We start from the raw sequence: 54,298 nt of genomic DNA on the forward strand, positions 1-54,298 counted from the left end.
TTGCCGCCATTCGCGTCGAAGCGATGCGCCCGAGCCTGGAAGCCGTCGGGCGGTTTGACCCGGAACGCGCCAGGGCCCGTTTCCTGGACAGCTTCGATGCCGCCGATACCAAGATCATTCATGCGGGCAATGCGGTTGTCGGTTTCTTTGTCGTCCGCAGACGGGCCGATCACTTCTATCTCGATCACCTCTATGTCACCCCGGGGTTTCAGGGCCGGGGCATCGGCCGGTATGTCATCGACGATCTGAAGGCCGAGGCGCGCGCAGCCACCCTGCCGATCCGGCTGATGGCGCTGAACGGCAGCCCCGCGAACGGGTTCTACCGCTCCTGCTGTTTCGAAGCCGTTTCGGCGGATGCGCTGGATACCCTCTATGAATGGGTGCCCTGACGCGGATGGTTGCTGAGCCGACCGTAGGGTGGAAAAAGCGGCGCGATCCATCGCAGATGTTCTCCTACGTAAACCGCTCCTGTTCATCCGGCCATATCCAGATTTTCTCATCGGCTAGGATCGCGGCCACCACGGCTTCGCCACGCTCTCGCGTGCTGGGGCTTTCACCGAGCCCCATATGCTGTGTTTCAATCTCAACGAGGTATTCGACAACCTGCGCGCCGGGTATTCCTCTTCGCAGCTGAGAAGCTGCTGAAATCAGGTAATTGTCATATTCGTCGGCGAAACGCCGGTTGGCTTCGTCATCCCATTTGCCAGAGCGGATGCTACCCGAACTCAACAAGCCGATCGGATCCCATAGCTCCCAGCCAATATCGCGCAGCTTCGACAGCCTGACCCTCGGTTGCGGTGAAATCTTCGTCATTTTTCTACAGCGGTGAATACAGCATCCCGCCACTCTACGCACTGTTCCCCTATCCGGGAAGGGCCCATGGCATAACTAGGGGACAAGCCCCGCTCACCGCCAGCTGAAGAAATCCGGCCCCGCCTGTTCCAGCATGTCCTTGGCCATCTGGCGGCCAAGTTCGGCGCCGTCCTCGATGGAGCAGCTGCGGTCCTCGGCGATCACCTCGGACCCGTCGGGGCGCAGCACCTCGCCGCGCAGGCGCAGCGTATTGCCATCGAGTTCCGCCAGCCCGGCAATCGGGGTTTCGCAGGACCCGTCGAGCGCCGCCAGGAAGGCCCGTTCCGCCGCCAGCCGCTGGCCGGTCTGCCCATCATGGATCGCCGACAGCATCTCGGCCGCGCGGCTGTCATCCGCGCGCCGCTCGATGCCGATCGCGCCCTGCGCAACCGCCGGCAGCATGTAATCCGGATCGATGGCCGAGCGCGCCACATCGGCCATGCCCAACCGGTTCAGCCCCGCCATGGCGAGGAAGGTCGCGTCAGCCACCCCGTCTTCGAGCTTCTGCATCCGGGTCTGCACGTTGCCGCGGAATTCGCCCACTTTCAGATGCGGAAACCGGTTCAGCAGTTGCGCCCGGCGGCGCAGCGAGGACGAGCCGAGCAAGGCGCCCTCGGGCAGGTCCTGCAAGGTTTCGTATTTCAGCGACACGAAGGCGTCGCGCACGTCTTCGCGCGGCAGGTAGCAATCCAACAGCAGCCCCTCGGGCTGTTCCACCGGCATGTCCTTCATCGAATGCACCGCGATATCGATGGCGCCCGAGATCATCGCCTCTTCGATTTCCTTGGTGAACAACCCCTTGCCACCGATTTCCTTCAGCGGCTTGTCCGCCGCGATCAGCGCGCGGTTGTCGCCGGTGGTCTTGATCACCACGATTTCGAACGCCTCTTCGGGCAGGTCGAAAGCGGCGGACAGGCGCGCGCGCGTTTCATAGGCCTGCGCCAGCGCAAGCGGGGAACCACGGGTGCCGATTTTCAGCGGCGAAGCGGGGGTGGGAAGGGTCAAAGTCATGCGCCTAGGCTTAGACGCGGTTCGGACCGGAAACAAGCGCGATAAGCGCCCCGCCCTGCGGCCTTTGGTTCCTCTTTCGCCTCAAAGCTTGACATCCGGCGCCCAGAAGGGGACGAACCCTGTCAAGCGAAAGGAAACCCTATGTCCGAGCAGAAACTGATGCTGCGCGCCCTTGCGGGCGAAACCCTGCCCACCCCGCCGATCTGGATGATGCGCCAGGCGGGCCGTTACCTGCCCGAATACCGCGCCACCCGCGCGCAGGCCGGGGATTTCCTGTCACTGTGCTACAACAGCGACCTAGCCGCCGAAGTGACGCTGCAGCCGATCCGCCGCTATGGCTTCGACGCGGCGATCCTGTTCGCCGACATCCTGCTGCTGCCGCAGGCTTTGGGCGCCGATCTGTGGTTCGTCACCGGCGAGGGCCCGCGCCTGTCCACCACCACGACCGAGGCGGAACTGGCCGCGCTGAAGGACAAGGATGCGATCCACGAGGTGCTGAATCCGGTCTATGAAACCGTCCGTATCCTGTCAGGCGAGCTGCCGAAGGAAACCACGCTGATCGGCTTCGCCGGCGCGCCCTGGACCGTGGCGACCTACATGATCGCCGGACGCGGCACCAAGGATCAGGGCCCGGCGCATGCGCTGAAGGCGGAAAACCGCGCCGTGTTCGAAGGCATCATCGACCTGCTGACCGCAGGCACCATCGAATACCTGTCGAAACAGATCGAAGCCGGGGCCGAGGTGGTGAAGCTGTTCGACAGCTGGGCCGGTTCGTTGAAGGGCGAGGATTTCGACCGTTACGCGCTGGAACCCACGAAGAAGATCATCGCGGAACTGAAGGCCCGCCACCCGGGCATCCCCGTCATCGCCTTCCCGCGTGAAGCGGGCGACAAATATATCGGCTTCGCCAAGGCGACCGGCGCCGATTGCGTCGCCGTCGACGACAGCGTGACCGCCGAATGGGCCGCCGAACATGTGCAGGTCGATGGCTGCGTGCAGGGCAACCTGGCGTCGCGCCACATGGTCACCGGCGGGCAGGAGCTGATCGACGAGACCCGCCGCATCGTGAAGGCGTTTTCCAAGGGTCCGCATATCTTCAACCTGGGCCACGGCATCACCCCGGACGCCGATCCCGACAATGTGCAGCTGATGATCGACACGGTGCGCAACGGCTAAGCCGCCATCGCGTGACGGACGTCCCGGACTGCGGGACGTCCGGCAATGACAACCAATGCCTCAGCCCAGGGCGGACCAGCACAGCGCGGTCAGCCATATTCCCGCCCCGAAGCTCAGATGCGCCAACAGGCTTCTCAGCCGCGCTAGACCGGGCCATGGCATGCGCCGTGCCGCCAGCCCGGCGCCCATGCCCGGCTGCAGGATCAGAAACGGCGCCAGCACGGTCAGCGCGCCGAAGTCCAGCGCCGCACCGGGATCGGGCGCAGCAAGCCATCCCGCCCCGGCCCAGGACAGGAAGGCGAGCGCGAACACCACCCCCGTCAGGTAATGGATGCCCCAGCCGATCACCTTTTCGCCCCGGACCGCCGGGCTGGACGTGATCGGGCGATGAACAAAACGGCCCCGCGTCAGATAGGCGGCCCAGCGCCCTACAAGGGCGTAATCGAGCGGCTGAACGCCCAAAGCCTGTTTCAGGATCAGGGCGACACTATCCATGATCAGGGTGGCACCGATGCCGACAACGAAACCGTCCAGAAGCAGCTCAGCCATTTTCCCGCGCCTCCTGTCCGGGGGCCGCACGGAATGCGGTTTCCATTGCAAAGCCCGCCGCTGGAACGGCACAAGCCGGTCGCTGCGGGACAAGCGGGGGGATGGTGGTATTCGGAAGGGTCATGGCCTCATACTCCGTTGACTTTCGCATGAGGGGACGCAGATACAACTTCAAGCCAACTTGAAGTCAACAGCATGATCGACATTTCCGAACTGTCCCGCCGCAGCGGATTTCCCGCCTCGAAACTGCGCTACTACGAAGAGATCGGGCTGATCCGGTCGTCGGGGCGCAAGGGGCTGAAACGGCTGTACGAAGAGGAGGTGACGGTGCGCCTGGCGCTGATTTCTCTGGGGCAAAGCGCGGGGTTCCCGCTGGCGGAGATCCGCGCGCTGATCGGCGCCGAGGGGCGGCCCGCCCTGGACCGCGCCGCGCTTGCGCAGAAGGCGGATGCGCTGGACGATCAGATCAAGCAACTGACCGTGCTGCGGGACGGCATTCGCCACATCATGACCTGCTCTGCGGAAAGCCACCTGGATTGCCCACGCTTCCGGCGCATCATGCGCGTGGCCCTGAAGCGGCGGACCTGAGAAACGCCCGGCCCGGTCAGGGCGCCTTGGCGCGGGTGGCGGTTTCGAGCGCCGTCAGCAGGTCGGCTTCCAGGAAGGGTTTCGCCAGCGTCGCCGCCGCGCCCATGAACCCGGCGACATCCAGATAGCTCGACGTGGCCTTGCGGCCGCCGCCGGACATGGCGACGATCGGCAGGTCGGGGAATTCCTGCAGGATTTCCCGGATGGTTTCGATGCCTTCCTTTTCCGGCATGACCAGATCGGTGATGACGATATCGAAGGGCGTCGCGCGTTGTTTCGCGATCCCCTCGCCCCCGTTTCTGGCAACGGTCACGGCATGGCCATGCCGTTCGAGCATGTGCGAGATCGTGAAGCGCACATCATCTTCGTCGTCGATTACCAGAATTCGGGCCATATATCGTTACTCCATTCCGACCGGATTCGTATTTCAGGCGTCTGACAGCGGCAAGTAGATCGTGAACAGGGTCCCCCGCCCCGGCTTGCTGTCGACGGTGATGGCACCCTCGTGTTCGCGGATGATACCATGCGCCATGGAAAGCCCCAAACCGGTGCCTTCGCCGACGTCCTTCGTGGTGAAGAACGGATCGAAGATATGCGCCAGGGTATGTTCGTCCATCCCGGACCCGTTATCCTTGATCACGAGCGCCGCGTAGCGCCCCTCCTGCAGTTCCGGATCGATCAGCTGACACCGTCGGGGTCCAAGCTTTTCCTGCCCCAGTCTGATCTCGATCCTGCCGCCCGCCGCCGCACCGATCGCCGCGGCGGCGTTGTTGAAGATGTTCAGGAACAGCGATTCGACCTGCACCCTGTCGGCATCGACCGGCAGATCGCCTTCGGCCATGTCGACGGAGAGCGCGATATTGGGCGGCAGGCTCGACCGGGCAAGCGCCAGGGCGTCCTTGACAAGGCACTTGAGTTCGAACTTCTCGAAGGACGGCTTTTCCTGCCTGCTGAAGGCCAGGATGCGCGCCACGATGTCGCGCGCCCTTTCGCTGGCACCGTGGATGCGTTCCAGCACCTCGCGCTGCGCGCTGTCGGGCGGCAGGTCGTCGGCGCTCATCTGGCTGAGCCCGACAATCGGAACCAACAGGTTGTTGAGATTGTGCGCCACGCCGCCGGCCAGATTGCCGAGCGATTCCATCTTCTGGGCGTGACGCATATGGGCTTCGGCGCGTTTCCTTTCGGTCATATCCAGCACGACCGTGACGAAACCGTCGATCTCCCCGTTTTCTCTTGTATAAGGCACCATCGTGACATCGAGCATCTTCGGCCCCTCCCGGCTTTGGACCGTGCGTTCGTACTCGACCGTTTCGCCCCTCAGAACGGCCTGGAACAAGTCGGACAGTTCGTTCATCGCCTGTTCACCGATGACGTCCCGGACGTGGTGCCCTTTCATCTCATCCGGCGTCTTCCCGAACCAGGACGCATAGGTCGGGTTGACCCGCCGATAAGTGAGATCGTTGGAGAAATAGGTCAGCCCCACCGGCAGTGTATCGGCCACCAGCCGGGCCTCACGCTCACTGCGCCGCAACGACCGTTCGGCTTCAAGCCGTTCCGTCACATCCATGACGATCGAAATGAACCCCTCGACCTCACCGTTATCCGTTATGTACGGGACTTGGGTGGTGCTGAATTCCCGGGGACCGTCCACGGTGGACACCGTACGCTGGAATTCGTTGGTGTGACCGGCCAGAACCTTGTCGAGCTGCTCCATGATGAACGGCAAGCCCTTTGGATCGATGACATCCCTGACATGCGATCCCTCGATGTCTTCGGGTGTCTTGCCGAACCAGGCGGCATAGGTCGGATTGACGTTCCGGTAGATGAGATCCTTTGAATTATAGGTCAGCCCCACCGGCAAAGAATCGGATATCAGCCGCGCTTCGCGCTCGCTGCGGCGCAACGCTTCTTCGGTTGCCAGCCGTTCCGTCACATCCTCGCCGGAACTCAGGACACCGACGACCCGCCCGTCCTGCACGATGGGGGCATCATGCCAGCTGATCATAAGGCGGTCGCCCGACTTGGTCTGGACCGGGTTCAAATGGGTCACTTTGGCACTTGTGCCCTGGTCCTTAATCTTCAGAACGTCCAGGCGCACCTCTTCACGCACCGCTTCGCGCACATCTGCCGGAACGCAGATATCGAACCAGTCCCGGCCCATCAATTCCTCGCGCCGGTATCCGAGCATCTTGCAGCCGCTGTCATTGATCAGGGTGACATTGCCATTCTCGTCATGCGCCAAGATCAGTTCGGCCGCGATGTTCAGATAATCCTCGGTCCGCTCCTTTTCCTTTTCCAGTTCCCGCGTGCGCCGTTCCACCCGGGATTCGAGCGTCTCATTGAGCCGCCGCACCTCGTTTTCCACCAGCCGTCGCTCGGTGATGTCCTGTGCCGTGCCCGAAACGGCGATGGGTCGTCCGGCATCGTCGCATTCCAGTTCGCCTTCTTCATGGATGTAACGTATGTCGCCCGAAGGAAGCAGAATTCGGAAATCGAAGCTGTAGGGTTTGCCCCTGATGGCCGCCTGCATGGCCTCGGTCACGAAAGCGCGGTCATCAGGATGGGTGATCTCCAAAAAGGCATCGTGGTTCGATCTGAGTTGATCGCGGGTGCGTCCAAAGACGCGATATATACCCTCAGACCGATGCACGATGTTCGTCGCCAGGTCCCACCTGAAATCGCCCATTCTCGCGATCCGCTGGGCATTGAGAAGGCGTTCTTCGTTTTCACGCAGCTCCTGCTCAATCCCTTTGAAGTCGCTGATATCCTGCAGGATGCCCTCCATCTGGGTCGGCACGTCTTCCCGCCATTCCGGGGCGGTTTCCGTTTCGCGGACATGTCGGGTGACGCCATCCTTGCCGACGATGCGGTACTCCACAAAGATCGGCTCCCGGGTCTGCAGCCGCTGAGACATGGCCTTGATATACTTTTCCCGGTCGTCGGGATGGATCAGGGCGATGTCTTCTTCTTCCGTTGTCGCTTCGGACAAGTATTCATCGACGGTCATGCCGTGCAGAGCCGCGAATTCATCCGTGACGTAAACGTTTCTGCCCTGTTCGAAATCCCAGACGTAATACCCGATCTTGGCAATGCTCATCGCATTCTGCAGCCGCCGCTCGCTTTCTCGAAATTCGGTTTCGGCGGCTTGCTTGCGCTGAACCAGCCCGCGCCAGCGCGAGATCATCTCGCCGATTTCATCCAGCGTCTCGGGCACCAGCAGGCCGACGTTGAAAGAGGTCTCCTCTTGCTCGCCCGCGGCGCCCAGATAGGCATGGACGGGATTCAGGCTTTGCCTGAAACTGTGCCAGGCCATGTAGGTGCCGATACCAGCGATCAAGATCAGCACCAGCCACAAGGCAAAGGTTTCCATTTGGAAGAAACCGGTCCGGTCATAGTAGTAAGCAATCAGCAATGTATCGATCATCACCGGCGTGAACAGGCCAAGGACCGTCAGCCGAAGCCACATCGGGGCGACCACGCTCCTGACACCGCGCGGCGCAAGGTAACGCCCCAGGTGATCCGTCAGGACGAAAATCAAAGGCATCGCGACGATCATCAGCGGCGGGATCGCGGCGAACAGGCTGAACGCATGATCCGCCGCCTCGAACTGGGCATAGCCCATCGCCTGCAGCGACAGGTTTGCCGTTAACATGCCCCCGGTGAAATAGAGTGAAAGCAAGGCGAACAGCAGCCACGGCGTGGCTTTCAACAACCACACCGCCCGCTTCGAAATAACCGAATTGGCGTTTGAAATGATAAACTTTGCGTAGCGCGAGATCAGCCAGAATGCGAGGCCGCTGCTCAACAGGATATGCAGGCCGTTCCAGCTGTAGAAGACATGCAGGATTTCAGGGAAGGGGAAGACCCCGACGAAAACTATCACCACGGTGCCGATGCTGGGCGGCAGGATCAGCGCCAATGCCGTGATCACGAACAGGCCGCGCCGAAACTGCGCGTCCGTCATGTAGTTTCGATCGTTTCTTGCTTCGTTCAAATTTGACCGCTGGATAGATCTTTATGTCAGGAAACCATGGCGGTTCTTCTGGCCTGTTGCAAGCACCACCCGCCCGGCGGGGTCCGAAACAGCCCCGCAGCCCTTAATAAACGAGAGAAAACCACCTGGCGCCCCGCCCCCGGGGGCCTGCCGCAACGCCCGGTAGAACCGCTCGTGCGGTGCGGTTCGCGACGCTTTGCCCGGCTTCAAAATGTTGATTGAAAACAAAAAACCCGCCTTGCGGCGGGTTTTTAGTGGCGGACCGAGGAGGATTCGAACCCCCGACCCCTTGATTCGTAGTCAAGTACTCTATCCAGCTGAGCTATCGGTCCGTGGAGGCGGGATTTAGACCTTGCCGCCGGGCTTTGCAAGGGCATTTTTGAAGAAATTTGCGATCCGCCGGATTTCTTTCGGATTTCACGTTTTTCAATCCGGCCGGCCGGCGCGTTCACCGGCATGGCCGTTCCGGGAAGTGTCGCCGAAGCTGCCCTTGGGCAGGCAGATTTCGAAAACCGTGCCGCTGTCGCCGGTTTCCATCAGCCGCAATTGCCCGCCGTGACCGCGCACCAGTTCCTGCGCGATGACCAGTCCCAGCCCGGTGCCGCCCTTGCTGACGCCGCCCTGAAACGGCCGGAACAGGAATTCCTGCGCCTTGGGCGGCAGGCCCGGGCCGGTATCGGATACCTTGATGGTCCAGTGTTCGTCGTCTTCGCGCGCCGAAACGCTGATTTCACCAGAATCGCCCGACCGGATGATCGCCTGCCGCGCGTTGCGCACCAGGTTGAAGATCACCCGGTAAAGCTGTTCGGCATCGGCGCGCAGATACAGGTCGGCAGGGATGTCCTCGGCAAAGGACAGGTCGTGATCGCCCACCGACAGCCTTTCGCTGTCGATCACGTCGCTGACGATATCGGCCAGGCAGACCCGTTCCAGCCGCGGCGCCGGTTCCTCGGCCTTGCCGAAGGCCAAGGTGGATTCGCACAGGTGCACCGCCCGGGTGATCGAATTGACCAGCTTCGGCGCCATCCGCTTCACACCGGGGTCCTCGGACATCTCGATCCGGTCGGTGAACAGCTGCGCGCTGGTCAGCATGTTGCGCAGGTCGTGGCTGACCTTGGCCACCGCGCCGCCCAGCTGCGCCAGCCGCTGCTTCTGCTTCAACGCGCCGGTCAGCTGGGTTTCCATCAGCGCCAGCGCCTCCTCGGCCTGGTGCAGCTCGCGCAGGCTCGACTGCGGCTGGATGATCCGGCGGGTATCCTCGGGATCGGCGGCATAGGCTTTCATCTGCTGCACCAGCCCCTTGATCGGCTTGACCAGGAACACCCGCACGGCAAGGAACAGCAGGATCGCCGTCACCACCGAAATCAGCGCCGACAGAAGCAGGATGCGCAGCCCGTAATCGATCATCGCGGTGCGCAGGCCCTCGGTATCCATGGTGATCTCGATCAGCACCCCGGCTTCGCGCACCGGATCGCCGATGACGCGGATGATCTGCGGTTCGGGTTCCAGCAGCCGCTTCACCGCGTCGCGGATCAGGGTGAAGGCGGGGGCGTCGCGCAGATCGAAGGTATCGCCGATCGATTGCGGCATCGGTGCCGACAGGATCAACTGCCGCGCCTCGTCGCGGCGCAGCACCACGTTGAACACCTCGGCATTACGCAGCAGTTCTTCTTCCAGATCGGGGGAAATCATGTCGTCGGCCAGCAAAGCCAGCGACGCGATCTGCGCCCGTTCCAGCCGCGACAGCAGGTAATCCTCGCGGAAGCGCGCGATGGACGGCACGAAGATCAGCACTTCGGCCAGCATCACGAAGATGATGGTCAGCACCAGGAATCGGCCTGAAAGCGTATTCAGCATAAGCGCTCCGTCGCTCGGGTCAGGGCAGCAGCTTCTGCACCAGCCGCACCACCCGTTTGACTGTCAGGTTATCAAACAGTTTCGGAGAGAAATAGGCACCCGCAACGCGCTTGTTAAGTTCTGCTATGGTCGGATAGGGCGCGATCATGGCGGAAATCCCCGCCATTTTCATATTGTTGGCGATGGCAAGCGACCAGGTGGCGATCAATTCGCCCGCCTGATGGCCTGCGATGGAGGCGCCGACGGGCCGCCCCTTGACCACCATCACCTTGATCAGGCCCTTGGTTTGCCGCGTGGCAATGGCACGGTCGTTATGGGCGTATTCGAACCGCGCGACGGTCAGCTTTTGCCCATATTTTTCCCGTGCCTGCGCCTCGGTCAGCCCAACCTGGGCGATTTCGGGATCGGTATAGGTGGCCCAGGGGATATGCGCAGTGCCGATCTTCGCGGGCAGGCCGAGCAGCGCCTGCTTGATGATCAGCCCGGCGTGATAGCCCGCCACATGGGTGAATTGCAGTCCACCAGCGACATCGCCGATGGCGTAAACCTTGCGGTTGGTCGTGCGCAGCCGGTCGTCGACCGTGATTCCCGCGCGTGTCGCTTCGATCCCCGCCTTGTCCAGATCCAGACTGTCGATATTCGGCTTGCGCCCGACCGCAATCAGCAGGTGCGATCCGGTGAACGCCCCCTTCGGCGTTTCCACAGTGATCTGCCCCGCCCCGCCGGTGATCCGTTCGGCAGGGGCCCCCTCGATAATCTCGATTCCCTCGGCCCGAAGGGCCTCCAAAGCGATGGCGGCGATTTCCGGGTCGTCCTTGGCCAAAGCCTTGGCCCCCTCGATCACCGTCACTTCGCAGCCCAGCCGCCGATGCGCCTGCGCCATTTCCATCCCGATGGGGCCGCCGCCGATGATCAGCAGGTGATCGGGCTTTTCGCGCAGATCGAACAGGGTTTCGTTGGTCAGATAGGGCACCTGGTCGAGCCCCGGGATCGGCGGCACCAGCGGCGAAGACCCGGTGGCGATGACGATGCGCCGCGCGGTGATTTCCGTATCACCGGCCTGAACCGTGCGTGGCCCGGTAAAACGGCCGAATTCGCGGATCACCCGCACGCCCAAGCCCTCGAATCGTTCCTGGCTGTCGACCGGCGCGATCTGGTCGATCACCGCCATGACGTGATCCTTGGCCGCCGCATAATCCACCTCGGGCGCGACCGGGGTGATCCCCATCGCCGCCCCTGCCCCCATCGCGTGGGCGGCGTGACCGGCGGCCAGCAGCGCCTTGGACGGCACGCAACCGTAATTCAGGCAATCGCCCCCCATCCTGTGGCCTTCCAGCAGGGTCACGTCGGCCCCCATCTGCACCGCGCCCGCCGCCACCGACAGCCCGCCGGACCCGGCCCCGATGACCAGAAGATCGGTCTTGATCCGTGCCATCAGATACCCTTCCGGCCGCGCAGGGCCTTCAGCGCCACCGGCAGCAGCGCCAGTGCGCAAAGCCCCAGCAGGGGCAGCAGGATGGCAGGCTCAAAAATCACGCTCAGATCGGGGTTTTCGCCCCTCTCGAACACCTCGCCCAGCCCGGCGCCGACCGAGGTGAAGACCAGACCGGCGGGAATGATGCCGAAGAAGGTGGAGATGACGAATCGCGACAACGGCACGCCGACCATCGCCGGGATCAGGTTGGCGACGAAGAACGGCACCGCCGGGACCAGCCGGATGAGAAACAGCATCGACCATTGGTTTTCGTCGATCCCATCCTTGATCCGCTTGATGGTGCCTTTGCCTTCTTCCATCCGGTCGGCCAGCCGGTCGCCCATCCCCCAGCGCGCGGCAAGGAAAATCGCCACCGCGCCGATGGTGGCGGCGGTGACGTTGAACAGGACGCCGGGGAACGCGCCGAACAGGAACCCGCCGGTCAGCGTCGACACCGCCGATCCGGGCAGCGAAAAGGCCACGATCACGATATAGGCGGCCATAAAGACCAGCACGCTGAGCAGATAGTTCTGATCGCGGAAGGCCAGCAATTCCTGCCGGTTTTCCCGCAAGGCATCGAAGCTGAGGTAATCGCGCAGGAACACCACCCCCAGCACCGCCACCAGGGCGATCAGAATCATCGAGGCATAGTGAGCGGGATGGCGGCGGGAAGGTTTGTCGGGGCCTGTGGTCATCGTCGGGGCGCTTTTTGTTATGTCACCGCAAAGATGCGCGTTTCAAAGCCGATTGGACAGGGGTTTCACATCGGCTTGATCCGGTATAGGCGAAAACGTGAGTTTTTCGCGCCTATCCGGGCTTTTGTAACATTTGCCCGCCGCCCCGGCGGTTTTGCCCCGATTTTTTGTTGCAAAAGCGCGATCAGGCATTTGACTTGTCGGAAACTCCCCCCTATAGGACGGGCTTCGGATACCACGGGCCGGCGAATCCGCTTGTCAGGCCCCCTTGAATTGGAGACGGAGCGATGAAACGCACCTACCAGCCCTCGAACCTGGTTCGCAAGCGCCGCCACGGTTTCCGTGCGCGCATGGCCACCAAAGCAGGCCGCAAAATCCTGAACGCGCGTCGCGCGCGTGGCCGTAAGTCGCTGAGCGCGTAAGCCTCAGCCACTTTTCGGACAGATGACACCGCCGGAGGCCCCTGTGAATGGCGATACCGCCGCCACGGGGATCAGCCCCCCGGCGGTTTCTGTTTGCCTGTCCGTCATTCGAAAACGCCCTGATTTCCTGCGCGCCGCCCGCGCCCGCCGGCAAGGCACTGCCGGCATGATGGTGCAGGCGCGCAAACGCGCGGCGGAAGAACCGGCGACGGGCATCCGCGTCGGCTTCACCTGTTCCAAGAAGGTCGGCAATGCCGTGGCCCGCAACCGGGCCAAGCGGCGGCTGCGCGAAGTGGCGCGGCAGGTGCTGCCCGAACATGGCCGCGACGGTTGGGATTACGTGCTGATCGGCAAGGCCGAGGTCACGGCGTCGCGCCCCTTTGACCAGCTCAAAAGCGATCTTATCTATGCGCTGAAGAAGCTGCATCAGGATCGCACATGACCCCGCTGGCCCATATCGCCGCCCTGCCCGTCCGGGCCTACCGGCTGATCTTTTCACCCTGGGTCGGCCATAACTGCCGCTTCCAACCCACCTGCAGCGCCTATGCGCTGGAAGCGTTGGAAAAGCACGGCGCGATCAAGGGCAGCTTGCTGACGATCCGGCGCATCGGGCGCTGTCATCCGCTGGGCAGTGACGGGTATGACCCGGTGCCGGGCACCGATCCCGAATATGACGCGAAACACGGCAAGGACCGGGCCTGAACAGGCCCCGGAAGGGCCGCGATCAGGACACCAGCTTGTTCTTCAAGATCCACTTGCCGTTTCCCCAGTTTTCGAACCGCGCATCCCCGACCGTTCCGATTGGTACGTTGTCCAGCCCGATTTCGGGGATGACCAGTATCCCGTAGGCGAACGCCCCCTGCAGGGTGCCGGAATCGGAAAACAGCCCGATTTCGTTCTTGCGCCAGGCCACCGTCCCCTTGGTCGCGCCCAGGAAATCAGGCGGGTAGCAGCGCCAATCCTCGATGCCGGGCTCGGCCCCGACCTTGATATGCAGCTTGGCCGTGCGCCCCTGCGCCTCCAAGTCGAACGAAAAGCTTGAAACCGATGCCATTCCCGCACCCCCGTGCATTGCCGTCCAACCGTTGGGCGGCCCCATGCAGATACGTTAACCGGGATTTTGCGCGGCAAGGTTGAGCCAGATCAACCCGCAAACACCTCTGAAAGAATTCCCCGGCAAGCGGTTCAAATCCGGGAACCTGCCGACCTGCCCGGCCCTTGCGCAAAAAAGAAGGCCGGCATTTCTGCCGGCCTTCGATTGTGCTTCTGTTCTGGTCTTCAGGCTCAGGCCAGCAGCAGGGCGTCCTGGAACGCCTCCAGGTGGTTGGCCGACCCCGCCAGCAGGTTTTCGTAGACCGAAGCAAGCGCCGTACCTTCGACCGCCTCGGCAGCCTCGGCGATATCGACCATGTCCTTCTTCTCGATCGCCATGCCGACTTCGAGAGCCGCCCGGACCGATTCGCTGCCCTGGGCGATCAGGGTGTCGTACATGTCCTGCAGTTCCGCGTCGGCGAAGGTGCCCTCGCTTTCGTAGAGGAATTCGTCGACATCCAGGCCGATGCTTTCGGCCAGGTTGATCAGCGCGTTGAAGTGCTGATCCTCGGATGCCGCGATATTCGCGAAAATTTCCATCCCGTAGAGATCGTAGAAGACGTCATAGACATCCCCGGCCAGCTTTTCCTCTTCGATCATGAAGAACAATTCGCTGATCGCTTCGTCGCTATAGGTGGCCGAAACGCTCTGCTTTTCGCTCGCGCCGGTCCAGAACCCGGTTTCGCCGGCTTCTTTGTCTTCAAAGAGCGATTCAACCGTCGTTTCGCTGCCATAGGTCACCGAAACGGTTTGCGTGCTCGTTTCTTCGGTTTGCTCGATCTGGTAGCTCGGCCCGCGAGCCTCGCCTCCGAACTCTTTACCGTATTGGTACTGGTACATTGCTTTCACCATTTTTCTTCCTCTTTCTGGTGCGCGTTTCACTCATCCACATACATTCCAAAATTGGTATGTAATTTCCCAAAGCAGGGCAAGTGCACCGGGTGGAATCCAGCCGTTTCCCGCCAACGGGCAGGCGAAACCCCGCCTAACCCACTGCAACCATGGTCATTTTTTTGTCGGGTTTCCGACGCCGTCCCACCCCCGTAAGCAGGTATGCCCATAAAAGCGCAGGCGCGGCAGCAGCAGCGGCCCGCCTGACCGCCTGCGGCAGAACGCGGGCGCCGATGACCGCTCCCGGCATCCAGCCCACGCTTCAAGTGCATGACAAACGAGGGCTTGAGCTAAAGTAGACTTGAGCTTTTAGGGTGAAGGCGACTCAGTTGAAAGGACCCCGAAATGGCTCACGTCTCTACTGCCCCCGCCCGCCGCAACGACCTGATCTGCAACCTCCGCGCCCTGATTGACCGGCATGGGCGCTGGTCGGTGATCCTGGCCCTTTTCTTCGTACCGAAGAAACGCCGCTATCCCGTGTCTGACCTCAGCGATCACATGCGCCGCGACCTGGGGCTGACGCCCGATCAGAGATATTGGTGATCCCATGCTCATGTTTGCTTGCCCGGCGGCGCGCGATGCCCTATTTGGCGCGCTATGCTTGACGATGCTGACGAAATCCACCCGCTGTTCCACGGCGCGCCGCAAACGACGGAGTTCAAGAAGCTCCGCAAACGGATCGTGCGCTATGCGCGCGAGGCGATCGAACAATACGGCATGGTGGAAAAGGGCGCCAAATGGCTGGTCTGCCTGTCGGGCGGCAAAGACAGCTATACTCTGCTGGCGGTGCTGCACGAGTTGAAATGGCGCGGGCTGTTGCCGGTCGAATTGCTGGCCTGCAATCTCGACCAGGGCCAGCCGGGCTTCCCGGCCACGGTGCTGCCGGAATTCCTGGAAAAGATGCAGGTGCCGCACCGGATCGAATATCAGGACACCTATAGCGTCGTGATGGACAAGGTCCCGCAGGGCCGGACCTACTGCGCGCTGTGTTCCCGGCTGCGGCGCGGCAACCTCTATCGCATAGCGCGCGAAGAAGGCTGCAGCGCGGTGGTGCTGGGCCATCACCGCGACGACATCCTGGAAACCTTCTTCATGAACCTGTTCCATGGCGGCCGGCTTGCCACCATGCCGCCGAAGCTGGTGAACGAGGAAGGCGACCTGTTCGTCTATCGCCCGCTGGCCCATGTGGCCGAGGCCGATTGCGAAAAATTCGCCCGCGCGATGAATTACCCGATCATCCCCTGCGACCTGTGCGGATCGCAGGACGGGCTGCAGCGCCAGCAGGTCAAGCAGATCCTCGACCAGTGGGAAAAGAACAGCCCCGGCCGCCGCCAGGTGATGTTCCGGGCGCTGATGAATATCCGGCCGTCGCATATGCTGGACCCGAAACTGTTCGATTTCGCCGGGCTCACCCTGGGAAACGATAAAATTGACCAGATTTCGGACGAGGTTCCGAAGCTGCGTTAATTCGCTCTTGAGGATTACGCCCTAGCCTTTCCGCAGTTTTTGCGAGAAAGGGCGTTTTCCCATGCACGGCATTCCGCCAGCATTCGAAGGGTTGCGGCACAAATTGCGCGCCGCGCTGACCGGGCCGCATATCCTTGCCTTCCTGCCCGCCGTGGTGCTGGGCGCATTCTGGTTCGGCGGCGAAGGCTGGCTGCTGGCGGTGTCGCTGGGCCTGCCCATCCTCTATGCGCTGGCCGGCGGTTTTGGCCAACCGACCGCCCATTTTCAAAACGACGCCCCGCCGCGACTGGCCGACCTGCTGCATCAAACCCTGGCCGAGGCGCGGCGCAAGGATCAGCGATCGGCCTGTTTCCTGCTGGCGCTCGACGATTTCGACGAATTGATCGACCATCACGGGCTTGGCGTGGCGCAGCAGATTTGCGAACGCCAGGTCGACAGGATCGGATCGGTGCTGCGGCAGGGCGATTACGTGCTGCAGCGGCCCGGCGGCGAATTCGCCGTGGTGCTGGCGCCGATGCGCCATTTCGACCTGGAAGCCGCGATTCAGCTGGCCCGCCGGCTGCAGCGCGCGGTGGAAGACCCGGTCGCGGTGGATGCCAGCAACGTCTATGTGTCCTGCGCCATCGGCTTCGTGCTCGACCGGCAGCTCAACCGGCCCGATTCCGACGCGCTTCTCGACGCGGCCGAAGCGGCGCTGGACGAAGCGCTGGCCAACGGACCCTCGGCGATCCGCGCCTATTCCGCCGGTATGAAAGCGGCCCATATCAGCCGCAGCGAACTGGCCCGCGACGCCGAAAAAGGGTTGGAAACCGGCCAGTTCCAGCCCTGGTTCCAGCCGCAGGTGTCCACCGATACCGGCGAAGTCACCGGGTTCGAGGCGCTGGCGCGCTGGACTCATCCGCGCCGCGGCATGGTGCCGCCGTCGGAATTCCTGCCGCTGCTGAAACATTACGGGCTGCTGGAACGGTTGGGCGAGGTGATGCTGACCCGGTCGCTGCTGGCGCTGACCCGCTGGGACGAGGCCGGGGTCGACGTGCCCAAGATCGGGGTCAATTTCGCCTCGGACGAATTGCGCAATCCCAAGCTGGCCGACCGCGTCGCCTGGGAACTGGAACGGCTGCACCTGCCGCCCAGCCGGCTGGTGGTCGAGGTCCTGGAAACCGTGGTCTCGGCCGCGCCCGACGACATGATCGCCCGCAATATCAACGCGCTGTCGCGGATGGGCTGCAATATCGACCTGGACGATTTCGGCACCGGCCATGCCTCGATCGCGTCGCTGCGCCGCTTCGCGGTCAAGCGCATCAAGATCGACCGGTCCTTCGTGATGAAGGTGGATACCGACCGCGAACAGCAGCGCATGGTGGTGGCGATCCTGGCGCTGGCGGAACATCTGAACCTCGACACCCTGGCCGAAGGGGTGGAAACCGCCGGCGAACACGCCATCCTGGCGCAGCTCGGCTGCCGCCATGTCCAGGGCTTCGGCATTGCCCGCCCAATGCCCTTCGACCAGACCCTGGATTGGATTCGCGCCAATGACGCCAAACGCCAAAATACCCCCCGGATCGAAGGGCGCACCGGCTGAAGCACAGCGAAACGCCGCAGATTAAGCCATATTGGGTGAATCCGCTTGACCTTTGGGGCCGCACTCTGTTGAACCGGCACCGAAGAATTCCAAGGACAGGCACGCACCCCCGATGGACGATCAGAACAAAAACCTCATTCTGGCAACGGCGCTCAGCTTTGCCGTCATTTTGGTATGGTTCCTTCTTTTCCCGCCGCCCGAGAAGGAGGTCGTCGATCCCAACGCGCCCGCCGTGACGCAACAGGAAGCCGCCCCCGGCACCGCGCCGACGGCCGCGCCCGCGACCGGCACCACCGGCACCGCCGCCGCCACCGTCACCGAAGCGGCCACCGCGGACGCGCCGCGGCTGACCATCGACACCCCGCGCCTGGCCGGGTCGATTTCGCTGCAAGGCGGCCGGGTCGACGAATTGTCGCTGAAGGATTACCGCGAAACGCTGGACGCCGATTCCGGCAACGTCACCATCCTGGCCCCGCTGGGCAGCGAACACCCCTATTACGCCCTGTTCGGCTGGGCCCCCGGCACCGGCCTGAGCGTCGATCAGGTTCCCGGCGCCAACACGGTCTGGTCGCTGGAAAGCGGCAGCACGCTGACCCCCGACAGCCCGGTCACCCTGGCCTGGGACAACGGCGCCGGCCTGACCTTCCGCCGCGAAATGTCGGTGGACGCGAACTACATGTTCTCGGTCCGCCAGACGGTGCAGAATAGCAGCGGCGCAACCGTGACCCTGGCGCCTTACGGCGTGATCGCGCGCCACGGCGAACCGGTCTCCGACAAGAGTTCCCCGATCGTTCACAAGGGCTCGATCTCGATGTCCGACGGCGAACTGTCGGAAACCAAGTACAAGAAGATCACCAAGCTCGACTATAACCAGCGCGAAGGCGCGCTGGCCGAGGTCACCCAGGTGACCGAAGCGGGCTGGGTCGGCTTCACCGATCACTACTGGATGTCCACCCTGATCCCCGCCGCCGGCACGCCGTTCAAATCGGTCGTCAAATACGACGAAGCCCGCGACGTCTATCAGTCCGAAGCGGTGCTGAAGACCCAGGAACTGGCCCCCGGCCAGACGATCGAGGCCGATATGCGCCTGTTCACCGGCGCCAAGGAATGGGAAACCATCCGCAACTACGAAGAAAACGACAATGTCACCCGCTTCGTCGATTCGATCGACTGGGGCTGGTTCTTCTTCTTCACCAAGCCGATCTTCTGGCTGCTGCACACCCTGCACGGCCTGATCGGCAACATGGGCTGGTCGATCATCGGCCTGACCATCGTGATCAAGGCGATCGTCTTCCCGCTGGCCTACAAATCCTATTCTTCGATGGCGAAGATGAAGGAATTGCAGCCGAAGATGGAAGAGCTGAAGAAAGCGGCCGGCGACGACCGCCAGAAGATGCAGCAGGGCATGATGGAGCTCTACAAGAAGGAAAAGGTGAACCCTGCCTCGGGCTGCCTGCCGCTGCTGATCCAGATCCCGATCTTCTTCTCGCTCTACAAGGTGATCTCGGTCACGATGGAGCTGCGCCAGGCCCCCTGGATCGGCTGGATCCAGGACCTTTCCGCGCCCGATCCCAGCTCGATCCTGAACCTGTTCGGCCTGCTGCCCTTCGCGGCGCCCGATCAGACTTCGTTCCTCGCGATCATTTCGCTGGGCGTGCTGCCGATCCTGCTGGGCGTTTCGATGTGGCTGCAGCAGAAACTGAACCCGGCGCCCACCGACCCGGCGCAGCAGATGATCTTCGCCTGGATGCCCTGGGTGTTCATGTTCATGCTGGGCAGCTTCGCCAGCGGGCTGGTGCTCTACTGGATCACCAACAACACGATCACCTTCATCCAGCAATATTCGATCATGCGCTTCCACGGCTACAAGCCGGACGTGTTCGGCAACATCAAGTCGAGCTTCAAGCGCAAGAAACCGGAAAAAGAATGAGCCACCTGGCCCATATCGTCCGCCATCCGATCAAGTCGGTCGGATACGAGGACCTTCAAAACGCGCCCCTCAGCGAGGGGCGCGTTCTGCCTTTCGACCGGCATTGGGCGGTGGCGCATGAGGCCGCGGAGCTCAAAGGCCAGCCGACCGAGTGGCTGGCCAAGCGCAATTTCGTGCGCGGCGCGGCCGGCCATCCCCTGATGGCGGTGCGGGCCCGGCTGGATGAGGCTTCTGAGACCGTTACCCTGTCCCACCCCGACGCCGCAGACATCACCCTCCGCCCGGCCCAGGATGGCGCCGCGCTGATCGATTGGCTGCGCCCGTTCTGGCCGGAAAACCGCCCCGCCGCCGCCCAGGTGGTCAGCCTGGAAGACCAGGCGATGACCGACGTGCCGGAACCCTATGTTGCGGTGCTGAACCTCGCCTCGCTGCACGACCTCGGCCAACGCATGGGCCGAGACCTGTCGATCCACCGCTTCCGCGGCAATCTGTGGGTCGACGGCTGGGCGCCGTTCGAGGAATTCGACCTGATCGGCAAAACCATCCGCATCGGCGCCGCCGAATTGCAGGTCGAGAAACGTATCACCCGCTGCCAGGCGACCACGGTGAATCCCGAAACCGGCCGCTCCGATGCCGATACGCTCGCCGCGCTGGAAGCCGCCTATGGCCACCGCGACCTTGGCGTCTATGCCCGCGTCGTCAAATCGGGCATGGTAGCGGTCAACGATAAGGTTGAGATCCTCTGATGCAATTGCCCTTCCCGCTTGTCGAAGAACCCGACGAAATCACCACCGAAAAAGGCCGCAAGCTCTTTGCCGGTCAGACCGATTTCCTCAAGGGCGTGGTCGCCATGTCCGGCCTGCCGCCGTCGGACCGGATCGAGGTCTGCTTCGCCGGCCGCTCGAACGTCGGCAAATCCAGCCTGATCAACGCGCTGACCGGGCGCAAGGGGCTGGCGCGCGCGTCCAACACGCCCGGGCGGACGCAGGAAATCAACTTCTTCACCGTGGGCGAAGACCATTACCTGGTCGACCTGCCCGGCTATGGTTTCGCCAATGCGCCGGTGGCTGTGGTGGAAAAGTGGCAGAAGCTGCTGAAACAGTACCTGTCGGGGCGGCAGAACCTGCGCCGCGCCTTCGTGCTGATCGACGCGCGCCACGGCATCAAGAAGGTGGACGAGGAAATCATGTCCCTGCTGGACAGTTCCGCCGTCACCTTCCAATGCGTGCTGACCAAGGCCGACAAGGTCAAGGCCAAGGACCGCGAGGCGGTGCTGAAACAGGTGCGCGAAAAGCTGTCGAAACACCCCGCCGCCTTCCCCGAACTGATCCTGACCTCGAGCGAGAAGGGCGACGGCATCGCCACCCTGCGCGCCACCATCGCGACGCTGATCTGACCAGCACGCAACAAAGAGCAGCGCCCGGCCGCGGGTGGGCGCTGCGACGCTTTTTGCTATCACTTTATGGTGCAGCTACTTCCTACGTTTGTCCGGTGAGCAAACGTTGAAGAAGCGCCCGCGTCGTGCTGAAAGCACGCCTTCGGCGTGACGGGGCGGTCGGGCGCTGCCCGGGCGGCGCTGTTCCGGGCTAGGGCCTCTCAGCCGCGCTTACACGTGCTGGCCGCCATTCACCTCGATCTCGGTCCCCGAGATATAGGACGACGCGTCGGTGCACAGGAAATAGATCGTGTCGGCCACTTCCCCGGTCTTGCCCAGACGCCGCATCGGGATGTCCTCGACCAGCTTATCGGTGCCGGGCGACAGGATATCGGTTTCGATCTCGCCCGGGGCGATGGCGTTGACCCGCACCCCCATCGGCCCGAAATCATGCGCCATTTCCCGCGTCAGCGCCTTCAGCGCCGCCTTCGACGTGGCATAGGCCGCGCCCGCGAAGGGATGCACCCGGTAGCCCGCGATCGAGGTCACGTTGACCACCGCCCCCTTGGCCGCCGCCAGTTCTTCGCGCAGGCCGCGCGCCAGCACCACCGAGGCGAAGAAATTCACATGGAACACATGGCCCCAGGTCATCAGGTCGGTGTCGATCGTGTTCAACCGCGATCCGCCCTCGCCCTTCGGCGAAATCCCCGCATTGTTGACCAAGGCATCCAGCTTGCCGTCCAGACGGTCGCGGATCACCTCGACCTTGTTGATCGTGTCGGTGGGGTCGGCCAGGTCGATCTGGACATGGTTTTCCTCGCCGCCGCCCCAGGGGCATTCCTTGGGAAAAGGCGCGCGCGAACAGGTGATCACGCGCCATCCGGCCTGATTGAACCGCCGCACGGTGGCGTGACCGATGCCGCGGCTGGCGCCGGTCAGCAGAAGCGTTTTCTGTCGTTCTGTCATGAAACCCATCCCGAACTCTTTGCCCAAACCCTAGCATCGCGTGGCCCGAGTGCAACGGGCCAAACGCAACGCGACACTTGGCAGATCATCGCGAAGCCGGTAACACGGGAACCGCCTAAGGATGGATCACATGAGAAAGCAGAACATGAACCGCGACTGGATCGCCACCGCCCGGACCCTGTCCGAGGCCCTTCCTTACCTGCAGCGCTTCACCGGCGCGGTCGTCGTCGTCAAATTCGGCGGCAACGCGATGGGTGACGACGAAGCGATGGCGGAATTCGCCCGCGACATGGTTCTGATGCGACAGGTCGGCGTGAACCCGGTGGTGGTGCATGGCGGCGGCCCGATGATCAACGAGATGCTGAAGAAACTCGGCATCGAAAGCGACTGGGTGCGCGGCAAGCGGGTCACCGACAAGGCCACCGTCGAAGTGGTCGAAATGGTGCTGGCGGGGCTGGTGAACAAGCGCATCGTACAGGCGATCAACGATCAGGGCGGCCGCGCCGTGGGCATCTGCGGCAAGGATGACGACCTGATGGTCTGCGAAGCGGACGACCCAGAACTGGGTTTCGTCGGCAAGCCGGTGGAAATGAACGTGCAGGTGATCCGCGACCTTTACAATGCGGGAATCATCCCGGTGATCGCCCCCATCGGCACTGGCGTGAACGATAACGAGACCTTCAACGTCAACGGCGACACCGCCGCCGGCGCCATCGCGGGGGCCCTGAAGGCCGACCGCCTGCTGCTGCTGACCGACGTGCCCGGGGTGAAGAACAAGGAAGGCGAGGTTCTGACCGAGCTGACCTCTCAACAGGTGCGCGACCTGATCGAGGACGGCACCATCGCGGGCGGCATGATCCCGAAGACCGAAACCGCGCTCGGCGCGATTGCCGAGGGCGTGCGCGGCGTGGTGATCCTCGACGGGCGCGCACCCAACGCGACCCTGCTGGAGCTGTTCACCGAACACGGGGCCGGATCGCTGATCCGCGGCTGATGACGCTGGAGCGGATCGAGGCCCGCGCGAATGCGGCGGCGCTGAGCATCTTCGGCGCCCTGCACCCGTCCGGTCTGGACGGGATCGAAACCCTGATCCTGCTGGGACCCCGCGAACCGGGGTTCTGGACCACCTTCACCGGCAGCCCGGAACACCGTGACGACGCGCCCGACCCGCTGGACCGCTGGTCTAAACGGGTGATCGGCGCGCTGGCCGGGGAGATCGGCGGCAGCGCCTTCTTCCCCTCCGACGGGCCGCCCTACCCGCCCTTCTTCCGCTGGGCACTGGACAGCGGCCGGGCCTGGCAATCGCCGGTGCGGCTGCTGGTGCATGACACGGCCGGATTGTTCGCCTCCTATCGCGGCGCCATCGGGCTGGCCGAACGGCTGGACCTGCCGCCCACCCCCGCCGCTGCGCCCTGCGACAGCTGCAACGACAAATCCTGCCTGTCCGCCTGCCCCGCCGGAGCGCTGACCGGGGACGGCTATGACGTGCCCGCCTGCAAAACCTTCCTGCAAACCGAGGCTGGGCGCGACTGTTTGACCGGCGGTTGCCTGGTACGCCGCGCTTGCCCGGTTAGCCAGCGCTATGGCAGGCTGCAACAGCAATCCGCCTTTCACATGAGGGCCTTTCTGTGACCCTGCGCCTGATCCTGATGCGCCACGCGAAATCCGACTGGGACGACCCGTCGCTGACCGATCACGCCCGCCCGCTGAACAAGCGTGGCCGCAAGGCGGCAGAAACGATGGGCGACTGGCTGCGCGACAACCACTACCTGCCCGATCTGGTGTTCAGTTCCGACGCCGCCCGGACGGTGGAAACCTGTGAACGGCTGGGGCTGAGTGCCGACACCCGGTTCCTGTCGGCGCTCTACCATGCCTCACCGATGGTGATGATGCAGGTGCTGCGGCAGGGCGGCGCGGCCAAGACGCTGCTGATGGTGGGACACAATCCCGGCATCGCGGAATTCGCCGCCACGCTGGCGGCGAACCCGCCCGCCGATCCCGATTTCGACCGCTACCCGACCTGCGCCACCACGGTGTTCGACCTGCCCATCGCCGGGTGGCAAGACGCCCTGTTCGGCGACGGGCAGGTGCGCGATTTCATCGTGCCGCGGCGGCTGGGCTAGCGGCGCGCAGGGCCAGCACCCGCTGCGCCCGCTGCCCGGCCCAGACGCTGACCAGAACGATCCCTGCGCCCAGCATCTGCAGCGCCGACATCGCCTGCCCCAGCACCAGCCAACCCAGCAGGACCGCGCTCAGCGGGCTGAGGAAGCCCAGACCGGTGATCGCCGCCGGGCCCAGCTTGGCGATGCCGCGGAACCACAGGTAATAGGTCGCCGCCGCCCCGATCACGCTGAGCCAGCCGATGCCGATCGCGGCGTTCAGGTCGGGGCGCGGGAACCCGGGTTCCAGCCACAGCGCCAGCGGCAGCAGCAGCAACCCGCCAGCGGTCAGTTGCCAGGCGGCGAAAGTCACCGGCGGAACCGGGGGCTGCCATTTGCGGGTCAGCACCACGCCCGCCGCCATCGACGCCGCCCCGATCAGCGCCGCGATCACGCCGAAGGGATCGAGCTGCGCACCGGGACCGAGGATCAGCAGCGCCACGCCCAGCATGCCAGTGATCGCAGACCACACCGCCATGCCCGGGATCTGGCTGCCCAGCAGCAGATGCGCCAGCCCCAGTACGATCAGCGGCTGCACCGCGCCCAGCGTGGCGGCGACGCCACCCGGCAACAGGTAAGCGGCCGCAAACAGCGCCGCCCAAAAGATCGAAAAATTCAGCGCCCCCAGCACCAGCAGGCGGCCAATCCAATCCCGCCCCGGCAGGTGCCGCACCAGCGCCAGCAGGATCAGCCCCGCCAGCAGCGCGCGCAGCATGGCGACGGTCAGCGGGAAGCCATCGGGAAGAAGTTCAGTGGTGACGATATAGCTGCTGCCCCAGATCAGGGGCGCAAGGCCGGTCAGGGCCAAGTCTGTTTGTCGTGACATGTCGATGTCTCCTTGTGCCTTTTATCTTGACGTCAAGGTATTTCAAAAAGTCTTGACGTCAAGATAAATTCCGGGAAAACTGCTAACCATGGATCATGTCGACAGAATTCTGGCCCAGTGGCAGGCCGAACGCCCGGATCTGCAACTGCGCCCGATGGGGCTGCTCGGGCGAATCAAGCGGCTCGGGGCGCATCTCGGCCAAGGGATGGAGCGGGTTTTCGCGGCCCACGGGCTGAACGCGGCCAGCTTCGACGTGCTGGCCACGTTGCGCCGTTCGGGCGCGCCCTACGCGCTGACGCCGTCGCAATTGATGGACTGGACGATGGTGACCTCGGGCACGATGACCAACCGGCTCGACCGGCTGGAAGCCAAGGGGCTGATCAGGCGCGTGCGCTCGGATCGCGACGCGCGCAGCGTGACGGTGCAGCTGACCGATGAGGGTTTTGCCCTGATCGACGCCTGCGTCACCGAACATGTCGCCAATCAGCACCGTCTGGCCGACGCGCTGAGCGAAACGGAACAGGCCGAGCTGGACCGGCTGCTGAGCAAGTGGCTGGCCGGGTTCGAGCCCCCCGAGGATTGAGACGCGGCCAAAGAAAAAGGCGCGCCCCAGCGAGGCGCGCCCGGATGGGGGCGACGAGCGCCCCCCCATTTCATAAAGCTTAGTGACCCAGAATCTGGCTCAGGAACAGCTTGGTCCGCTCGCTTTGCGGGTTGTTGAAGAACTCTTCCGGTTCGTTCTGTTCCACGATCTGGCCCTGGTCCATGAAGATCACCCGGTTGGCGACCTGCCGTGCGAAGCCCATTTCGTGGGTCACGCAAAGCATGGTCATGCCTTCCTCGGCCAGCTCGATCATGGTGTCGAGAACCTCCTTGATCATCTCGGGGTCCAGCGCCGAGGTCGGTTCGTCGAACAGCATGATCCGCGGCTTCATGCAAAGCGAGCGCGCGATCGCCACCCGCTGCTGCTGACCGCCCGACAACTGGCCGGGATACTTGTCGGCCTGTTCGGGGATCTTCACCTTTTCCAGGAAATGCATCGCCGTTTCGATCGCTTCCTTGCGGGGCGTCTTGCGCACCCAGATCGGCGCCAGCGTGCAGTTTTCCAGGATGGTCAGGTGCGGGAACAGGTTGAAGTGCTGGAAGCACATGCCAACCTCGGACCGGATCTTGTCGATGTTCTTCAGGTCCGAAGTCAGCTCGGTCCCGTCCACCACGATGCGGCCCTGCTGGTGTTCCTCCAGCCGGTTGATGCAGCGGATCATGGTCGATTTGCCCGACCCCGAGGGGCCGGCGATCACGATCCGTTCACCCTTGTGCACGGTCAGATTGATGTCGCGCAGCACGTGGAAGGACCCGTACCACTTGTTCATGTTGCTGATTTCGATCGCAACCTCGTCCGAAACGGTCATGTGCGACCGGTCGATTGCGCGCTCTACTGCAAGATCAGACATAGGTGATCTCCTTAACGATGGTCAGTTCTGAGCTTGCGCTCGAGATACATGGAATAGCGGGACATGGAGAAACAGAAGACGAAGAACATCAGGGCGATGAAGCCGTAGAGTTCCCAGACGACCCCGTTCCAATCGGCGTCCGCGCGGATGGCGTTCGACAGGCCCAGCGGGTCCAGCAGGCCGATCACCGACACCAGCGTGGTGTCCTTGAACAGCCCGATGAAGGTGGACACGATGCCGGGGATCGAGATTTTCAGAGCCTGCGGCATGATGATCAACCGCTGCGACTGCCAGTAGTTCAGGCCCAGCGAATCGGCGCCCTCGTACTGGCCCTTCGGCAGCGCGGCCAGGCCGCCGCGGATCACCTCGGCCATATAGGCCGACGAGAACAGCGTCGCCATGATGATCACCCGCATGATGATGTCGAAATTCGTGCCCGGCGGCATGAAGATGTTCAGCAGCGTCGAAGCCACGAACAGCAGCGTGATCAGCGGCACGCCCCGGATGAATTCGATGAAGCCGACGCAAAGCGCCTTCACGATCAACAGGTCAGACTGACGCCCCAGGGCCAGGACGATGCCGATGGGCAGCGAACAGGCGATGGCGACGACGCCGATGGTAATCGACAGCATCATGCCGCCGAAGTTCCGGCTATCGACAGGTTCGACCCCGATGGGCAGGATGCCTGCCAGGCCGCCCGATACCGGACCGGCCAGAAACAGCCACCAGATCAGCGCGGCAACCACCGCCGCGATCACCGCCGCCAGGCTGCCCGCCGCCTGATCCACCGCCTTGTAGACAAAATAGCCGATGGCGAACCCGGCCGCCGCCGCAAGCGGTCCCCAGATCGTGCCGCCCCACAGCAGGAACGGCATGATGAACGGATAGGCTGCGGTCAGGTAGATCAGCTTGCCAGACACCTTGTCGGCAAACAGCACCGGCGCCAGCGCCACTGCCAGCAGGATGAAGGCCAGGATCGGCCGCCAGTAGGATTCCGGCGGGTAGAAGCCGAAGATCAGCTGCACCCAGCGGTCGCGGATCACGCCCCAGCATGCGCCGTGGCCTTCATGGCCCAGGGCTGCACCGATTTCGCGGCATTCGTTCAGCGACGTCGCGCTCCAGGTGGGCGACCAGGCCCAGCCCAGGATCGATCCCACGACGTAGAAGATGAACAGGCCCGAAACCACGCTCAGGACCGAATTGAACCAGCCCGAAAACAGGTTTTCGCGCATCCAGCCGATGACGCCGACGGAACTTGCCGGCGGTTCCTGCTGGGGCAGCATTTCAGTGCGGACAAAGGAAATATCGCTCATCTTACCGCTCCACCAGTTTCACACGATTGTTGTACCAGTTCATCACCACCGAGATGCCCAGGCTGATCGCCAGGTAAATCATCATGCCCAGCAGAACCGTTTCCAGCTCGCGGCCGGTCTGGTTCAGGGTGATGCCCATCAGGGTGCCCGTCAGGTCCATGTAGCCCACGGCGATGGCCAGCGACGAGTTCTTGGTCAGGTTCAGGTACTGCGAAATCAGCGGCGGGATGATCACCCGCAGCGCCTGCGGCAGGATCACCAGGCTCATGATCCGGTTCGACCGGAGGCCCAACGCTGCCGCCGCTTCGGTCTGGCCCTTGGAAATGGCCAGGATGCCGGCGCGCACGTTTTCCGCGATGAAGGCCGCGGTATAAAGCGACAGGGCCAGCCACAGCGCGATCAGCGAATTGCGCATATGGGTGCCGCCGGTGAAGTTGAACCCTTTCAGATGCGGATAGCCCAGGTGGAAACCCAGGGCGACCAGCACCGCCAGGACCGGCACCGCGACGGCGCCCAGGCTCAGATACCAGGTGGTCGGCCGGTCGCCGGTCGCTTCCTGGATACGGTCGGCGCGGGTCTTGATCTTGTGCCGCACGAACAGGCCCAGCCCAAGCGCGACCAGGAAGGCGATCAGATCGAGCGAGATATCGAAGCGGAAGCTCGAGTCGCCGAACAGGGGAACATTACCCAGGCTGCGCGAAAACAGCGGTTCGGGCACATAGACGCCGCGATTGGTAAACGCCACCGTGTCGAACAGCTTCATCGTCGCTTCGGGATTTTCGCCCCGGAACGCCTTGGGCGCGGGCAATGTTTCGATCAGGATCGCCATCGAAAAGACGATCCACAACAGGACCGGCACGTTGCGGAAGGTTTCCACATAAATCGTCATCAGCTTGGCGATCAGCCAGTTCTTGGACAGCCGCAGCACGCCGATGATCACGCCCAGCACGGTCGCCGTGACGCAGCCCATCACCGCCACCAGAAGGGTGTTCAGCAGGCCGACGACAGCGGCGCGCAGATGGGTGTTCTGGTTGTTGTAATCGACCAGGCGCTGGTTGATGTCATAGCCGGCAGGTTCGCCGAGGAAGCGGAAGCTGGGTTCTTTGCCCAGGTCCTGCAGGTTTTGCGCGGTATTGCTGACCAGCCAGCCGATCAGAATCATGAACCCGATCATGGCGACGACCTGGATGGTCATCGACCGGTACCGGGTGTCGTAAATCAGCATAGATAGCCGGAACGACTCCTTGGGAGGGTCGGTGAGTGTTGTCATCTGGGATGTTCCCCGTCTTTTCGACCTTATTTTTTTAATGGCCTCTGGGGCCGGTGGTCGACTTATTCAGACTGTAAAAATTGTGAAGGGCGCGGTTTGCGCCGCGCCCTTCTGTGTCCGCGTATTAGCGGAACGGCGGAGTGTACAGCAGGCCGCCATCGGTCCACTGCGCGTTCAGACCGCGCGCCAGGCCGATCGGGGTGGCTTCGCCGATGTTCTTTTCGAACAGTTCGCCGTAGTTGCCGCCCGCCAGGATCGCGCGCTTGGCCCAATCCTTGTCCAGACCCAGCATTTCGCCCAGGGTGCCTTCGGTGCCCAGGATACGGTTGATTTCCGGGTTGTTGGTGCCTTTCGACAGTTCCTCGATATTGGCCGAGGTGATGCCCAGCTCTTCAGCCGCGATCAGCGCGTTCAGAGACCAGCGCGCAATGTCGCCCCACTCTGCGTCGCCGTGACGGACCAGCGGGCCCAGCGGCTCTTTCGAGATGATTTCGGGCAGAACCACGTAGTCGCCCGGGTTTTCGAAGGTCGCGCGGGTCGCGGCCAGACCGGAAGCGTCGGTGGTGTAGACGTCGCAGGCGCCAGCCAGGAACTGCTGCTGCGCTTCGGCGTTGGTTTCGATCGGAACCGGCTCATAGCTGATGTTGTTCGCGCGGAAGAAGTCCGCCAGGTTCAGCTCGGTGGTGGTGCCGGTCTGGATACAAACGGTCGCGCCGTCCAGTTCCTTGGCCGACGAAACGCCCAGTTCCTTGGGAACCATGAAGCCCTGACCGTCATAGTAGTTCACACCGACGAATTCGAACTTCAGGTCGACATCGCGCGAGAAGGTCCAGGTGGTGTTACGTGCCAGCAGGTCCACTTCGCCCGACGCCAGCGCGGTGAAGCGGGTCTTGCCGGTGGTGGGAACGAATTCAACGGCTTCCGGGTCGCCCAGAACGGCGGCGGCGACAGCACGGCAAACGCCGACGTCAAAGCCTTCCCAGTGGCCGTTCGCGTCAGGCGCAGCGAAGCCGACGAGACCGGTGGTCACACCGCAGTTCAGCTTGCCGCGTGCTTTGACGTCGTCGAGGGTCCCGGCTGCTGCTGCACCGGCTGCCAGCCCGGCAACGGTCAGCGCGCCAAGAAATACGGATTTTTTCATGTTTACCTCTTCCTGATTTTCCACCCTGTGACTGGGCGTTTTTTCCGGTCCCTTCGTGGAACCGCGAACGAAAATGACGGGTTTTACCCCGACAATGACAAAACTTTGGGCGAAATAATCTCGAAAGGTCAAGTCACAGATCACGAAAAGAGATAGGTCAGAAAGGTTTCCCTTGGGTAAACCTGGACCTCATTGGCGGCGAATCGGGCAGATCGAGATTATCCGCAAAGATCGTAGAAACGCTTCGCGTGAATGAACTCCCGGCGCTTGAATTCGGCCTGCTCCGCGGCCTCTTCGTCGACGCCCCATTGTTCAGCCTGCCAAGCCTCATCTACCCGCGAAACCTGCCAAATCCTATCAATATCGGCATAGTCGCGCGCCGCCGCGAAAGCCAGGATCAGAGACCCGGAAATGCCGACCAGATCGTGGAAAGCCGCGAGCCGGAAATCGTCCATCTCGCGTACCATTTGTCGCAGTGGGATGAGGGCGGATTCGCTCTGGGCGATGTGCATCACGCCCGCGCCGGTCTGCAACCGGGCGCCCAGATTTTCAGCAGCCCAGTCCAGCACCGGGTCCCAGGCCTCTTCCTGCCGGGTGATCAGTTCCTGCGGCGATGTCGCCCGGTAACACAGCAGATCGGTATCGCCGTATTCGGCCAGCATATCGGCCACTTCGTCATGCTGCACCGCCACCTTGTCGAGCGCCGAATTCGACGTCCGGGTGAAGGGCATCCCGGAAGGATCGATCTCGCCTTCCTGCGCGTTCCATTCGGCGGCGACTTCGCGGGCCAGTTCCAGCGTCGGCAGCACCACCAGCGTCTTGGCCGGGGTCCGCACCGGGCGGCCGTCCAGCTCGACCCGCCAGCCGCTATCGGTCTCGGCCGGCTTGGCTTCTTTCCAGAACCGTTTCGCCTTGAGAATGCTCATCTTTCGCTCTCCCAGATTCGGTCAATCGCGCCGGGCAGGTCGCGGAAATCGTGGATCACCGCATCGGCATGCGGTTCCAGGTCTTCAGGCTTGTGATAGCCCCAGCCGACGCCCAATGCCCGCACTCCGGCAGCGCGGGCCATCTGCATGTCGAAACTGGTATCGCCGATCATCACCGCGTTTTCCGGCGCCACGCCGGTTTCCGACAGCGCCGCCAGCACCATCGCGGGGTGCGGTTTCGACGGGTGGTGATCCGACACCTGCTGGGTCAGGAACATCTTCGTCATCCCGTGCCCGGCCAGCAGCGCGTCGAGCCCCCGGCGCGATTTGCCCGTCGCCACGCCCAGCAGGTAGTGATCGATGGTGGCCAGCTGATCCAGCACGTCGCGCGCATAAGGGTAAAGCGGCGAGCTTTTCTGCGATCCCTGCGCCGCGCGCAGTTCCATGTAAGCAGCCTTGTAGCCGGCGACCATGCGGTCATAGGCGGATGCGTCCAGCCCCGGCGCCAATTGCGGGATCGCCACCTCCAGCGACAGCCCGACGATGGACAGCGTCGCCTCGCGCGTGGGCGCTTCCAGCCCCTCGCCCTCAAACGCGCGGGTCATCGAGGCGACGATATCGCCCTGGCTGTCCACCAGCGTGCCGTCGACATCGAACAGGATCAGGCGCAACTCGCTCACTGCAGTTCCTCGAACGGGTCCTCGGCGGCCAGGTCCTCGGTCCAGCCGAACGTGTCCCAGCTGTGTTTCATGTGTTCCGGCAAAGGCGCGGTGACGGTGACGGATTTCTTCGTCACCGGGTGCAGGAAGGTCATGCTGCGCGCGTGCAAGTGCAGCTTCTTGCTGATCATCCCGCCCAGTTGCGCGCCCCAGCCGTCGCCCAGGTTTTCCTGGCCCGACCCGCCATATTTGCCGTCGCCGATGATCGGATGGCCAATCTCGGCCATATGCGCGCGCAGCTGGTGAGTACGCCCGGTCAGCGGTTCCATCGCCACCCAGGACGCCCGCCCGGCCACCCGGTAAAGCGTGGCGTAAAGCGTATGGGCGCGTTTCGCGCCGGGCGTCTTGTCGATCTCGCGCGGATGCACGCAGATCATCTTTTCACCCTCGCCCTTGGCGCCGTGCCCCGGCGCCTTGACCAGCCCGTACTTGATTTCGCCCAGGTAAGGCGTCGGCACACCGGCGACCAGCGCCCAGTAGATCTTGCGCGTCTGCTTGTGCCGGATCGCCGCCGTCAGCGCCTGCGCCACCGCGCGGGTGCGTGCCAGCAGCAAAACGCCCGACGTGTCCTTGTCGAGCCGGTGCACCAGCCGCGGCTTTTCGTCGAAGCCGAATTTCAGCGCCTCGGCCAAACCGTCCACATGGCGGGTCTGCTTGCTGCCGCCCTGGGTCGGCAGACCGGCGGGCTTGTTGATCGCGATGATGTAATCGTCGCGATAGATGACGCAGGACTGGATCATCTTCGCATCGGCATCCGACACTTTGGGTTTCGGCGCGGCTTTCGGCGCCTCGCCCGCTTCGGGCAGCGGCGGGATGCGCACCTGCTGACCGGCCTCAAGCCGGGTCGAGGCCTTCACCCGCCCGCCATCGACGCGCAATTCGCCCTTGCGGCACATCTTTTCGATCCGGCCCTGTGCCAGCTGCGGGAACATCCGCTTCAGCCAGCGGTCCAGCCGCTGATCGCCGTCATCCGGTCCGACCGGGATCACCTGTACACTGCTCATGCCAATACCCACCGCATCAAATGCACCCCTGCCACCAAGGCCACCAGCGACAACACCACCGACAGGCCGACATAGATCGCCGCCTGCCCCACCGCGCCGCGTTCGTAGAGCGTGTAAGCTTCCAGCGAAAAGGCCGAAAAGGTGGTGAAGCCGCCCAGAACCCCGGTCATCAGGATCGGGTTCAGATGGCTCAACCCCTTCTGGCCCAGATAGACTGTCAAGCCCCCCATGATCCCCGAACCGAGGATATTGACGAACAACACGCCAAGCGGAAAGCCGGGCCCCATCAGTTTGAAGATGGCGACACCGGACATATAGCGCAACGAAGCGCCGATCGCGCCCCCGAGGGCAACTTGTAAGACCGTGATAAACATGCGCCTCTCCTGAGACGTGGGCGGAAGAATGTCAAGCAAACAAGGGGCAAGGCGGCCCTGCCCCGTGCATAAGCCGGTCAGTTCCGCTTCGCCCGGAGCTTTTCGAAGTAATCCAGCCGTTTCTTCAATTCCCGCTCGAAGCCGCGCTCCACCGGCAGATAGAAACTGGGCCGCCGCATGGTTTCGGGGAAATAGTTCTGGCCGGAAAACCCGTCCTCGGCATCGTGATCATAGGCATAGCCGTCGCCATAACCCTGATCCTTCATCATCTGCGTCGGCGCGTTCAGGATGTGTTTCGGGGGCGGTTCGCTGCCGGTCTTGCGCGCGGCGGCGCGGGCGGCCTTGTAGGCCATGTAAACGGCATTGCTTTTCGGGGCCAGCGCCAGATAGGCCACCGCCTGCGCCAGCGCCAACTCGCCCTCGGGGCTGCCCAGCCGTTCATAGGTTTCCCAAGCATGCAGGCACAGCTGTTGCGCCTGCGGATCGGCCAGGCTGATGTCTTCGACCGCCATCCGCAGCAGCCGCCGCGCCAGGTAACGCGGGTCTTCGCCGCCTTCCAGCATCCGCGCGTACCAGTAAAGCGCCGCGTCCGGGTCCGATCCGCGCACCGATTTGTGCAGCGCCGAAATCAGGTTGTAGTGCTCGTCGCCGGACTTGTCGTATTTCGCCGCCCGCTTCATCAGCCGCTTGGACAGCGCATCGACGTTCAGCTTGCCCTCGACCTTCCAGGCCGCGACCTGTTCGATCAGGTTCAGAAGCGCGCGCCCGTCGCCATCGGCCATTTCCAACAGCGCCTCGCGCGCCTGTCCGTCCAGCGGCAGCGCCCGGCCCAGTTCCTGTTCCGCCCGCTGCGCCAACCGTTCCAGATCGCCCAAGGACAGCCGTTCCAGCACCAGAACCTGCGACCGGCTGAGAACAGCGGCGTTCAACTCGAAACTGGGATTTTCCGTGGTGGCCCCGACCAGAAGGATGGTTCCGTCTTCCATATGCGGCAGGAAGCTGTCCTGCTGCGCCTTGTTGAAACGGTGGATTTCGTCGACGAACAGCAGCGTCCCCTGCCCGGTCTGGCGACGGAGCTTGGCCGCCTCGAACACCTTGCGCAGCTCCGGCACGCCGGTGAAGATCGCGCTGATCTGCACGAAATGCAGGTCGGTTTCATCCGCCAGCAGCCGCGCGATGGTGGTCTTGCCCACGCCGGGCGGTCCCCAGAGGATCAGCGACGACAGGCTGCCCGACCGCAGCATCACGCCCAAGGGCGCGTCTTCGCCAAGCACCTGTTCCTGCCCGATAACTTCGGACAAGGACCGTGGCCGCAGCCGGTCGGCCAACGGGCGATGCGCGCTGTCGTGTTGTTCCTCGGTTCCCGGGGTGGAGTCGAAAAGGTCGGCCATGCGCTACAGCCTGAACCGGATCACCAGCCGCTGCAAGCCGCGCTGCACGTCGAAGGCCAGAACCCGCACCCGGCCCGACAGCGCCTGTTCGACGTCATCGGTGGTTTCCACGGTTTCGCCGTTGATCACGTGCAGGATATCGCCCTTGCGCAGCCCGACCTGCGCGCCGATGGGACCGGGGTCTTCGACCACCACGCCGGTGCTGCCCAGCGGCAACCCGTATTCGGCCAGAACCGCCGGGTTGATATTCGCCACATCCAGCCCCGGCAGCGCGGAACGCTTGCCCAGCTGCCGGCGGTCGCGCTGCGGCGTTTCGGGGGCGGCCATCAGTTCGACCTCTGTATCGAAGCTTTCGCCGTCCCGCAGCGCGGTGACGGTGACCTTTTCGCCCAGCCCCGCGACCGACATGCGGAAAATCATCTCGGCCGGGGTATTCACCGGCTGGCCGTCGACGGCGACGATCACGTCGCCCGGTTCGATCCCGGCCTCCATAAACGGGCTGACCTTGTGCAGCGCCGACACCACGATGCCACCGGGACGGTCCAGCCCGAGGCCGGCGGCGATATCGGCATCGACCGGCTGCCCATTCATCCCGGCCCAGGGACGTTGGAACCGGTCGTTACCCTGCCGCGCCTGCGCCACGAATTGCGCCACCAGGTTCGACGGGATGGCGAAGCCGATCCCGTTCGACCCGCCCGAGCGGGTCAGGATCGAGGTATTGACCCCGATCAGGTGTCCGTTGACGTCGATCAGCGCGCCGCCCGAATTGCCCGGATTGATCGGCGCGTCGGTCTGGATGAAGTAACCACGCCCGTTGCCCGTCGCCGTGCCCGACCGCGCCAGCCCCGACACAATGCCGCTGGACACGGTCTGGCCGACACCGAACGGGTTGCCGATGGCCAGCACCAGTTCGCCCACTTCGACCCCTTCGCTGTCGCGCAGCTCGAGGAAAGGCATGTCGGCGGCCCCGTCCAGTTTCATGATCGCCAGGTCACTTTCCTCGTCGGCCAGCAGAACCTCGGCGTCGAATTCGCGGCGGTCGTTCAGCACCACCCGGATTTCCGCCGCGTCGCCCACCACATGGTAATTCGAAACGACATAGCCATCCGCCGACAGGATCACGCCGGACCCCAGCGAATTTTGCACCTGCGGCCGCACCTCGCCGAAATCGCGGAACAGCCCGCGAAAGAAGGGATCGTTCTGGAACGGGCTTTGCCGGGCCTGCACGATGCGCTTGGCATAGATGTTCACCACTGCCGGGGTGGCCTGTTTCACCAGCGGCGCGAAGCCCAGCTGAATTTCCGTCTGGTTCTGCGGAATACGGGTTTCCGCCGCCAGCGGGGCGGCAAGGATCAAAAGAATTGTGGTGAGAATACCAAGCATCGCGCCTGCCTTTAATTGACCTGCCCTTGATATGCGAAGCAGGCCGCCGGATTGCAAGCGGGTCCCCCCGCACATCAGCGCGAGGGGACTCTTCCGGTTCACCCGGTCAGGCGGGTGCTTGCCGCCCGGCGGCGTTCCACCGCCTGCGCCAGTTGTTGCAGCACCTGCGCCGTGTCGTCCCAGCCCAGGCAACCATCGGTGATGGATTGGCCATAGACCAGCGGCGCCACGCCCAGGTCCTGCCGCCCGGCGACCAGGTGGCTTTCGATCATCACGCCGGTGATTCGACCGTCGCCCGCCGCCACCTGCCCGGCCACGTCTTCCAGCACCACGGGCTGTTTCATCGGGTCCTTGCCGCTGTTGGCGTGGCTGGCGTCGATCATCACCTGCGGGCGGATACCGTCTGCCTGCGCCTTGCGGCACACCGCATCGACCGACCCCGCGTCGTAGTTCGGTTCCGTCCCGCCGCGCAGGATGATGTGGCAATCGGGATTGCCCGCGGTTTCCGCGATCGCCGCGCGGCCGTTCTTGGCCACCGCCATGAAATGATGCGGCCGCGCCGCCGAACGCACCGCGTCGATGGCGATCTGCGCATTGCCCCTGGTGCCGTTCTTGAACCCGACCGGGCAGGACAGGCCCGAGGCCATTTCGCGGTGAATCTGGCTTTCGGTGGTGCGCGCCCCGATGGCGGCCCAGGCGATCAGGTCGGAAATGTATTGCGGCACCGTGGTGTCGAGGAATTCGGTCCCCACCGGCAGCCCCATCGCGTTGATATCCAGAAGCAACTGCCGCGCGATCCGCAGCCCGTCATTGATCCGGAACGACCCGTCCAGCATCGGATCGTTGATCAGCCCCTTCCAGCCGCTGATGGTGCGGGGTTTTTCGAAATAGACCCGCATCACGATTTCCAGGGCCCCCGACAGCTGATCGCGCAGCGGTTTCAGCCGCGCGGCATACTCCAGCGCGGCCTTGGGATCGTGGATCGAACAGGGACCGACGACGACGATCAGGCGGTCGTCGATACCGGTCAGCACCTTCTGGATCGCGCTGCGCGATTGTTTGACCGTTCGTTCGGTCAGGTCCGTGCCCGGCAGGTGCGCGGAAAGGTCTTGGGATGAAATCAGTTCCTGCATGGAGGCGATACGCAGATTTTCGGTTGTCATGGTCTGGGGTTCCTTGTTGGGGGCCCCGGGCGGACATGAAAAAACCGCCCAGCTGGGGCGGTTGGTGTGATGTCTGCTGTCTGATCCTATTTCAGAACGCGTTGACCCATCCGACCGCCTGTTGGCTCGGATAAAAATAAAACCAGATTGCGGCGTAGTTTTGGGTCATGCGGCGGAGGCTAGCGAAGATTCGCCCCCCTGTCACCCTGCAAAATGTAAAAGCAACGTGAGCGGGCGAGAGGTCGCCTTGGTCGGTTCCGTACGACCCTTGGGCCGGAAAAGAAAAGCCCCCGCCGATGGCGGGGGCTCAAATCTGGTCGGATGACCGGAAATCTTAGTCTTCGGCAGCTTCTTCTGCTTCCAGGCGGGCCTTGTCGGCGGCGCCTTTGGCCGAAACGTCGCGATCGACGAATTCGATGATCGCCATCGGTGCCATGTCGCCATAGCGGAAGCCGGCCTTCAGGACGCGGATGTAGCCACCCTGACGTTCCTTGTAGCGCGGGCCCAGAACTTCGAACAGCTTCTCAACATAGGCGTCCTGCTTCAGCTGAGCAGCGGCCTGACGGCGGGCGTGCAGATCGCCGCGCTTGGCCAGCGTGATCAGTTTTTCAACGATCGGACGCAGTTCCTTGGCTTTCGGCAGGGTGGTCTTGATCTGTTCGTGTTCGATCAGCGAACCGGCCATGTTGGCCCACAGGGCCTTACGGTGTTCATGAGTACGGTTCAGGCGGCGGTAACCACGAGCGTGACGCATTTTCTATCTCCTAAATTCGCGTTTTGCTTTGTCTGACCGGCGATGCGTGTCACCGGCTCTCCTTGGGGCGTTCGCCCATGTATTCCCCGGCATCCCGGGCATTTGTAACCGGGGCGACCTGAGCGGCCGCCCCGTATGTCTTCGATCAGAAGGCGTCTTCGAACTTCTTCGCCAGATCTTCGATGTTGTCCGGCGGCCAGTCCTCGACATCCATGCCCAGGTGCAGGCCCATGCCCGAAAGCACTTCCTTGATCTCGTTCAGCGACTTGCGGCCGAAGTTCGGGGTGCGCAGCATCTCGGCTTCGGTTTTCTGGATCAGGTCGCCGATATAGACGATGTTGTCGTTCTTCAGGCAGTTTGCCGAACGGACCGACAGTTCCAGCTCGTCGACTTTCTTCAGCAGCAGCGGGTTGAATTCCAGCCCGTCGTCTTCCGCTTCGCGGCCAGCCGCTTCGGGTTCTTCGAAGTTGACGAAGATGGTCAGCTGGTCCTGCAGGATGCGCGCCGCGTAAGCGATGGCGTCCTCGGGGGTGACCGACCCGTCGGTTTCGATCTTCATGGTCAGCTTGTCATAGTCCAGAACCTGACCTTCACGGGTCGGCTGCACGTCGTAGCTGACTTTCTTGACCGGCGAATAGATCGCGTCGATCGGCATCAGGCCGATGGGTGCGTCTTCCGGCTTGTTGCGGTCTGCCGGAACATAGCCCTTACCGGTGTTGACGGTCAGTTCCATGTACAGGTCGGCGCCTTCGTCCAGGTGGCAGATCACGTGATCCTTGTTCAGGATCTCGATGCCAGCGCTGTCGCTGATGTCGCCCGCGGTGACGACCGACGGACCCTTGGCGTTGATCGACAGGCGCTTGGGCCCTTCGACTTCCATCCGCAGCGACACGCCCTTCAGGTTCAGGACGATGTCGGTCACGTCCTCGCGCACACCGGCGACCGAGGAGAATTCGTGCAGAACGTTGTCGATCTGAACGCTGGTGATGGCTGCACCCTGCAGCGAGCTCATCAGCACGCGGCGCAGCGCGTTGCCGAGCGTCAGGCCAAAGCCGCGTTCCAGCGGTTCGGCAACCAGCGCAGCCTGACGGCTCGGGTCATTGCCCGGCTTTACGTCAAGCTGGGTCGGCTTGATCAATTCTGCCCAGTTCTTGTGGATCATGCGTCCCTCCATTCCTGTCCTGCCCCCATGTCCAAAGGGCAAGACGCCCGAGGTTTAAAAATGACGGACTGGGGCCATGCGAATGCATGACCCCAGCTGATAAAGATGTACTTAGACCCGGCGGCGTTTCGGCGGGCGGCAGCCGTTGTGCGCGATCGGGGTCACATCACGGATCGAGGTGATGTTGAAACCGACTGCGGCCAGCGCGCGCAGTGCCGACTCACGGCCCGAACCGGGGCCCTGAACTTCGACTTCCAGGGTTTTCACACCGTGTTCCTGAGCTTTCTTGCCAGCGTCTTCAGCTGCCATCTGAGCTGCGTAAGGGGTCGATTTGCGCGAACCCTTGAAGCCCATGGTGCCGGCAGACGACCACGAAATGGCGTTGCCCTGCACGTCAGAGATCAGGATTTTGGTGTTGTTGAAGCTGGAGTTCACATGTGCGACGCCAGCTGCGATGTTCTTGGAGACCTTTTTCTTGCCCCCACGACGGGTATCACGTGCCATTGGTAGCTATCTCCCTTACTTCTTCTTACCGGCGATGGCCTTTGCGGGGCCTTTGCGGGTACGAGCGTTGGTGTGGGTACGCTGACCGCGTACGGGGAGATTGCGGCGATGGCGCAGGCCGCGGTAGCAGCCAAGGTCCATCAGGCGCTTGATGTTCATCTGAACTTCACGACGCAGGTCACCTTCAACGGTGTAGTTCGCGTCGATATGTTCGCGGATGGCCAGAACTTCGGCGTCCGACAGTTCGTTCACACGACGAGTCGATTCGATGTTCACGGCTTCGCAGATGGCTTTGGCCGATGCAGGGCCAATACCGGTGATGTAGGTGAGGGCGATGGGGACCCGTTTTGCAGTCGGGATGTTTACGCCGGCGATACGTGCCACGTCTAACTTTCCTTTTCGTTGCGGTTCCGTAACTCCAGAACCTTTTTTCACAACGTAAGCCCGAAGCTTTTCCCGCTTCGGGCCGCAGCTGATCCAGGTGATCTGTAAGGCGGGTGCGACCCGCATCACAAAAATGATTCTCTAACAGAGATTTCGGTACGTATGGGGATTTTCCGGCATCGTCAAGCCCCCTCCCTCCCGATGGTTTTTCACAGGCTCCGGCAGCGGCCCTGGCCTTTGCTGGAAAACAAACGGCGGCGCCCGTCGGGGCACCGCCGTCTGAAATTTCGCAAGCCGTCAGGCTCAGGCGTCCAGGATGCCTGCAATCGCCGCGCGCACGCCGTCGATTTCGCCCAACCCGTCAACCGAGCTCAGCTGACCCTTGGCATAGTAGTAGCCGATCAGCGGCGAGGTCTTCTTGTAATATTCCATCAGGCGCTGCTTGAGGCTGTCCTCGTTGTCGTCGGCCCGACGCTTCTGGTTGGTGCCGCCGCAAACCGAACATTTGCCATCCGCCGGCCAGGGCTTGGTCTGGTCGTGATAGACCTCGCCGCAATCGCCGCAGGTCGAGCGGCCGGTGATACGCGACACCAGCGCGGCATCGTCCACCTGCATCTCGATCACCGCGTCGAGCGTTTCGCCCTTCTCTTCCAGCAGCTCGGCCAGTGCGTCTGCCTGTGCCAGGGTGCGGGGGAAACCGTCGAAGATGAAACCGCCGGCCTTGTCGCCTTCCAGCTTCTCGCGGATCAGGCCGATCACGATCTCGTCGGTGACCAGATCGCCGCGCGCCATGACGTCAGCCACGACCTTGCCCATCTCGGTGCCGCTGTCCTTGGCTTCGCGCAGCATGTCGCCGGTCGAAAGCTGGATCATGTTGCGGGTATCCACCAGATAGCGGGCTTGCGTTCCTTTGCCCGCTCCGGGCGGTCCAAGCAGAATAATATTCATCGACGTGCGGGTCCCTTCCTTGCGCGTTTCTTCCCTTTACCGCGAAGCTGCGATTTTTCGATCAGCCCCTCGTACTGGTGCGCCAGCAGATGGCTTTGCACCTGTTGGATCGTGTCCATGGTCACGGATACGACGATCAGCACCGAAGTGCCGCCAAAATAGAAGGGGATGGCCAGTTGGCTACGCAGAATCTCGGGCAGGAGACAAACTGCCGCAAGATAAAGCGACCCCAGAACCAGGATGCGGTTGGTGACGTATTCCAGGTATTCGGCGGTCTTCTTGCCGGGGCGGATGCCGGGGACGAAACCGTTCTGGTTCTTCAGGTTGTCGGCCACGTCATCGGGTTTGAACGAGACGTTGAACGTATAGAAATAGGCGAAGAACACGATCATCCCGGTGAAGAAGGCCAGGTAAAGCGGCTGACCGGGGCCGAAATAGGCCAGCAGGGTCGACATGATCGGACCGGTCTGGCTGCCCGAGAAGGTGCTGATCGTGGTCGGCAGCAGCAGCAGCGAGCTGGCGAAGATCGCCGGGATCACGCCGGCCGGGTTGACCTTGATCGGCAGGTGGCTGGAACCGCCGTCATAGACCTTCATGCCGACCTGGCGGCGCGGGTACTGGATGTGGATCTTGCGCAGGGCGCGCTCCATGAACACCACGAAGGCGATCACGGCGATCACCATCAGCAGCACGCCGATGATCACGGCAGGACTGACAGCGCCCGAACGGCCCTGGCTGAGGAACTGCGCCAGCGCGGCGGGAACCTCGGCGATGATGCCGACGAAGATGATCAGCGAAATACCGTTGCCGATGCCGCGGTTGGTGATCTGTTCACCCAGCCACATCAGGAACATGGTACCGCCCACCAGGGTGACGACGCAGGAGGCGCGGAAGAACAGGCCCGGATCGGTGACCAGGTCGCCCGCTTCCAGCGATGCCGCCAGGCCGTAAGCCTGCAGCGTGGCCAGCGCCACCGTGCCGTAACGGGTGTATTGGTTGATCTTCTTGCGGCCCTGATCGCCTTCCTTCTTCAGCTGCTCCATCGAGGGCACCATCGAGGTCAGGAGCTGCACGATGATCGAGGCCGAGATGTAAGGCATGATGCCCAGGGCGAAAATGCCCATCCGGCCCAACGCGCCGCCAGTAAACATCGACAGGATACCGCCCAAACCGGCGGCCGCGCCTTCCATGAAGTCGCGCAGCGCCGTGCCGTCGATCCCGGGAACCGGGATGAAGGTGCCAAGGCGATAGACGATCAGAAGGCCCAGGGTGAACAGGATCCGGCTGCGCAGCTCGGTCGCCTTTCCAAGGGCGGCCCAGCTCGTGTTCGCGGCCATTTGTTCGACTGCAGATACCATGCGTGGTCTCTCTTATATGACAACGCCGCCCAGAGCGTTTTCCAGCTCAGGCGGCGTTCTTAGGAAAACTGGGTTCTATGTAAGCGGCTCAGGCGCCGCTCACAACCCGTTAAGCTGTCGCTTACGCTTTGACCTTCAGCGAGCCGCCTGCTTTTTCAACAACCTCGATGGCTGCTTTCGATGCGCCGGTCACGTCCAGATCGACCTTGGCGCTGAATTCGCCTTTGGCCAGGATGCGAACGCCGTCCAGCTTGCGGCGCACCAGGCCGCTTTCGACCAGCACGTCCTCGGTGATCGGCGCTTTGACGTCGATCTTGCCGGCGTCGATGAACTTGGCCAGGATGCCCAGGTTCACAACAGCGTATTTCTTGGGGTTCGGAACGTTGAAGCCGCGCTTGGGAAGGCGCTGGTAGAGCGGCATCTGGCCGCCTTCGTAGCCGTTGATCGACACGCCCGAACGGGATTTCTGACCCTTGATACCACGGCCACCCATCTTACCCTTGCCCGAACCGGGGCCACGGGCAACGCGGGTGCGTTTTTTCGATGCGCCGGGATTGTCGCGCAGTTCGTTGAGTTTCATATCGCTTCTCCTTGCCGGATGTGACCCCCGAAGCGTTATAGGGTCAAACGCGGCTTTTCTTGATTGTTGATTCTGTGGCCCGCAAGGCCACCGGGGGCGTATAGACCCAAGCCACGCTCATTGCAATAGCGGCGCGGAACGGCGGCCGTGCCGCGTTCACAATCGCGTTCATCGCCGGGGGATCAGGCCGTCGGCAGCTCGATCCAGACCCGCGCCCCGCCCTCGGGCGATTTTTCCATCCCGATCCGGCCGCCCATCGCGTCCACATAGGCCCGCGCCAGCGTCAGGCCCAGCCCGGCGCCGGAAATTTCGCCATGCTGGTGCGTCAGGCGTTCGAACGGTTCGAACACCCGGGTCAGATCGGGGCCTTCGAGCCCCGGGCCGTTATCATCCACCAGGATGCGGCACATATCGCCGTTCATCACCGCCGACACCCGCACTTCGCAACCCTTGCCGGCATATTTGGCGGCGTTTTCGAACACCAGCGCCATCGCCCGGATCATCAGATTGCTGCTGCCGCGCAGTTTCAGATCGTCCGGGACCTGCAGCTGATACCTGAGCGAACATCCCGAATGCATCCGTTCGTTGCGCTTGCGGGCGCTTTCCAGAACGTCATGCAGATCAATATTTTCAATCGACGAAGCCACCTTGCCGGTCGACACCATCGTCATGTTGGTGGCCTTCTGGGTCAGACTGATCAGATTGACCCCGGCATCGAGGATATAGCGCGCATATTCCCTGCCCTTGCGGCTGGATTCCTCGCGGTCGTCGCCATCGAGCAATTCAAGCAGTTCGGCATAGCCGATGATCGTGTTGAGCGGCGTACGGATTTCATGGCTGAGCGTCGACAAGACGTTGTTGAGCAGCTGCACATTCGATTGCGTCGACTGCAGCGCCAGCCGCAGGTCCTCGGTCCTCTCACGCACCAGCTCTTCGAGATTGCGATGCTGGATTTCGAGTTCCTTGAGGTTGCGGCGGTGCTTTTGCAATTCGTTCTTCTGAGTCAGGCGCTCGGTGATGTCGGACACATAGGCGATGCTATAGGCCTTGCCCCGGTCCTGGATCTGGTTCAGCCCGATTTCAATCGGGACGTCCTGACCGTCCTTGTGATGCCCGAACAGGACCTGGTTGCCGCCCATCGGCCGGCTTTTCGGTGCCGCCTGGAACCCTTTGCGCAGCCCCACATGCCGTTCGCGCAGATTCTCCGGCAGCAGCGTTTCCAGCGGTTCGCCCACCAGTTCGCCGGTCTCATAGCCGAACATGGAACTGAGCGTCTGGTTCGCCCAGACGATGATGCCGTCCGTGTCGATGATGATGATACCGTTCGGAGACTGCTCCACGGTCAGGCATTGCAAGACATCAAGCCTCGCCCCGCCGCTTTCCTTTTCCCCCGCCCGGAGGGCACCAGGTTCAGACTTATGCTCCGAAAGCATCGACATGTAAAAATTTCCCGATTGACAAAACTGTGGCTAGAATACTTACGCCAAAGCAAGCATCATTTTTATTGAATGTGAAAGCTGTATTTCGAATGTGGGTTAGTATGGCAACGCTTGCCGATGGGCCCGAACATGGCCCATATTTTCATCCCGCTTCGTTTGCCTGCGGCTTGGCCAGCGGCAATTCCAGCCAGACCCGCAACCCACCCTGCGGCGAACTTTCCATCCCGATACCGCCGCCCATGGAATGCATATAGGCCTGCGCAAGGGTCAGCCCCAGTCCGGCCCCGGAAATGTGGCCGTGTTTCTGCTGCAACCGCTCGAACGGCTCAAAGGCTTTCTGATAGTCGGTTTCCTGCAGCCCCGCCCCGTCGTCATCGATCAGCAGGCGGCAGATCTTGGCCCTTTTTTCTGCGGATACGCGCAAGGTGCAGTTGCCCCCTGCATATTTCGCCGCGTTTTCGAACAGCAGTTCCAGGGTCTGCAAAAGCAGTTCTTCGTCCCCCAGCACCAAGGGCGCCTCATCGAGGCTGACCTCGCAGCACGGGATCGTCCCGCGCAGCAGCATGCAACAGCGTTCATGCGCCTTGGACACCACCACGTTCAGATCGATCGGCGCGGCATCCGCCGCGACCTTCCCGGCGGACACCACCGTCATCTTCGACACCTTGTCCACCAGCCCGACCAGCTTGTTCCCCGCGTTCAGCATCAGGTCGGGATAAGCCATCATCGTGCTGCTGGCGCGGAAGATGTTTTCGTCCATCATCGACTTCATGATCTCGGCATAGCCGATCATGATGCTCAGTGGCGTCCTGAATTCATGGCTGAAGGAGGACAGCATATCCTGCAGAAGCTTCACATTGGCCTGGGTTGAACGCAGCGCCAGGCTCAGCTCCTCGGTTCTTTCGCTGACCACCTGTTCCAGGTTGTGGCGATAAATCTCCAGCTCCTTTTCCCGGATATAACGGGCGGTCACGTCGACGACAAAGGCAACCGTGAACACGTGGTCGGTGCTTTCCAGGCTGCCCAACCCGACCTCGATCGGGATCTGGCGGCCCTCCTTATGCTGCCCGAATAGCACCAGGGTGCCGCCCATCGCGCGTTTCGACGGCTTGCGGATGAAGCCGTCGCGCATCTTGACGTGGCGGTCCTTCACATCGTCCGGCACCAGGCATTCGATCGGTTGGCCGATCAGTTCCCCGGCACTGTAACCGAAGGTGAGTTCCAGCGCTTCGTTGGTCCACACGATGGCGCCGGTATCGTCCACGATGACGATCCCGTTCGGGGACGCGAAGCCGATCTGGCTTGCCACCTTTTCGATTTCATCGAGTTCCAGCTGATGGTTTACCAACTCACTACCTTCGACTGATGGGTGCAAAATAAGAAGCATCCAAAATAAAGGTTTCCCAAACCTGTTCCAGCGCTTTTCGCCATGTGAACCAGCGCAATCGGGCCTTTTCAGCGCTGTTCCCCCCAGTGCTGACGCCGCGGAACAACCCAGAGCGGCCAGACGCGGCGCGCCCCTCCACCCGGCGTGGAAACGGCGCGATCCGTCTCATCGGCGGGCGAAGGCCCGGCCCGCGCGCCGCCCGAATCACGCCAACCCCCCGGATTGACGGTTTTCCGTCACACAGGCCGATTTTCGCCAAATGAACGCGGGATGGCCCAATTTTTGCTCAATTTCCCCCGTACACAACCGTTCTTGAACCCATGTCTCGCCCCGACCACCCGGAGAGAAATCACATGATCCGCATCCTGCTTTACCTCATGGCCACCCTGTTCCTGACTCAAACGGCAATGGCGCAAAAAGCGGGGGTGGGGGCGTGGGAAAATTCCCGCAACACCACGCTGGAATGGATCGAAGACCGTCCCGGGCTCGAATGGTATTACAACTGGCGCCCCGATCAGATGTGGCACAAGGGCGGCGTATCGCGCACCGTCGAATTCGTGCCGATGATCCACAATGCCGGCGACGTCAACAAGAGCATCGTGTCGACGCGCCGCGCCAAGGCGCTGCTGGGCTTCAACGAACCCGACCGCAACAATGGCAGCCACCAGGCCGGCCTTTCGGTCGACAAAGCCATCGCGCTGTGGCCCAAGCTGGAAAAACGCGGCCTGCGCCTTGGCAGCCCGGCCACCACGCAGGACGAAACCCTGGGGCGCGGATCCTGGCAACAGCGCTTCATGGCCGAGGCCGATCGCCGCGGGCTGCGCGTCGATTTCATGGCGGTGCATTACTATTCGACAAACGGCGATGTCGCGGCCTTCCGAAACTGGCTGCAGGCGGTACACAGCGCCTATGGCCGGCCGATCTGGGTGACCGAATTCGCCATGATCGACTGGGCCCGCCCCGGCGCCGTCACCTATGAACAGAATGCCAAATTCGCCGAAAGCGCCATCGCCATGATGGAAACCCTGCCCTTCGTCGAACGTCACGCCTGGTTCGCCGCCAATCCCTATCCCTGGAACGGTCAGGCGCCGCGCATCAACCTGGTGGACAAGAACCTGAACCCGACGCCCGTGGGCCTGGCCTTCGACAAGGTGCTGACCCGGCTGGGCGGCAGCCGGGTGGCCGCCGGGACGCGGGAAACGACGCCGCAAACCGCGACCCGCCTGAACACCGCGCCCACCCTGTCCCTACCCGCGGTTCAGAAAAAACGTTTCAGCAAGGAAACCCGCTGATCCGAAGCGCGCCCCACCACCGGCATATCGCCCTGACATACGAAAACACCCCCGGCCATTCCTGACCGGGGGTGTTTCTTTTCGGGTAGGCCGGGCATCTGCCCGGCACCGCTTTCGACTTAGTCGCGCTCTTCGATGATTTCGACCAGGTGCGGGATCTTGTTGACCATGCCGCGTACCGACGGCGTGTCTTCCAGTTCCCGGGTCTTGTGCATCTTGTTCAGGCCCAGACCGATCAGGGTCTCACGCTGAACGGCGGGGCGACGGATCGGCGAGCCGATCTGCTTCACAACGATGGTTTTAGCCATGGGTCGCTCTCCTTATGCTTCTTCTGCCGGGGCAGCTGCTTCTTCCTTGCGCAGGATGTCAGCAACTTTCTTGCCGCGGCGGGCAGCGACCGAACGCGGGCTGGCTTCTTTCTTGAGGCCGTCCAGCGTGGCGCGGATCATGTTGTAGGGGTTCTGCGAGCCGATCGACTTCGACACAACGTCCTTCACGCCCAGCATTTCGAACACGGCACGCATCGGACCACCGGCGATGATACCGGTACCTTCCGGAGCGGTGCGCATGACGACCTTACCGGCGCCGTGACGGCCTTCCATGTCGTGGTGCAGGGTGCGGCCCTCTTTCAGCGCCACGCGGATCATCTGGCGCTTGGCTTGCTCGGTGGCTTTGCGGATGGCCTCGGGGACCTCTTTCGCTTTACCTTTGCCGAAGCCGACGCGGCCTTTCTGATCGCCGACAACCACGAGAGCGGCGAAGCCGAAGCGCTTACCACCTTTCACGGTTTTCGACACACGGTTGATCGCAACCAGACGATCTGCGAATTCGGGAGCTTCTTCGCGCTCGCGGCGCGGGCCCCGACGGTTTTCACGTTCTGCCATCAGGCATTCCTTTCAAGGTGGCGCTTGCGGCGCCGTTTAACTCGATCCCAGTGCGCGGTGCTTGTGGCACCGGCCCGGATCATCGGGGGGACGCGAACGTCCCCCGCAGGGTTGATTAGAACTTCAGCCCGCCTTCACGCGCAGCGTCGGCCAGAGCCTTCACTTTGCCGTGGAACAGGAAGCCGCCACGGTCGAAGTAGCATTCTTCGACACCGGCCTTCTTGGCACGCTCGGCGATTGCCGCGCCCACCTTTGCAGCCGCTTCGACGTTGTTCTTGCCGACCACGCCCAGATCTTTCTCCAGCGAGGAGGCCGATGCCAGGGTGACGCCTTGAACGTCGTCGATCAGCTGCACGCTGATGTTCTTGCTGGAGCGGTGAACCGACAGGCGAAGCTTGCCGACGTTCACTTTCCGCTGCTTGTTCCGAACGCGCAGACGGCGCTTCAGGAACAGGGTCCGTTTGCTGTTTGCCATTTTGCTCGTCCTTACTTCTTCTTGCCTTCCTTGCGGAAGATGTACTCGTCTTTGTACTTGATGCCCTTGCCCTTGTAGGGTTCCGGCTTACGCCATTCGCGGATATTGGCCGCGACCTGGCCGACGAGTTGCGGATCATCGCCTTCGACAACGATTTCGGTCTGCTTCGGGCAGGTCACGGTCACGCCGTTCGGCACCTCGAAGTTGACTTCGTGCGAATAGCCCAGGTTCAGCTTCAGGACGTTGCCTGCCATCTGAGCCCGGTAACCCACACCGTTGATTTCCAGCTCTTTCTTGAAGCCTTCCGTCACACCCTTGACCATGTTGGCCACGATGGTGCGCGACATGCCCCATTGCTGACGGGCGCGCTTGGACTTGCCACGCGGGGTCACGGTCACGACATTGTCTTCGACCGCGATGGTGACGTCGTCGGTTGCGGTGAAGTTCTGGGTCGCTTTCGGACCCTTCACTTCGATGGTCTGACCCGACACAGTGGCGGTGACGCCGCTGGGCAGTTCGACCGGTTTCTTACCAATACGAGACATTGCAGACCCTCCTTAGAAGACGGTGCAGAGCACTTCGCCGCCAACATTGTTGGAGCGCGCGCTTGCGTCCGACATCACACCTTTCGGAGTGCTGACAATCGACACGCCCAGGCCCTGACGGACAACGGGGATGTCATTGACGCCCATGTAGACGCGGCGACCGGGCTTGGAAACCCGCTTCAGTTCGCGAATGACAGGGGTGCCTTCGTAGTATTTCAGGCTGATTTCAAGGGTCGGGTGACCGTTGGCATCGGTGCCTTTTTCGTAGCCGCGGATGTAGCCTTCGTCAGCCAGCACATCCAGAACCCAGCCGCGCAGTTTCGACGCCGGGGTCGTAACGACCGACTTGCCGCGCATCTGAGCGTTGCGGATACGGGTGAGCATATCGCCGATAGGATCGTTCATATCACTCTCTCCCTTACCAGCTCGATTTCACCAGACCGGGGATCTGGCCAAACGAGCCCAGTTCCCGCAGCATGATACGGCTGACCTTGAGCTTACGGTAGTAAGCGTGGGGACGGCCGGTCAGCTGACAGCGGTTGTGCAGACGGGTCGCCGAGCTGTTGCGCGGCAGTTCAGCAAGCTTCAGGGAAGCGCGGAAACGCTCTTCCATCGGCTTGTCTTTGTCGTTGATGATCTCTTTGAGAGCAGCGCGCTTGGCGGCGTAACGTGCCACCAGCTTCTGACGCTTGTTCTCGCGTGCGACCATGGATTTCTTAGCCATTACTCTATCTCCCCGCGTCAGCTGTTGAAGGGCATGTTGAAAGCTTTCAACAGGCTCTTGGCTTCCGCGTCGGTGTTCGCGGTGGTGGCGATCACGATGTCCATACCCCAGACTTCATCGACCTTGTCGAAATCGATCTCGGGGAAGACGATGTGCTCTTTCAGACCGGTGGCGTAGTTGCCACGACCATCGAAGGATTTGCCCGACACGCCGCGGAAGTCGCGGATACGGGGCATTGCGATGGTGATCAGACGGTCCAGGAATTCGTACATGCGGTCGCCGCGCAGGGTCACTTTCGCGCCCATCGGCATACCTTCACGGACGCGGAAACCCGCGATCGAATTCTTGGCGACGGTGGTCACGGCCTTCTGGCCGGCGATCAACGACAGGTCCTCGGTCGCCGACTTGGCTTTCTTGCTGTCTTTGACAGCTTCTGCGCCGCAGCCGATGTTGAGCACGATCTTGTCCAGACGCGGGATCTGCATGTCGTTCTTGTACCCGAACTCTTCTTTCAGAGCGGCCCGGATGGTGTCGACATAGAGCGTCTTCAGACGCGGGGTGTAATTTGCGGTATCAAGCATCGATCACGTCCCCCGTGGTCTTGGCGAAACGCACCTTCTTGTCGCCTTCCATGCGGAAACCGACGCGGGTTGCTTTGCCGTTTGCGTCCAGGAATGCCAGGTTCGACAGCGCGATCGGCATGGCCTTGGGCAGGCGGCCGCCTTGGCTGGTCTGGGTCTGGCGGGTGTGGCGGATGGCGATGTTGATGCCTTCGACCACGGCTTTTCCGGCTTTCGGGTCAACGGAGGCGATCACGCCTTCTTTGCCCTTGTCCTTGCCGGCCAGCACGACGACCTTGTCGCCTTTTTTCAGTTTGGCAGCCATCTTACAGCACCTCCGGGGCGAGCGAGATGATCTTCATGAAGTTCTTCGCGCGAAGTTCGCGAACAACCGGTCCGAAGATACGGGTGCCGACCGGCTCGCCTGCGTTATTCAGGATAACGGCGGCGTTGCGGTCAAAACGGATCGAAGTGCCGTCTTCGCGACGGACTTCTTTGGCGGTGCGCACGACGACGGCCTTACGGACGTCACCTTTCTTCACGCGGCCGCGCGGGATGGCTTCTTTGACCGACACCACGATGATGTCGCCGACCGACGCGTAGCGACGGTGCGAGCCACCCAGAACCTTGATGCACTGAACTCGGCGAGCGCCGGAGTTATCAGCAACATCCAGATTGGTCTGCATCTGGATCATTTGGTTTCTCCCGACCTATGGGGGGGCTTGCAGTTGCCCATTCCCCCAGGGTTTCGATTAAAGCTTTGCAAGCTCTCGCCTCAGGAGGCGATCACTTCCCAACGCTTGGTTTTCGACTTCGGCGCACATTCCTGGATACGGACGGTGTCACCGACGTTGAATTGGTTGTTCTCGTCGTGAGCCCGGTATTTCTTGGACTTACGAATGGTTTTTTTCAGAACCGGATGGGTGAAGCGGCGCTCGACCAGAACGGTCACGGTCTGTGCGTTGGCGTTCGAGGTGACGGTGCCTTGAAGAATACGTTTGGGCATCAGACAGGTCCTTATTCAGCAGCCGCTTGGGCTTTTTGGTTCAACACGGTTTTGACACGGGCGGCGTCACGGCGGACCTGACGCATGCGTGCGGTGTTTTCCAGCTGACCGGTGGCCTGTTGAAAGCGCAGGTTAAACGCTTCTTTCTTCAGCGAAGCCAGTTCCTCGCGGAGCTGGTCCGGAGTCTTTTCACTCAGTTCCTTGGCGTTCATCGCCTTTTCCTTTTCTACTGCACCAGAAGGCCCCGAAGGTCACCTTGTGCCTGGTGGATTCAAAAACAAACGCGCGAATCCCGGTCACCCGAAATCCGCGAGATGCCGCTCTATATAGGTGGGATACCCGGGTGGCAAGGGAAACTTCCATATTTTCGGGGCCTCACCGCAAAGCGTGGCGCGCTCAGGCGATAATCTTCCCGCCTCTTTATTAGGCTCTTACGACCTGGCCGCCCGCCTTGGTGCGTCAGGAACGCTGCCATTTCCGTCAAAACCAGGTTTCCGCCACGGAACCCGGATAAAACCGGCAATGCCGCCGCCGTCTTCAAAAATAGACCGAGAAGACCTTTTCGACCGAAACCAATGACATCGCAACGGCATGTGGCATCCTTCAGTACCTTCTTCCCCGTCGCCCCCTCCGCAGACCGCCCTTTCGGCGCGCCTGCCCTATTGACCCCGCCCCAAGTGAAATTTCCCCTTCCCTTGCAAGAAGACCCCAGAAAATGACGCTCAGATTACGCCTTTCTCTCACCTTTCTCCTGCTGTCCGCCCTGTTCATCGGCGTTGGCGCCATGGCGCTGTACCAGCTGGGCGAAGTGAAACAACGCAGCCAGCAGATCGTCGACCGCAACGTCGCCATTTTGCGCGACATCGATGCGCTTGCGACGCTGCAACAAGAAACCCAGGTCGTCATCCGCGACTACATTCTGATCAAGAACTACAACAAGCGCAAAGAACTGAAGGATCAGATCGACACCCTGCGCTTTCAGCAGGAACTGCTGACCAACGACGCCTCTGAAAGCGCCGATGCCGAAATGGTCGGGTTTCTGGCCGACTATTCCTCGCTGAACGCCAAGCTGAACGAGGCGATCGACAAGGTGGTCGAAGTCGTCGGCTATGGCGGCAGCGACATGACGATATCGTTGCATCTGGAAGAAGCATCGACCTTCCAGGCCCAGATCATCGCCGCCACCGACGAGATTTCGTCGTCGCAGACCAGCAAGATGGAAACCGCGCTGGAAGAATCCGAGGCGATCTACAACCAGGCCTGGCTGATGATCGCCGTCCTGATCGGCGCCGCTCTCGTGATCAGCCTGCTGAGCGCGGTGATCACCAATCGGACCCTCAAACGCGGTTTCCGCATGGCCATCTCGCTCAGCAATGACGTCGCCAATGGCGATCTGAGCAAGACGATCGAGCACAAGCAGAAGGGCGAATTCGGCGACCTGCTGAACAACCTCAACCGCATGGTCGGCGGGCTGCGCGATATCGTGTCCTCGGTCGCTTCCGGCGCCGGCAACGTTTCGGCCGGGGCGGTGCAGATGGCGCAGACCTCCGAACAGCTGCAGGAGGCCGCGACCAACCAGGCCGCGGCGACCGAAAACGCCTCCAGCTCGGTCGAACAGATGACCGCGAATGTCGAACAGAACGCCGACGCCACGCAGGAAACCGAACAGATGGCGCTGAGCTCGGCCGAGGATGCCCGGCAAAGCGGCGCGGCGGTCAAATCGGCGATGGAATACACCAACAACATCGTCGGCCGCATCCAGATCGTGCAGGAAATCGCGCGGCAGACCGACCTTCTGGCATTGAACGCCGCGGTCGAGGCCGCCCGCGCCGGCGAACACGGCCGCGGCTTCAGCGTGGTGGCCTCCGAGGTGCGCAAACTGGCCGAACGCAGCCAGGACGCCGCCGGCGAAATCGGGGCGCTGACCAAGGAAACCGTCGCGGTGTCCGCAAAGGCGGTCGACATGCTGGACCGGCTGGTGCCCAAGATCGAACGCACCGCGCAGCTGGTCAGCAACATCGCCAAGGCCAACAGCGAAATCTCGGTCGGCATGGGCCAGATCAACGGCGCCATCACCGAGCTCGACAGCATCACCCAGGCCAACAACTCGGCCTCCGAGGAAATGTCCGCCACCGCCGAGGAACTGGCCGCCCAGGCCCAGGCGCTGCGCGCGACGATGGACGAGTTCACGCTGGAATCCCACGCGGAAGAAACCGCGGAGGGCGCAAGCCAGGACGACGCCGTTCGAGCCGACCCGCAAGACAGCGCGCCCGCGCAGGAGAGCACGCTGATCGACCTCGACCTGACCGGGGACACGGCGGAAGAACCTGTCGACTTCACCGCGGTGAAGCAACAGCGCGGCCGCTGAGCCCCTGCCCTCCTGTACCCGCATCACCCCCGCCGTTCCCCACGGCGGGGGTTTTTCGTCGCGCCCCCGCGAGGCCCCTACCCCTTGGCCCCGTCCTGCGCTATGACCGGTGCATGTCACAGATTGAATCGCTCTTCGTCACCCGCCTCTATCGCGCCCGCCTGAATGAATTCGGGCCCGCCGTCGATACAGATGAACTGGAAGCCTCCTGCTACTCGATCGCCGAGGATGACGAGGCCGGCCAGGAATGGTGCGAGGAAAACGGCTATCCCGGCTACACCTCCTATGCGTCGCTGACCGACCTGGGCTGGCGCTTCCCGATCTTCGGCGACGTCATCAAGTCGCTGGACCAGCACGTCGCGGCCTTCGCCAAGGACCTGGAATTCGATCTGGGCGACAAGGAACTGGTGCTCGAAGACCTGTGGATCAACATCCTGCCCGAGGGCGGCACCCATAGCTCGCACCTGCACCCGCATTCGGTGATTTCCGGCACGACCTACGTGTCGATGCCGCAGGGCACCAGCGCGCTGAAGCTCGAAGATCCCCGTTCGGCCCGGATGATGGCGGCGCCGGCCCGCCGCAAGGACGCGCGGCGCGACTTGCAGACCTTCATCTACATGAAGCCCGAAGTGGGCGACGTGTTGCTGTGGGAAAGCTGGCTGCGCCACGAAGTGCCGATGAACATGGCCGAGGAAGACCGGGTTTCGGTGAGCTTCAATTACAAATGGGGCGAGTGAGCCGCTGAGAGCCGCGCCCGGGATGGTTACCGGGCGGCACGCATAGTTTCAGATGTAGGGTGGGGTTTCACCCCACCGATCAACCCGACCTTTTTCGGCCGAAAACATGGTGGGGTGAAGCCCCACGCTTCCGCTTTCTTTGATTTA

The 54,298-nt window shown here is 62.5% G+C and carries 62 protein-coding genes and 1 tRNA gene (1 of these 63 cut by a window edge); 19 read left to right on the top strand and 44 right to left on the bottom strand.

Annotated features, from left to right (window positions below; all coding sequences use genetic code 11):
* On the top strand, positions 1-389 hold the 3' portion of the coding sequence (locus tag GR167_RS18460) for a GNAT family N-acetyltransferase (RefSeq protein WP_235916037.1). Its footprint begins 67 nt before the window's first position; the window shows 389 of its 456 coding nt (coding positions 68-456); the start codon falls outside the window, past its left edge; the stop codon is at positions 387-389.
* 64 nt (positions 390-453) lie between these two features.
* Here the strand turns inward: GR167_RS18460 and GR167_RS18465 are convergent, their stop codons facing one another.
* A complete protein-coding gene (locus GR167_RS18465) occupies positions 454-813 on the bottom strand; it encodes a hypothetical protein (RefSeq protein ID WP_160975211.1) in 360 nt (119 codons plus the stop codon).
* A gap of 93 nt (positions 814-906) precedes the next feature.
* Entirely contained in the window at positions 907-1,863 is a 957-nt protein-coding gene (hemC, locus tag GR167_RS18470; RefSeq protein ID WP_160975212.1) for a hydroxymethylbilane synthase, read from the bottom strand.
* 141 nt (positions 1,864-2,004) lie between these two features.
* On the opposite strand from hemC, the gene hemE reads away from it, so the two are divergent.
* Complete coding sequence (hemE, locus tag GR167_RS18475; RefSeq protein ID WP_160975213.1) at positions 2,005-3,039, top strand: uroporphyrinogen decarboxylase; 1,035 nt, start codon at positions 2,005-2,007, stop codon at positions 3,037-3,039.
* A 60-nt stretch (positions 3,040-3,099) separates the two neighbouring features.
* On the opposite strand, the gene GR167_RS18480 is transcribed toward hemE, so the two are convergent.
* Positions 3,100-3,588, bottom strand: a complete 489-nt coding sequence (locus GR167_RS18480; protein WP_160975214.1) for a DUF2938 family protein — start codon at positions 3,586-3,588, stop codon at positions 3,100-3,102.
* A 195-nt stretch (positions 3,589-3,783) separates the two neighbouring features.
* Between GR167_RS18480 and GR167_RS18485 the strand changes: the two genes are divergently transcribed.
* Positions 3,784-4,176 carry a helix-turn-helix domain-containing protein gene (locus GR167_RS18485; protein WP_160975215.1) on the top strand — a complete coding sequence of 131 codons (393 nt, stop codon included), beginning with the start codon at positions 3,784-3,786 and terminating at the stop codon, positions 4,174-4,176.
* Between the two features lie 16 nt (positions 4,177-4,192).
* Here the strand turns inward: GR167_RS18485 and GR167_RS18490 are convergent, their stop codons facing one another.
* The 6 genes from GR167_RS18490 to GR167_RS18515 form a co-directional block, all read right to left on the bottom strand.
* Entirely contained in the window at positions 4,193-4,570 is a 378-nt protein-coding gene (locus GR167_RS18490) for a response regulator (RefSeq protein WP_160975216.1), read from the bottom strand.
* Positions 4,571-4,603: 33 nt separating this feature from the next.
* Entirely contained in the window at positions 4,604-8,140 is a 3,537-nt protein-coding gene (locus tag GR167_RS18495; protein WP_160975217.1) for a PAS domain S-box protein, read from the bottom strand.
* Between the two features lie 285 nt (positions 8,141-8,425).
* Positions 8,426-8,502, bottom strand: a tRNA-Arg gene (locus GR167_RS18500).
* Positions 8,503-8,596: 94 nt separating this feature from the next.
* Positions 8,597-10,027, bottom strand: coding sequence for a sensor histidine kinase (locus GR167_RS18505; protein WP_160975218.1), 1,431 nt, complete (start codon positions 10,025-10,027; stop codon positions 8,597-8,599).
* Between the two features lie 19 nt (positions 10,028-10,046).
* Entirely contained in the window at positions 10,047-11,462 is a 1,416-nt protein-coding gene (locus tag GR167_RS18510; protein ID WP_160975219.1) for a dihydrolipoyl dehydrogenase family protein, read from the bottom strand.
* Positions 11,462-12,196 (bottom strand): TVP38/TMEM64 family protein, encoded by a 735-nt coding sequence (locus GR167_RS18515; protein ID WP_160975220.1) that lies wholly within the window; start codon positions 12,194-12,196, stop codon positions 11,462-11,464. The genes GR167_RS18510 and GR167_RS18515 overlap by 1 nt, the downstream gene beginning before the upstream one ends.
* Before the next feature lie 287 nt (positions 12,197-12,483).
* On the opposite strand from GR167_RS18515, the gene rpmH reads away from it, so the two are divergent.
* From rpmH to yidD, 3 genes are read left to right on the top strand one after another with little or no spacing between them, the layout of a single operon-like run.
* Positions 12,484-12,618, top strand: a complete 135-nt coding sequence (rpmH, locus tag GR167_RS18520) for a 50S ribosomal protein L34 (RefSeq protein WP_005980833.1) — start codon at positions 12,484-12,486, stop codon at positions 12,616-12,618.
* Between the two features lie 22 nt (positions 12,619-12,640).
* Positions 12,641-13,060, top strand: coding sequence for a ribonuclease P protein component (rnpA, locus tag GR167_RS18525; RefSeq protein WP_160975221.1), 420 nt, complete (start codon positions 12,641-12,643; stop codon positions 13,058-13,060).
* On the top strand, positions 13,057-13,320 hold the full coding sequence (gene yidD, locus GR167_RS18530; RefSeq protein WP_160975222.1) for a membrane protein insertion efficiency factor YidD: 264 nt from the start codon (positions 13,057-13,059) through the stop codon (positions 13,318-13,320). The genes rnpA and yidD overlap by 4 nt, the downstream gene beginning before the upstream one ends.
* Positions 13,321-13,342: 22 nt before the next feature.
* Here yidD and GR167_RS18535 read toward each other — a convergent pair whose 3' ends face one another.
* Both GR167_RS18535 and GR167_RS18540 read right to left on the bottom strand, forming a co-directional pair.
* Positions 13,343-13,672, bottom strand: coding sequence for a hypothetical protein (locus GR167_RS18535; protein WP_160975223.1), 330 nt, complete (start codon positions 13,670-13,672; stop codon positions 13,343-13,345).
* 230 nt (positions 13,673-13,902) lie between these two features.
* Positions 13,903-14,562: a DUF2202 domain-containing protein gene (locus GR167_RS18540; protein WP_160975224.1), complete on the bottom strand. Its 660-nt coding sequence runs from the start codon at positions 14,560-14,562 to the stop codon at positions 13,903-13,905.
* A gap of 384 nt (positions 14,563-14,946) precedes the next feature.
* On the opposite strand from GR167_RS18540, the gene GR167_RS18545 reads away from it, so the two are divergent.
* The 6 genes from GR167_RS18545 (at position 14,947) to yihA (ending at position 20,976) form a co-directional block, all read left to right on the top strand.
* Positions 14,947-15,144, top strand: coding sequence for a hypothetical protein (locus GR167_RS18545; RefSeq protein ID WP_160975225.1), 198 nt, complete (start codon positions 14,947-14,949; stop codon positions 15,142-15,144).
* Between the two features lie 54 nt (positions 15,145-15,198).
* Entirely contained in the window at positions 15,199-16,068 is an 870-nt protein-coding gene (ttcA, locus tag GR167_RS18550; protein WP_160975226.1) for a tRNA 2-thiocytidine(32) synthetase TtcA, read from the top strand.
* A 61-nt stretch (positions 16,069-16,129) separates the two neighbouring features.
* Positions 16,130-17,650 carry a GGDEF domain-containing phosphodiesterase gene (locus GR167_RS18555; protein WP_160975227.1) on the top strand — a complete coding sequence of 507 codons (1,521 nt, stop codon included), beginning with the start codon at positions 16,130-16,132 and terminating at the stop codon, positions 17,648-17,650.
* 112 nt (positions 17,651-17,762) lie between these two features.
* Positions 17,763-19,580 (top strand): membrane protein insertase YidC, encoded by a 1,818-nt coding sequence (yidC, locus tag GR167_RS18560; protein ID WP_160975228.1) that lies wholly within the window; start codon positions 17,763-17,765, stop codon positions 19,578-19,580.
* Positions 19,577-20,326, top strand: coding sequence for an MOSC domain-containing protein (locus GR167_RS18565; RefSeq protein ID WP_160975229.1), 750 nt, complete (start codon positions 19,577-19,579; stop codon positions 20,324-20,326). Before yidC ends, GR167_RS18565 begins: the two co-directional genes overlap by 4 nt.
* Positions 20,326-20,976 (top strand): ribosome biogenesis GTP-binding protein YihA/YsxC, encoded by a 651-nt coding sequence (gene yihA, locus GR167_RS18570; protein ID WP_160975230.1) that lies wholly within the window; start codon positions 20,326-20,328, stop codon positions 20,974-20,976. The genes GR167_RS18565 and yihA overlap by 1 nt, the downstream gene beginning before the upstream one ends.
* A 210-nt stretch (positions 20,977-21,186) precedes the next feature.
* Here yihA and GR167_RS18575 read toward each other — a convergent pair whose 3' ends face one another.
* Complete coding sequence (locus tag GR167_RS18575; protein WP_160975231.1) at positions 21,187-21,921, bottom strand: SDR family NAD(P)-dependent oxidoreductase; 735 nt, start codon at positions 21,919-21,921, stop codon at positions 21,187-21,189.
* A 130-nt stretch (positions 21,922-22,051) separates the two neighbouring features.
* Here GR167_RS18575 and argB point away from each other — a divergent pair, with 130 nt between their 5' ends.
* Genes argB through GR167_RS18590 form a run of 3 tightly spaced genes read left to right on the top strand, consistent with a single transcriptional unit; the run spans position 22,052 to position 24,044 of the window.
* On the top strand, positions 22,052-22,915 hold the full coding sequence (argB, locus tag GR167_RS18580; protein WP_160975232.1) for an acetylglutamate kinase: 864 nt from the start codon (positions 22,052-22,054) through the stop codon (positions 22,913-22,915).
* On the top strand, positions 22,915-23,553 hold the full coding sequence (locus GR167_RS18585) for a ferredoxin (protein WP_160975233.1): 639 nt from the start codon (positions 22,915-22,917) through the stop codon (positions 23,551-23,553). The genes argB and GR167_RS18585 overlap by 1 nt, the downstream gene beginning before the upstream one ends.
* On the top strand, positions 23,550-24,044 hold the full coding sequence (locus GR167_RS18590; RefSeq protein ID WP_160975234.1) for a SixA phosphatase family protein: 495 nt from the start codon (positions 23,550-23,552) through the stop codon (positions 24,042-24,044). The genes GR167_RS18585 and GR167_RS18590 overlap by 4 nt, the downstream gene beginning before the upstream one ends.
* Here GR167_RS18590 and GR167_RS18595 read toward each other — a convergent pair.
* On the bottom strand, positions 24,019-24,906 hold the full coding sequence (locus tag GR167_RS18595; protein WP_160975235.1) for a DMT family transporter: 888 nt from the start codon (positions 24,904-24,906) through the stop codon (positions 24,019-24,021). The two genes, GR167_RS18590 and GR167_RS18595, sit on opposite strands and share 26 nt — an antisense overlap.
* 88 nt (positions 24,907-24,994) lie before the next feature.
* Between GR167_RS18595 and GR167_RS18600 the strand changes: the two genes are divergently transcribed.
* Positions 24,995-25,489 (top strand): MarR family winged helix-turn-helix transcriptional regulator, encoded by a 495-nt coding sequence (locus GR167_RS18600; RefSeq protein ID WP_160975236.1) that lies wholly within the window; start codon positions 24,995-24,997, stop codon positions 25,487-25,489.
* A gap of 79 nt (positions 25,490-25,568) precedes the next feature.
* Here GR167_RS18600 and GR167_RS18605 read toward each other — a convergent pair whose 3' ends face one another.
* The 20 genes from GR167_RS18605 to GR167_RS18700 all read right to left on the bottom strand — a co-directional run bounded on the left by GR167_RS18605 (position 25,569) and on the right by GR167_RS18700 (position 45,521).
* Positions 25,569-26,360, bottom strand: a complete 792-nt coding sequence (locus GR167_RS18605) for an amino acid ABC transporter ATP-binding protein (RefSeq protein WP_160975237.1) — start codon at positions 26,358-26,360, stop codon at positions 25,569-25,571.
* A gap of 11 nt (positions 26,361-26,371) precedes the next feature.
* Positions 26,372-27,673 (bottom strand): amino acid ABC transporter permease, encoded by a 1,302-nt coding sequence (locus GR167_RS18610; RefSeq protein WP_160975238.1) that lies wholly within the window; start codon positions 27,671-27,673, stop codon positions 26,372-26,374.
* A 1-nt stretch (position 27,674) separates the two neighbouring features.
* Positions 27,675-28,943 carry an amino acid ABC transporter permease gene (locus GR167_RS18615; RefSeq protein ID WP_160975239.1) on the bottom strand — a complete coding sequence of 423 codons (1,269 nt, stop codon included), beginning with the start codon at positions 28,941-28,943 and terminating at the stop codon, positions 27,675-27,677.
* A gap of 124 nt (positions 28,944-29,067) precedes the next feature.
* Positions 29,068-30,084: an amino acid ABC transporter substrate-binding protein gene (locus GR167_RS18620; protein WP_160975240.1), complete on the bottom strand. Its 1,017-nt coding sequence runs from the start codon at positions 30,082-30,084 to the stop codon at positions 29,068-29,070.
* Between the two features lie 218 nt (positions 30,085-30,302).
* Positions 30,303-31,010, bottom strand: a complete 708-nt coding sequence (locus GR167_RS18625; protein WP_160975241.1) for an ATP12 family chaperone protein — start codon at positions 31,008-31,010, stop codon at positions 30,303-30,305.
* Complete coding sequence (locus GR167_RS18630) at positions 31,007-31,690, bottom strand: HAD-IA family hydrolase (protein WP_160975242.1); 684 nt, start codon at positions 31,688-31,690, stop codon at positions 31,007-31,009. The genes GR167_RS18625 and GR167_RS18630 overlap by 4 nt, the downstream gene beginning before the upstream one ends.
* Entirely contained in the window at positions 31,687-32,733 is a 1,047-nt protein-coding gene (locus GR167_RS18635) for an RluA family pseudouridine synthase (RefSeq protein ID WP_160975243.1), read from the bottom strand. The genes GR167_RS18630 and GR167_RS18635 overlap by 4 nt, the downstream gene beginning before the upstream one ends.
* The gene (crcB, locus tag GR167_RS18640) at positions 32,730-33,107 is read right to left on the bottom strand and encodes a fluoride efflux transporter CrcB (RefSeq protein ID WP_160975244.1); all 378 of its coding nucleotides are present in this window, start codon (positions 33,105-33,107) and stop codon (positions 32,730-32,732) included. Before crcB ends, GR167_RS18635 begins: the two co-directional genes overlap by 4 nt.
* Before the next feature lie 77 nt (positions 33,108-33,184).
* Positions 33,185-34,498, bottom strand: coding sequence for a replication-associated recombination protein A (locus tag GR167_RS18645; protein ID WP_160975245.1), 1,314 nt, complete (start codon positions 34,496-34,498; stop codon positions 33,185-33,187).
* A 3-nt stretch (positions 34,499-34,501) separates the two neighbouring features.
* Entirely contained in the window at positions 34,502-35,881 is a 1,380-nt protein-coding gene (locus GR167_RS18650) for a Do family serine endopeptidase (RefSeq protein WP_160975246.1), read from the bottom strand.
* A gap of 98 nt (positions 35,882-35,979) precedes the next feature.
* A complete protein-coding gene (locus GR167_RS18655) occupies positions 35,980-37,044 on the bottom strand; it encodes a 3-deoxy-7-phosphoheptulonate synthase (protein WP_160975247.1) in 1,065 nt (354 codons plus the stop codon).
* A gap of 334 nt (positions 37,045-37,378) precedes the next feature.
* Entirely contained in the window at positions 37,379-37,798 is a 420-nt protein-coding gene (gene rplQ, locus GR167_RS18660) for a 50S ribosomal protein L17 (RefSeq protein ID WP_160975248.1), read from the bottom strand.
* 145 nt (positions 37,799-37,943) lie between these two features.
* Positions 37,944-38,960, bottom strand: a complete 1,017-nt coding sequence (locus GR167_RS18665; protein ID WP_160975249.1) for a DNA-directed RNA polymerase subunit alpha — start codon at positions 38,958-38,960, stop codon at positions 37,944-37,946.
* 111 nt (positions 38,961-39,071) lie between these two features.
* Positions 39,072-39,464 (bottom strand): 30S ribosomal protein S11, encoded by a 393-nt coding sequence (gene rpsK, locus GR167_RS18670; RefSeq protein WP_136636924.1) that lies wholly within the window; start codon positions 39,462-39,464, stop codon positions 39,072-39,074.
* 15 nt (positions 39,465-39,479) lie between these two features.
* Entirely contained in the window at positions 39,480-39,848 is a 369-nt protein-coding gene (rpsM, locus tag GR167_RS18675) for a 30S ribosomal protein S13 (RefSeq protein ID WP_160975250.1), read from the bottom strand.
* A 303-nt stretch (positions 39,849-40,151) separates the two neighbouring features.
* Positions 40,152-40,796: an adenylate kinase gene (locus GR167_RS18680; RefSeq protein ID WP_160975251.1), complete on the bottom strand. Its 645-nt coding sequence runs from the start codon at positions 40,794-40,796 to the stop codon at positions 40,152-40,154.
* Complete coding sequence (gene secY / locus GR167_RS18685; RefSeq protein WP_160975252.1) at positions 40,793-42,154, bottom strand: preprotein translocase subunit SecY; 1,362 nt, start codon at positions 42,152-42,154, stop codon at positions 40,793-40,795. The genes GR167_RS18680 and secY overlap by 4 nt, the downstream gene beginning before the upstream one ends.
* A gap of 121 nt (positions 42,155-42,275) precedes the next feature.
* Positions 42,276-42,734: a 50S ribosomal protein L15 gene (gene rplO / locus GR167_RS18690; protein ID WP_160975253.1), complete on the bottom strand. Its 459-nt coding sequence runs from the start codon at positions 42,732-42,734 to the stop codon at positions 42,276-42,278.
* A gap of 182 nt (positions 42,735-42,916) precedes the next feature.
* A complete protein-coding gene (locus tag GR167_RS18695; protein ID WP_160975254.1) occupies positions 42,917-44,074 on the bottom strand; it encodes a sensor histidine kinase in 1,158 nt (385 codons plus the stop codon).
* A 241-nt stretch (positions 44,075-44,315) separates the two neighbouring features.
* Positions 44,316-45,521: a PAS domain-containing sensor histidine kinase gene (locus tag GR167_RS18700; RefSeq protein WP_160975255.1), complete on the bottom strand. Its 1,206-nt coding sequence runs from the start codon at positions 45,519-45,521 to the stop codon at positions 44,316-44,318.
* Positions 45,522-45,880: 359 nt separating this feature from the next.
* Here GR167_RS18700 and GR167_RS18705 point away from each other — a divergent pair, with 359 nt between their 5' ends.
* Positions 45,881-46,852 (top strand): glycosyl hydrolase, encoded by a 972-nt coding sequence (locus tag GR167_RS18705; protein WP_235916041.1) that lies wholly within the window; start codon positions 45,881-45,883, stop codon positions 46,850-46,852.
* Positions 46,853-46,971: 119 nt separating this feature from the next.
* On the opposite strand, the gene rpmD is transcribed toward GR167_RS18705, so the two are convergent.
* The 11 genes from rpmD to rpmC all read right to left on the bottom strand — a co-directional run bounded on the left by rpmD (position 46,972) and on the right by rpmC (position 51,258).
* On the bottom strand, positions 46,972-47,160 hold the full coding sequence (gene rpmD, locus GR167_RS18710) for a 50S ribosomal protein L30 (RefSeq protein ID WP_160975256.1): 189 nt from the start codon (positions 47,158-47,160) through the stop codon (positions 46,972-46,974).
* A gap of 12 nt (positions 47,161-47,172) precedes the next feature.
* The gene (gene rpsE, locus GR167_RS18715; protein WP_160975257.1) at positions 47,173-47,736 is read right to left on the bottom strand and encodes a 30S ribosomal protein S5; all 564 of its coding nucleotides are present in this window, start codon (positions 47,734-47,736) and stop codon (positions 47,173-47,175) included.
* 115 nt (positions 47,737-47,851) lie between these two features.
* On the bottom strand, positions 47,852-48,211 hold the full coding sequence (gene rplR / locus GR167_RS18720) for a 50S ribosomal protein L18 (RefSeq protein ID WP_160975258.1): 360 nt from the start codon (positions 48,209-48,211) through the stop codon (positions 47,852-47,854).
* An 11-nt stretch (positions 48,212-48,222) separates the two neighbouring features.
* Positions 48,223-48,756 carry a 50S ribosomal protein L6 gene (rplF, locus tag GR167_RS18725; RefSeq protein WP_160975259.1) on the bottom strand — a complete coding sequence of 178 codons (534 nt, stop codon included), beginning with the start codon at positions 48,754-48,756 and terminating at the stop codon, positions 48,223-48,225.
* Positions 48,757-48,768: 12 nt separating this feature from the next.
* The gene (rpsH, locus tag GR167_RS18730) at positions 48,769-49,161 is read right to left on the bottom strand and encodes a 30S ribosomal protein S8 (protein WP_160975260.1); all 393 of its coding nucleotides are present in this window, start codon (positions 49,159-49,161) and stop codon (positions 48,769-48,771) included.
* A gap of 13 nt (positions 49,162-49,174) precedes the next feature.
* Complete coding sequence (gene rpsN / locus GR167_RS18735; RefSeq protein ID WP_160975261.1) at positions 49,175-49,480, bottom strand: 30S ribosomal protein S14; 306 nt, start codon at positions 49,478-49,480, stop codon at positions 49,175-49,177.
* 17 nt (positions 49,481-49,497) lie between these two features.
* Entirely contained in the window at positions 49,498-50,061 is a 564-nt protein-coding gene (gene rplE, locus GR167_RS18740) for a 50S ribosomal protein L5 (RefSeq protein WP_160975262.1), read from the bottom strand.
* Positions 50,054-50,365, bottom strand: a complete 312-nt coding sequence (rplX, locus tag GR167_RS18745) for a 50S ribosomal protein L24 (protein WP_160975263.1) — start codon at positions 50,363-50,365, stop codon at positions 50,054-50,056. The genes rplE and rplX overlap by 8 nt, the downstream gene beginning before the upstream one ends.
* Before the next feature lies 1 nt (position 50,366).
* Complete coding sequence (gene rplN / locus GR167_RS18750; protein ID WP_009805806.1) at positions 50,367-50,735, bottom strand: 50S ribosomal protein L14; 369 nt, start codon at positions 50,733-50,735, stop codon at positions 50,367-50,369.
* Between the two features lie 80 nt (positions 50,736-50,815).
* Positions 50,816-51,046, bottom strand: coding sequence for a 30S ribosomal protein S17 (rpsQ, locus tag GR167_RS18755; RefSeq protein ID WP_160975264.1), 231 nt, complete (start codon positions 51,044-51,046; stop codon positions 50,816-50,818).
* A gap of 11 nt (positions 51,047-51,057) precedes the next feature.
* A complete protein-coding gene (gene rpmC / locus GR167_RS18760; RefSeq protein WP_160975265.1) occupies positions 51,058-51,258 on the bottom strand; it encodes a 50S ribosomal protein L29 in 201 nt (66 codons plus the stop codon).
* 503 nt (positions 51,259-51,761) lie between these two features.
* Here rpmC and GR167_RS18765 point away from each other — a divergent pair.
* Both GR167_RS18765 and GR167_RS18770 read left to right on the top strand, forming a co-directional pair.
* Complete coding sequence (locus GR167_RS18765; RefSeq protein WP_160975266.1) at positions 51,762-53,414, top strand: methyl-accepting chemotaxis protein; 1,653 nt, start codon at positions 51,762-51,764, stop codon at positions 53,412-53,414.
* 113 nt (positions 53,415-53,527) lie between these two features.
* Positions 53,528-54,151, top strand: coding sequence for a 2OG-Fe(II) oxygenase family protein (locus tag GR167_RS18770; RefSeq protein WP_160975267.1), 624 nt, complete (start codon positions 53,528-53,530; stop codon positions 54,149-54,151).
* Positions 54,152-54,298 lie beyond the last annotated feature (147 nt).

Source organism: Thalassovita mangrovi (assembly GCF_009857745.1).
GTDB classification, from domain to species: Bacteria; Pseudomonadota; Alphaproteobacteria; order Rhodobacterales; family Rhodobacteraceae; genus Thalassobius; species Thalassobius mangrovi.

What these genes read in the sequence shown, in the direction of transcription:
- GR167_RS18765 (WP_160975266.1), top strand. Translation starts at nt 51,762, where the DNA reads ATGACGCTCAGATTACGCCTTTCTCTCACCTTTCTCCTGCTGTCCGCC.
- GR167_RS18620 (WP_160975240.1), bottom strand. Translation starts at nt 30,084, where the DNA reads ATGAAAAAATCCGTATTTCTTGGCGCGCTGACCGTTGCCGGGCTGGCA.
- rpmH (WP_005980833.1), top strand. Translation starts at nt 12,484, where the DNA reads ATGAAACGCACCTACCAGCCCTCGAACCTGGTTCGCAAGCGCCGCCAC.
- GR167_RS18505 (WP_160975218.1), bottom strand. Translation starts at nt 10,027, where the DNA reads ATGCTGAATACGCTTTCAGGCCGATTCCTGGTGCTGACCATCATCTTC.
- rplR (WP_160975258.1), bottom strand. Translation starts at nt 48,211, where the DNA reads ATGGCAAACAGCAAACGGACCCTGTTCCTGAAGCGCCGTCTGCGCGTT.
- GR167_RS18615 (WP_160975239.1), bottom strand. Translation starts at nt 28,943, where the DNA reads ATGACAACACTCACCGACCCTCCCAAGGAGTCGTTCCGGCTATCTATG.
- GR167_RS18495 (WP_160975217.1), bottom strand. Translation starts at nt 8,140, where the DNA reads ATGACGGACGCGCAGTTTCGGCGCGGCCTGTTCGTGATCACGGCATTG.
- GR167_RS18545 (WP_160975225.1), top strand. Translation starts at nt 14,947, where the DNA reads ATGGCTCACGTCTCTACTGCCCCCGCCCGCCGCAACGACCTGATCTGC.
- GR167_RS18540 (WP_160975224.1), bottom strand. Translation starts at nt 14,562, where the DNA reads ATGGTGAAAGCAATGTACCAGTACCAATACGGTAAAGAGTTCGGAGGC.
- GR167_RS18510 (WP_160975219.1), bottom strand. Translation starts at nt 11,462, where the DNA reads ATGGCACGGATCAAGACCGATCTTCTGGTCATCGGGGCCGGGTCCGGC.
- rplF (WP_160975259.1), bottom strand. Translation starts at nt 48,756, where the DNA reads ATGTCTCGTATTGGTAAGAAACCGGTCGAACTGCCCAGCGGCGTCACC.
- GR167_RS18600 (WP_160975236.1), top strand. Translation starts at nt 24,995, where the DNA reads ATGGATCATGTCGACAGAATTCTGGCCCAGTGGCAGGCCGAACGCCCG.
- hemC (WP_160975212.1), bottom strand. Translation starts at nt 1,863, where the DNA reads ATGACTTTGACCCTTCCCACCCCCGCTTCGCCGCTGAAAATCGGCACC.
- GR167_RS18515 (WP_160975220.1), bottom strand. Translation starts at nt 12,196, where the DNA reads ATGACCACAGGCCCCGACAAACCTTCCCGCCGCCATCCCGCTCACTAT.
- GR167_RS18555 (WP_160975227.1), top strand. Translation starts at nt 16,130, where the DNA reads ATGCACGGCATTCCGCCAGCATTCGAAGGGTTGCGGCACAAATTGCGC.
- rnpA (WP_160975221.1), top strand. Translation starts at nt 12,641, where the DNA reads ATGACACCGCCGGAGGCCCCTGTGAATGGCGATACCGCCGCCACGGGG.
- secY (WP_160975252.1), bottom strand. Translation starts at nt 42,154, where the DNA reads ATGGTATCTGCAGTCGAACAAATGGCCGCGAACACGAGCTGGGCCGCC.
- GR167_RS18635 (WP_160975243.1), bottom strand. Translation starts at nt 32,733, where the DNA reads ATGAGCAGTGTACAGGTGATCCCGGTCGGACCGGATGACGGCGATCAG.
- GR167_RS18465 (WP_160975211.1), bottom strand. Translation starts at nt 813, where the DNA reads ATGACGAAGATTTCACCGCAACCGAGGGTCAGGCTGTCGAAGCTGCGC.
- argB (WP_160975232.1), top strand. Translation starts at nt 22,052, where the DNA reads ATGAGAAAGCAGAACATGAACCGCGACTGGATCGCCACCGCCCGGACC.
- GR167_RS18535 (WP_160975223.1), bottom strand. Translation starts at nt 13,672, where the DNA reads ATGGCATCGGTTTCAAGCTTTTCGTTCGACTTGGAGGCGCAGGGGCGC.
- GR167_RS18485 (WP_160975215.1), top strand. Translation starts at nt 3,784, where the DNA reads ATGATCGACATTTCCGAACTGTCCCGCCGCAGCGGATTTCCCGCCTCG.
- rpsN (WP_160975261.1), bottom strand. Translation starts at nt 49,480, where the DNA reads ATGGCTAAGAAATCCATGGTCGCACGCGAGAACAAGCGTCAGAAGCTG.
- GR167_RS18770 (WP_160975267.1), top strand. Translation starts at nt 53,528, where the DNA reads ATGTCACAGATTGAATCGCTCTTCGTCACCCGCCTCTATCGCGCCCGC.
- rplX (WP_160975263.1), bottom strand. Translation starts at nt 50,365, where the DNA reads ATGGCTGCCAAACTGAAAAAAGGCGACAAGGTCGTCGTGCTGGCCGGC.
- hemE (WP_160975213.1), top strand. Translation starts at nt 2,005, where the DNA reads ATGTCCGAGCAGAAACTGATGCTGCGCGCCCTTGCGGGCGAAACCCTG.
- rplQ (WP_160975248.1), bottom strand. Translation starts at nt 37,798, where the DNA reads ATGCGTCACGCTCGTGGTTACCGCCGCCTGAACCGTACTCATGAACAC.
- GR167_RS18565 (WP_160975229.1), top strand. Translation starts at nt 19,577, where the DNA reads ATGAGCCACCTGGCCCATATCGTCCGCCATCCGATCAAGTCGGTCGGA.
- rpsH (WP_160975260.1), bottom strand. Translation starts at nt 49,161, where the DNA reads ATGAACGATCCTATCGGCGATATGCTCACCCGTATCCGCAACGCTCAG.
- GR167_RS18585 (WP_160975233.1), top strand. Translation starts at nt 22,915, where the DNA reads ATGACGCTGGAGCGGATCGAGGCCCGCGCGAATGCGGCGGCGCTGAGC.
- GR167_RS18665 (WP_160975249.1), bottom strand. Translation starts at nt 38,960, where the DNA reads ATGATCCACAAGAACTGGGCAGAATTGATCAAGCCGACCCAGCTTGAC.
- GR167_RS18625 (WP_160975241.1), bottom strand. Translation starts at nt 31,010, where the DNA reads ATGAGCATTCTCAAGGCGAAACGGTTCTGGAAAGAAGCCAAGCCGGCC.
- rplE (WP_160975262.1), bottom strand. Translation starts at nt 50,061, where the DNA reads ATGCTTGATACCGCAAATTACACCCCGCGTCTGAAGACGCTCTATGTC.
- GR167_RS18490 (WP_160975216.1), bottom strand. Translation starts at nt 4,570, where the DNA reads ATGGCCCGAATTCTGGTAATCGACGACGAAGATGATGTGCGCTTCACG.
- GR167_RS18680 (WP_160975251.1), bottom strand. Translation starts at nt 40,796, where the DNA reads ATGAATATTATTCTGCTTGGACCGCCCGGAGCGGGCAAAGGAACGCAA.
- rplO (WP_160975253.1), bottom strand. Translation starts at nt 42,734, where the DNA reads ATGAAACTCAACGAACTGCGCGACAATCCCGGCGCATCGAAAAAACGC.
- rpmC (WP_160975265.1), bottom strand. Translation starts at nt 51,258, where the DNA reads ATGAACGCCAAGGAACTGAGTGAAAAGACTCCGGACCAGCTCCGCGAG.
- rpsE (WP_160975257.1), bottom strand. Translation starts at nt 47,736, where the DNA reads ATGGCAGAACGTGAAAACCGTCGGGGCCCGCGCCGCGAGCGCGAAGAA.
- rpsQ (WP_160975264.1), bottom strand. Translation starts at nt 51,046, where the DNA reads ATGCCCAAACGTATTCTTCAAGGCACCGTCACCTCGAACGCCAACGCA.
- GR167_RS18575 (WP_160975231.1), bottom strand. Translation starts at nt 21,921, where the DNA reads ATGACAGAACGACAGAAAACGCTTCTGCTGACCGGCGCCAGCCGCGGC.
- GR167_RS18645 (WP_160975245.1), bottom strand. Translation starts at nt 34,498, where the DNA reads ATGGCCGACCTTTTCGACTCCACCCCGGGAACCGAGGAACAACACGAC.
- GR167_RS18655 (WP_160975247.1), bottom strand. Translation starts at nt 37,044, where the DNA reads ATGACAACCGAAAATCTGCGTATCGCCTCCATGCAGGAACTGATTTCA.
- yihA (WP_160975230.1), top strand. Translation starts at nt 20,326, where the DNA reads ATGCAATTGCCCTTCCCGCTTGTCGAAGAACCCGACGAAATCACCACC.
- rplN (WP_009805806.1), bottom strand. Translation starts at nt 50,735, where the DNA reads ATGATCCAGATGCAGACCAATCTGGATGTTGCTGATAACTCCGGCGCT.
- GR167_RS18705 (WP_235916041.1), top strand. Translation starts at nt 45,881, where the DNA reads ATGTCTCGCCCCGACCACCCGGAGAGAAATCACATGATCCGCATCCTG.
- yidD (WP_160975222.1), top strand. Translation starts at nt 13,057, where the DNA reads ATGACCCCGCTGGCCCATATCGCCGCCCTGCCCGTCCGGGCCTACCGG.
- ttcA (WP_160975226.1), top strand. Translation starts at nt 15,199, where the DNA reads ATGCTTGACGATGCTGACGAAATCCACCCGCTGTTCCACGGCGCGCCG.
- GR167_RS18595 (WP_160975235.1), bottom strand. Translation starts at nt 24,906, where the DNA reads ATGTCACGACAAACAGACTTGGCCCTGACCGGCCTTGCGCCCCTGATC.
- rpmD (WP_160975256.1), bottom strand. Translation starts at nt 47,160, where the DNA reads ATGGCTAAAACCATCGTTGTGAAGCAGATCGGCTCGCCGATCCGTCGC.
- GR167_RS18605 (WP_160975237.1), bottom strand. Translation starts at nt 26,360, where the DNA reads ATGTCTGATCTTGCAGTAGAGCGCGCAATCGACCGGTCGCACATGACC.
- crcB (WP_160975244.1), bottom strand. Translation starts at nt 33,107, where the DNA reads ATGTTTATCACGGTCTTACAAGTTGCCCTCGGGGGCGCGATCGGCGCT.
- GR167_RS18480 (WP_160975214.1), bottom strand. Translation starts at nt 3,588, where the DNA reads ATGGCTGAGCTGCTTCTGGACGGTTTCGTTGTCGGCATCGGTGCCACC.
- GR167_RS18610 (WP_160975238.1), bottom strand. Translation starts at nt 27,673, where the DNA reads ATGAGCGATATTTCCTTTGTCCGCACTGAAATGCTGCCCCAGCAGGAA.
- rpsK (WP_136636924.1), bottom strand. Translation starts at nt 39,464, where the DNA reads ATGGCACGTGATACCCGTCGTGGGGGCAAGAAAAAGGTCTCCAAGAAC.
- yidC (WP_160975228.1), top strand. Translation starts at nt 17,763, where the DNA reads ATGGACGATCAGAACAAAAACCTCATTCTGGCAACGGCGCTCAGCTTT.
- GR167_RS18650 (WP_160975246.1), bottom strand. Translation starts at nt 35,881, where the DNA reads ATGCTTGGTATTCTCACCACAATTCTTTTGATCCTTGCCGCCCCGCTG.